The organism is Halosubterraneus shenae, from assembly GCF_050510935.1.
Taxonomy (GTDB): domain Archaea; phylum Halobacteriota; class Halobacteria; order Halobacteriales; family Haloferacaceae; genus JBDGPU01.
Genome location: NZ_JBNLVO010000005.1, coordinates 1 through 54,411, shown reverse-complemented (window position 1 = coordinate 54,411; position 54,411 = coordinate 1). Strand labels below are relative to the sequence as shown.

The following is a 54,411-nucleotide window of genomic DNA, read 5'->3' as shown; positions in this document are numbered from 1 at the left end:
GAGTACTGTGGCGCCGGGCCGTCAGTCACCTCGACCTGCATCAGGAGAAACTGCCCACCGTCGCCGTGAACGGCGACCGAATCCGGGCTGTTCATCGCGACGACGCCCGGCTGGACGCGCTCGTCGAGGATGGTCATCGTCGTTCGCGCTCCCTGGGTCGCCGTCGGTGTCGAAGTCGCTGCCTCGGTATCGGTTGGTTGTTGCGTTCCCGGAGACGAATCCGGGGGTTCATCCTGGCCGACACAGCCGGCGACGAGGAGGGCGGTACCGCTCGCGAGGACCTGGCGGCGTCGCATGCGACGGACTCCTACGGGCTGTTATAAGTGCTTTCAGGCGAGGGAGTGCCGTCGACGGGTGAAAAGGCGACTGCGCGGTCGTCCGGGCGTGGAGGGGTTACCAGGTGTCGTGGAACGTGTCGAACTCGATCGAGTCGAGCGGCTTCTCGCCGATGGCGGCCTTGTACTCGCCCGGCGTCAGCATGGGCTTGTGGAACTGCGGGCCGTCGTCGGTCGTGATCCGCGGACAGCCGGTGTTGACGAACGCGTCCATCGAGAAGTTGCGGAGACGGTCCGGCGTGACCTCGTCCATCGTGATGAGGTAGGCGTTCTCGTTGTTCTCGACGATCTCCTGGGCCTGCTCCCAGCGCCCCTGGCCGATCTTCGTACAGAAGATGACGCCCCAGCGCTCCGCGTCCATCGCCTTGTGGACGGCGGCGTAACGCTGCTTGAGGAACTTGTCGTGCTCCGCGATCTTGACGACGTTGTTGACGGGATCGCCGATGACGACGCGCTTGTCCGGGTGCTCCATCGCGAGGCCGACGGGGTGGAACTTCCCGCCGCCGACGTACAGCACCTGCTCGGCGTCGATGTCGGCGGAGGCGTAGTTGCAGCCGAGCACCTGGCCCTCCTTCGTGAGGCGGTCGTCGCCGCGGCGCGTGTGGACCTCGTAGCCGCGCTCCTCGAGCCACTCCGTCATCTCCTCGAAGCGGTTCATGTGCTGGGCCGTGGTGACGAGGCCGACGTCGGGGTCCTCCTCGGGGTCCGCGAGCTCCTGCTCGACGGCGTCCTCCATGATCGGGAAGGGGTCGACGTTGGAGAACAGCGGCACGTAGATGATCTTGTCCGACTCCTTCATCGGCGTGTGGCCGAAGTGGACGAACACGTCCGTCCGCCGCATCAGGTAGGTGTCGAGGTCGCAGGCGCCGTAACACGGCTGCCCGGAGAGCATGAACGTGACGTCGTCGGGCGCCTGCTCCTCGAGGTCGTCGGCGACGCTCGGGCCGCGTCGCTTCAGTCCCTCGGGGAATTGCAGGCCGACGGTCTCGGCGTCGCGCTCCTCGATCTCCTCGATAATACGGTCGAGTTCGTAATCCCACTCCCTGTCGTGTTGCAAGGCCATCCCAGTTTTCGTGAGATCGCCATCGGGTGACCCGCGGCTCATATACGAACGGATTGCCACCGACGACGGTTAAGTAACCCGTTCGGGCCGCTCGGGCGCTAACGACTGTCGTAATCGGTGTCGTGAACGACGAAAAGGGCGTCAGTTCGGCTCGGACTGCAAGCGAACGGAGGCCGCGTTCGTGTGAACTCCGGCCCCCGGTGGGTGCCTCTGCGATCGGTCGGCGGCTAGCCGTCTCTCGGCCCCGCCGTCAGTGCCCGGCGACCGCGTCCCGGAACGCGGCCGTGAAGTCCGCGTGATCGAACCCTTCCACTAGCTCCCCGAGCGACTCCCCGAGTGATGCCTGCCCGGCATCGGGAGCCCCACGGTGATGCCCGGTCGCTGCCGCGGTGAACGCGTCGAGCCCTTCGACGTAGGTGAGGCGTTTGAACGCCCGGTCGACGGCCTCACATAGCGCGTCGGACTCGACAGGTTTCTCCACACGGAGCGCGCTCGGCTCACAGCAGTTCGCGGTGAGCTGCACGACGCGGTCCGCCTCGAAGTCGAGAGGCGAGTCCCCGCAGGTCTCCGTGTCGAGGACGGCAACGTCACCGACGACACCCTCCTCCCGAGCCTCGCGACAGGTCGGGTCGACGACTTCGACCCGCCGGCCTGCCAGGGCCGCTTCCACGCGGTGTTGCGTATCGGGGTCGGCAGTCAGGAGGACGACGCGTCGTGTCATCGGTGTATCCCAGTCCACGCCCGGTACCCGTATAATGCTGCCAGATGGTTACGGTACGTTCACTCCGTTTAGATAGTTTATCGGGCCGTTTGCAGGCCCATTTCGGTTCTCGATTCGAGAATCCGATTTCGGCGGAATCGTCCGACCTCACGCTTCCACCGTCGGTTATCAGCGATGAAGCCGCCGACGTGGGGGCCTCTCACATGTTCGATCGCAGCAACTCGACGGCTCCACGCCGTCCCGGCGACAAGATCTCACCAGCGCCACCTCGCTTGCAACACCGCGCCGACAGCACCTCGCCGACAGCACCTCGCCGACAGCACCTCACCGACACCACCTCGCCGACAGCACCTCGCCGACAGCACCTCACCGACACCACCTCGCCGGAGACGACACGCACAAACGTCGGGGGGACGCATAACGACCATGCCGGAAATTCCGCTCGAACACGTTCACGTTGCGCCGGAAGACGCAACCGGCGGCGAGCCCGCCGTCTTCGTGTTGCACGGTCGTGGTGCCGACGAGGAGGACCTGCTGCCGGTCGCGCGCGAACTCCCGGACGACCTCCACGTCGTCAGCTTCCGCGCGCCGGACCGCCTGCAGGGTGGCTACACGTGGTACGAGCTCGACCTCTCGGGTGGCGGCCTCCACCAGAGCCAGCCACACACCGAGGACTTCCGTCGGAGCCTCGACCTGGTCTCCGAGAGCGTCGACGCCGCCGTCGACGAGTACGACCTCGACGCCGACAACCTCGGGCTGCTCGGCTTCAGCCAGGGTGCGATCACGAGCCTCGGGCTCCTGCTCGAGACCCCGGACCGCTACGCCTGGACCGTCGCGCTCCACGGCTACCTTGCGGCGGTCCACAGCGACCTGGCACCCGAGGGCATCGAAGGCAAGCCGGTCTTCGTCGGCGCCGGGACCGGCGACCGGGTGATCCCCATCGACCGCGCGGAGGCGGCCGCCGAGCGGCTCCGCGAAGTCGGCGCCGACGTGACCTACGAAACGTACGAGGCGGGCCACGGGATCGGGCCGGACGAACTCAGCGACGTCGTCGCGTTCGTGCAGTCGCGGACCGAGTAGGTAGCGGAGCGGCGACCATCCCCGCTGGAGCGAGGAGAGAACGCGGATTCAGCCCGTCCGCTCGTCGACCCACTCGGGTCTCGGCGGGGGCGGAACCTCGTCGATTTTGCTGTATGTGACCTCGATAACCACTGGTTCGCCGGTCGGTGCGTGCGTGTACTCCACCCGCAGTCGGATCAGCCGCCCCTCGGGGGTGATCGAGGCGATCGCCCGGAAGTCGGTGACGTTGTCCCGGTAGCCCTCCGGGTCGCCGGCGGCGATTATCCGATGGACGGTCACGCCGGATTGCCGGACCGTCTCGACGCTCGTTTCGTTGGCCGTCAGCGCCCCCAGGTAGATCCGGTCGACGAAGGCCTCGACGGCGACGACGATGGACCGACCCGAAAGCGGCGTCCGCGAGTAGCTCGAATTGGTCTCCGTCTCGACCTGCCGATGTCGCTGCGAACCGTCGGCCCAGTACCGAACCGTTCGGTTGGCCCGACTCCCGTTCTGGAGTTCGACCACCTGGAACGTCGTGTTGAATCGGCCCGACGAGTGGAAGTAGCTCGTCACCTCGTGCTGGACGATCCCCGGTAGCGTCGTGGTGTTCGCGGGACCGCGATAGAACGTCGTCACCCGTCGCTCGCGGTTCTCGATGGCGCTCCGATGCGCTGCCGCTAACTCGCTGGCGTTACGCACGCCGGAGCCGGTGAGCCCGTCGGGATAGGCGTCCGCCGAGTCGTCCGTCGCCGTCGACACCGACGAACTCCCGTCCTCGGTGGGGGCATGGTCCGCCGGCTCGGGGGTCGGGAACTGCTCGGCGCGCTCCTCCGCGAGGGGCCCGCCGACGCCCGAGATAGCGACCACCGCGCCGACGGCCACGACGACGGCCACCAGCACGACGGCTCGGGAATAGTCGGGGCCCGAATCGGGCTCGCTCGGCGGCACGGTCAGGTCCGTATCGAGGTACTCGCGCGCGATACGATTCCCGTCCTCGCGGTCGACGCCGTAGAGCAGCTGCTCGAGGAGGTCCGCGGGCGTCAGCAGCTCCGCGTCCGTTGCCGACGCGGCCGACTCCGCGCGCCCGCTGAGTGGGCCGGTTGCGATCAGGACGTCCGCGTCGGGCGGGGAGAGCGCGAGCGGCCCGACGACGCCGATGGTTACGGTCTCGCCGTCGCGTTCCGCGATGACGAGGCCATCGTCGTCGACCCGGGTTTCGAAGCCGCGGGCTGCCCAGAGGTCGGCGAGGAGGGCGCGCTGCGTCGCCGGCCACTGCCAGCGGAACGTGCGGGCGAACGTCGACGGCGGGAGCGGGGGCACACCCGACGCGACGGCCTGCGGCTAAACAAGTGTTCCCCCGATGTGGTGGGTCCGCGCTTCGGTGGAGGGTCCCGGCTTCGGATTCGACAGTTCCGGCAGGTTGAAACGCGCGGGACCGTAATCGCGATCTATGAGCGCGGAACAGCTGACCATCGAGGATCTCGGTCGGCAGCTCGGCGAGCGGATCGCTGAGACGCCGGAATACCAGCGGTTCGAATCGGCTCAGGAGGCCGTCGAGAACGACGAGGAGGTCCAGGAGCAGATCGCGGAGTTCGAGCAGCTCCGCGAGGAGTTCATGACGGCTCGCCAGTCCGGGCAGGCGACCCAGTCGGACCTCCACCGCGTGCAGAACGCGCAGGAGGAGCTACACTCCATCCCCGTGATGGCGGAGTTCCTCGAAGCACAGGAGGAGCTGGAGGAGTCGCTCGAGGCCGTCAACGAGGCGATCTCCGAGCCCCTCGCCGTCGACTTCGGCGGCGAGGCCGGCGGCTGCTGTCACGACTGAACACACCGCGTTTCCGGAGGCCGAACGTCCCCGTTCGGCGGCCGCAGCTTCGAGTTGCTACCGCCGTTTTTCACCGACGCCGCCGACTGAGTCGTCACACTGCTGACGTACCCTTTAGTCGTCACGCTGCCGACGTACCCTTTTCACCGATTGCGCGCCAGATCCCCCATGATCGCTATCGCCGGGGGCAAGGGCGGCTGCGGCAAGACGACGACGGCGCTCGGCGTCGGCGCGGCGCTCCCCGGGCGCCCCCTCGTCGTCGATGCCGACTGGGACCTTCCGAACCTCCATCGGCTCGCGGCGGTGTACCAGGACGGGGAAGGGGACGGAACCCCGTCCCAGGACGCGCGTGCCTCCAGGAGTACGACACCGCCGACCGTCGACGCGGAACCGGTCCGCATCGAGCGCCTCGGCGAACTGACGGTCGTCCCGGCTCCGGAGACACGAGGCGAGTGCGAGGTCGTCGAGTGGTTAGCTCGGTTTCGCGGGACCGAGCGCGACGCGGACGGGGGCGTCGACAGCGGGCACGCTGACAGTGGGGACGCCGACAGCGAGCCGATCCTCGTCGACTGTCCGGCCGGGGCGAGCCCCGACGCGACGGCGCCGTTATCGACCGCGGACGCGACGCTGCTCGTAACGACTCCCAACCCGGCGGCGATACGCGACACGATGAAGACGGCCGCGATGGCGCGCACGCTGGATGCGCCCCCGGTCGGGGCAGTGGTCGTCGGCGCCGACGCGCCGCCGGAGGGGATCGGGGCCGCGCTGGACGCGCCCGTCGTGGGTTGCGTTCCGACGGCGAACCCGCCAGTGCTGGACCGGGCCGGCGTCGCGGCCGCGTACCGCGCGGTCGGGACCGAGATCGTCGACGACCGCCGTGCAACTGACTGCTGATCGCGGCCGGGTGTTGCAGCGTTTCGAGTGACGCTGGACAGCCGGATGTCAGACGGAAAGGATGGATCCGGGGGCCTCGCCACCCCTCGCGCCGATAAACAATTAACCCTGGAGGACTTTCTCTGGTCCATGAAACGACTCCCGACCGGAATCAACGTCCTCGACCGCCAGCTTGGCGGTGGGATTCCGGCCGGGAGTATCGTCACGCTGACAGCCGACCCCGCGAGCCAGTCGGAGCTGTTCCTCTACGAGATCACCTCGGCCCGCGGAACGCTGTACCTGACCACGATCCGCTCGGAGCAGGCCGTGCGTGACGGGATGGAGAAGACGAAGACCCGCGTCGGGTCGCCGACCGTCCGCGACGTCGGCGGCGACGCCGCGCTCGACCAGGCCAACAGCCTGGTGTCGACGCTCCCGGAGGAGGCGAACCTCATCATCGACGCGCTCGACCCGCTCGAGCGGTCGGAACACTCCCGCTACCGCCGGTTCCTCAACGAGCTGCAGACGCACATGGTCAACACCGGCGGGATCGCCGTGCTCCACGCCCTGAAGGGCCAGATGATCCCCGAGAACCGCGACCTGACCCAGAACGTTTCGGACGTCGTCTTCGACCTCCGGACGACGATCACCGCCAACGAGGTCGAGAACCGCCTCGCGGTGCCGAAGTTCCGCGGCGGCGCAGCGCTGGAGGAACCGGTGAAGCTGCAGCTGGCCGATTCCGTTACGATCGACACGAGTCGCGACATCGCGTAATCGGCTCGTTGGAGGGTGGAGTTTTTGATAGCCTGACCCGGGAAGAACGAGTCACAGTTTCTTTTAAGTAGGTCAGGTACAGTTTGGCCACACTTTACCACATCAACGCCGACACGAGCTATCCGCGACTCGAAAATCCCGAGCTACTACTTATAAATCAAAAACGCGAAACCGAGAACTCCGTCGGCTAAAAAGGCTCCTACAGAAGGTCCGCGTCGACGAGCCGCTCGATGGCCTCACGCAGCCGTTCCTCGCTCGCGGCGTAGGAAATCCGCGCGTAGCCGTCCGCGTTGAACGCCGAACCGGGGACGCAGGCGACGTGCGCCTGCTCGATAGCTTCCTCACACCAGGCCTGGTCGTCGTCGTCGACGGGCAGCATCATGTAGAACGCGCCGTCGGGGACGGCGACGTCGACGCCGTGGTCCGCGAGGAGGTCGACGAGGAGGTCGCGGCGCTCCGCGAAGGCGTCGCGCATCTCCGTGACGGCCGCGTCCGTGTTCTCGAGGGCCTCGACGCCCGCGTGCTGGACGAAGTTCGTCGCGCAGGAGACGGAGTGAGAGTGGAGCTTGCCCGCCTCGCCGATGAACTCCTCCGTCGCGTGGAGGTAGCCGAGCCGCCAGCCCGTCATCGAGAACGCCTTCGAGAAGCCGTTGATCGTGATGGTCCGGTCCGCCATCCCGTCGAGGCTCGCGAGCGACGTCGGGTCCTCGCCGTAGGTGATCCGCTCGTAGATCTCGTCGGAGATAACGGCGATGTCGTGCTCGACGGCGAGGTCGCGGACGCCCTCGAGCGCGTCGTCCGAGAACACCGCGCCGGTCGGGTTCGACGGCGAGTTGACGACGAGGAGCTCGGTGTCGTCCGAGACGGCCTCGCCGAGCTCGTCGAGCGCCGGCTCCAGCTGGAAGTCGTGGGGCGCGAGGTCGACGCGCGTGAGGTCCCCGCCGGCGAGTTTCACCATTGCCTCGTAGGAGACCCAGGCGGGGTCCAGCAGGACGACCTCGTCGCCGTCGTCGACGACGGTCTGGACGGTTTCGTACAGCGCCTGCTTGCCGCCGGGGGTGACGATGACCTCGTCGGCCGCGGCATCGATGCCGTTGCCCCGGAGCTTCTCGGCGATGGCCTCCTTGAGCGGCGGGATGCCGTTCGAGGAGGTGTAGCCGGTGTGGCCCGCGTCGAGGGCGTCCTTCCCGGCCTCGACGATGTTCTCCGGCGTCGGGAAGTCCGGTTCGCCGACGGAGAGGTCGACGATGTCCGCGCCCTCGGCCTCCTTCTCGGCGGCGAGGTTGGAGATGGCTAGCGTTGCGCTCGGTTCGACTCGTTGAATGCGGTCTGAGAACTCGTACGTCATAGGGATTCTACCATGTCGATTGCGGCGTGAACGGCTTCCGCGCCCTTGTCGATGCGCTCGCGCGCCTCGGCCCCCGACATCCCCGGGCCACTCACGCCGAAAGTGACCGGAGTGTCGCGGTCCAGGCTGATCTCCGTCAGGGAATCGGCGGTCGACTGCGCGATTACCTGGTCGTGGTCGGTATCGCCGGTAACGATGGCCCCGAGCACGGCGACCGCGTCGACGTCCTCGCGGCGGGCCAGCCGGTCGGCCGACAGCGGGCTGTCGTACACGCCCGGCACCTGCTGCTCGACGGCGACCTCGGCGTCCCGCTCCGCCGCGGCCTCGCGGGCCGCCTCGGCCATCGGCTCGGTCACCGATTCGTTGAACTCCGCGACCACCAGTCCCAGCGTAACCATATCGGATCGTTCGGTGGGTCGGGCAAAGAAGTACCGTTCGCAGGCGAAGGTTGGCGGTACCGGAACGGCCGCTGCGCTGGGTCGTCGCAGAGGGGGAGATTCCGGGTGTCCCGTCGCTGAAGGCTGCAGGGCTGACCGCCCCCGACGCGCCTTTATCCTTCCACACACTACTTCGGCGCATGACGACGACTGAAACCGCGACGTTCGGCGGCGGCTGTTTCTGGTGTGTCGAGGCAGCCTTCGAGGAGGTTCCCGGCGTCCGCGACGTCACCTCCGGCTACGCCGCGGGCCACGTCGAGGACCCGACCTACGAGCAGGTCTGCACCGGCGAAACCGGCCACGCCGAGGTCGTGCAAATCGAGTACGACCCGGACGAGGTCGCGTACTCCGACCTGCTGAAGGTGTTCTTCACGGTCCACGACCCGACGACGCTGAATCGGCAGGGACCGGACGTCGGCTCCCAGTACCGGTCGATCATCTGCACCCACGACGAGGAACAGCAGCGGATCGCGGAGGAGTACATCGAGGAGCTGGACGCGGAAGACGCCTACGAGGACGACGTCGTCACCGAGGTCGAGGCACTCGAGACGTTCTATCGCGCCGAGGAGAAACACCAGAACTACTACGAGAAGAACCCCGGCGACGCCTACTGCACGTTCAACGCCGACCCGAAGATCGAGAAAGTCCGCCAGAAGTTCGCGACCCAGTAACGAACGAATCGGACGATGTCCCCCCCTCCAGGGCCGTTGCGTGTGTTCTCCGCCGAACGTCTCTCGCCGAACGGCCGAACGTCTCTCGCCGAACGGCCGAACGTCATTCGCGGAACGTCTCTCGAATCGATCACGTCCCTCGCTAGAGAGGTAGCAATAAAACCGCCAGACTGCGGCCGATTCACCTGGGGTCACGAATCGTGTCGGCCCAAAACCATACTTATGGCGAGTCCGTATGGTGTGTTGACATGCCGGAATGCAGCAACTGTGGTTCGTTCGTGACGGAGCAGTACGTACGAGTGTTCGCGCCACCCGGCTACGAGAACGTCCGGGTGTGCCCCGGCTGTGAGGACAAGGTCCGGGACGGTTCCAGCGTCCGGGAGGCTCGATCGAAGCGCGTCTAGACGACCGACCACGACGACGCATTGCTCTCTGGGGTGGGACCTCGAACCACGGGCTGTTTCCCGGCCCGATTTCTGCCGGCAACGCACTCGAACAGCGGAGCTTCCCTCGTCGGTAACGCGCAAGGTGGACGAACCAGCCGGGTCGACCGCGGGCGATGGAAGGAGGCTTTTATGCGACGGTGCGTTAGCGCCGGCGATGACTGACGGCACCCTCGCTGCCGACCGGCGCCGACTGGCCACGGTAGTCTGGGCGGTGCTGGTCTCGCAGGTGCTGATCTACCCGGGCGTCCCGGACCTCATCACCGCGCTCGGCGCGTCGACCGACATCCGTGCCGGCATGTGGTTCCTCGTCGCGGAGTTCGCCGCGTTCGTTACGTTCGCGGGCGTCTGGGGCGCCGCGAGCGACGCACTCGGAAAGCGCGTTCCGCTGGTCGTCGCCGGCGCCGTCGGGGGCGCGGCGGCCTATCTCCTCCTGGCAACCCTGCCGGCGCTTGGGGTCGGGTTCGTCGGTGCCCTCGTCGTCCGCGTCCTGGGCGGCGCCACGACTATCGGCGCGTTCTCGCTCGGCATGACGATGCTGATGGACCTCGACGGCGGCCACGGGCGCAACATGGGCGCGGCCGGCATCGCCATCGGGCTCGGGGCCGCACTCGGGTCGGTCGTCGGCGGCGCCCTCGCCGACGTCGACCCCTTCTACCCGGTGTACGCGGGCGCCGCAATGCTGCTCGGGGCCGGCCTCCTCGCGGCGACGACGACGGACCGCGTCGTAGAGGACGAGGAGACTCCTGGCTTCGCCGAGATCGGCCGTCGCGTCCGCGCCATGCCGGGGCTGCTCGTTCCCTTCGCGTTCGGCTTCATCGACCGGCTGACCGCCGGCTTCTTCTCGCTCGTGGGCGTGTTCTACTTCCGCGACGTCTTCGGCCTCGACGCGTTCGGCGCCGGGCTCACGCTCGCGCTGTTCTTCCTCCCGTTCGCCCTGCTCCAGTATCCGATGGGGATCCTCTCCGACCGGATCGGTCGCTTCTATCCCGTCGTCGCCGGCTCGCTCGCGTACGGGGTCGTCATCCTCGGGGTGGGACTCTCGCCGACGTACCCCCTCGCGGCCGTCTTTATGCTGCTCGTCGGGGTCTGTGGCGCCTTGATGGCGCCGGCGACGATGGCGCTGGTGACGGACCTGGTCGCCCCGGTCGAGCGCGGGGCCGCGATGGGGCTGTTCAACGTGTTCGGCTCGCTCGGCTTCCTCACCGGCTTCCTCGTGGGCGGGCTGGCAAGCGAGGCCTTCGACTACGAGGTGGCGTTCCTCCTCGTTGGCGGGCTGGAGATCGGCATCGCGGTCGCGTTGCTGCCGGCCGTTCGCGTGATCGCGCCGAGGATGGGGTCGCCCTCGGAGCCCTGAGCAGGACCTTTTAAAAGACCGGCCTTACGGCGCCACGAGGTCGACGAGGACCTCGTCGTCGACGACGACGTTGTAGGCCTCCTCGTCGTCGTTCCACAGGACGAGCGCGTTCTCGAAGTAGAGGATCGACCCGTAGTCCGCCTCCAGCAGGTCGCGGTTGAGGCTCGTTTCGCGCGTGCTGACGGCGTAGTGCTCGACCGACTCCGAGCCGTCGCCGATCTTGAACAGCGGGTTCCCGCCGTCGGCGAGGTCGTGGCTCAGCTTCACCGCCAGGAGGTTAATGCGGTCCGTGACGTGCTCCTCCGAGTCGGCCATGCGAGCCTGTCGCTGCGGGTCGGCGCGCACGTCCACCCGACGCTCACCGTCGGTCCGAAGGATAGCGTAGGCGTACTGGACGTCGACGTTGCGGAACTCGCCAAGGTCCTCCTCGTCGGCCCGCGTCGCTGCCTCGTCGAGGCGGTGCTGGAAGGCCGGGACCTCGAGGTCGGGCTTCACGTCGAAGCTCCAGCCGCGGTCCGAGGGTGCGGCGTCGGGCCAGAGCCGGAGCGTCGGGGAGTAAACCGTCACGTCGCCGTCCGGCGGGGCGACCTCGCGCTCGATCTCGCGGAGCCCGGTGGCCGTGTTGAGGTCGGCGGGCGCGAGCCCGACCACCGTACCGTCGTCCGCGAGGGCGTCGATGCCGGCCTCGACCACGGGGACCGGTTCCTCGATCTCGGAGAGCACGTTGCCGAACAGCACGAGGTCGAACGGCTCGTCGTCGGAGTCGGCATTGGCCTCTGCATCTGCGTCGGAGCCGCCTGCATCCAGACCGAAGAACGACTGGGCTGTCTCCCGGTGGATCGTCTCGTGGAAGTTGCGCCCGGTTTCCTCCAGCAGCTGCGTCAGGACGTCCGCCGCGGCGCTCGGTTCGATCGCGTGATAGTCGACGACGGCGTCGTCGGGGAGGTAATCGTGAAGCCCGAGCGCGGGCCCGCCGGTGCCCGCGCCGACGTCGAGGACGCGGATCGTGCGGTCGAGGAGGGCGTTCTCGGTGAGGTCGTCGAGGACGTACCCGATGGCGGCGTAGTAGTCGGGGAGGTGGTAGATCGCGTAGCCGAGCGCGGCCTCGTGGTCGTACGCGACCTCGTTCTCGTAGTAGTAATCCTCCTTCAGCTTCCGGATCGCGTCCCGCAGGCGGTCTCCGGAGTCGCCGCGGTGCCAGTTGGCGCCGTATTCTTCGACGAGGAGGTTCTCCAGCGCGATGCTGTACGGCTCGGGGAACTCGCGGGGCTGCCAGCCCGGCTGGGGGACCGGATCGTCGTCGACGGGGACGAAGGTGCCCTCGTCGGTTTCCCGGAGCGCGAGGTCGTACGCCTCCTCGCGGAGGGTCTGGCGGACGACGGCGGGGTGCGCGCCGCCCGGAACGTACTCGGCGATCTCCTCGGGGTCGATCGGGCGGACGTTACGGAGGTACTTGGCGTTGTTACGGACGGCGTCTCTGTCTATCATGGTGAAAGGCTGCGGTTGCTGGGGTGATCTGCTCGGTCTCTCAGTCGTGGCGGTCGCGTTCGACGCCCTCGCGGCGGGCCTGCTCGTAGAGCGCTTCGAACGCCTCGGGATCGGCGTCGGCGATGTCCCGGGCCGCGTCGGCGACGCCGTCCGCACCCTCGAAGGCGCGCTGGATCTCCGCGTACACCGCGGGCGACCCCTCGGTGACGGTGTCGGCGAGGTCGTCGAGCGCCGAGGAGACGGGCGTGTGGAACTCCTCGCGGACGTCCTCGCCCGCGAGGCGCCAGGCGAGGATGGCCGCGTGCGCGCCCGCTTGCACGGTCTCCATCGCGTCGTCGTGCTCGGCGGCGGTGGTCTCGAAGACGTCGTTGCCCTGCGCCTCGATGGCCTCACAGATGGCGTCCACGACGGCCCCTGCCTCGTCGATCACGACGGCGACGTTACCGGGGATGCGCGGCGGGGCAAACAGCGGGTGGAAGCTGGCGCGCTCGCAGTCCGGGCAGTGCTCGCGCATCGCCGCGATGGGGGTCGCCATCTCGCCGGAGACGTCGACGATCGCCTCGCTCGCGTTCTCGGCGTACTCCGCGACGGCGTCGGCGACGGCCGACATGGGGACGGCCAGGCAGACGGCGTCGAAAGTCTCCGTCGTATCGGTCGGCACCGCGCGGGCGTCGTCAGGCGCGGCCGCCGCTGCGGCGTCGCGGGCGACCGTCTCGTCGCGGTCGGTAAACGCGACGTCGGCCTCGACGGTATCGGCGATCCAGCGGCCGATCTCCCCGGCGCCAACGACGAGCAGCTCCATTCTCACCTCGACGTTGTGCGGCCCGGACTTAAAGGAGTTCGACTCCCGGAGCCGCCGACGATCCTGCCGCACAGTCCCGCGAGCTCAGTCGAGCAGCTGCTGGCCGATCGTGTTCCGGAGCACCTCGGAGGTGCCCTCGTAGATCTCGTTGAGCTTGGCGTCCCGGTAGTAGCGTTCGACCGGGAAGTCCTTCGTGTAGCCGTAGCCGCCGTGGACCTGGATCGCCTCGTTGGCGACCTCGCGGGAGATCTCCGAGGCGTACAGCTTCGCCTGGGCGGCCTCCTTGATGAAGTCCTCGCCGCGCATCTTCCGGTCGGCGGCCTTGTGCATCAGCAGCTCCGCGGCCTGGAGCTTCGTATCCATGTCGGCGAGCTTGTGCTGGATCGACTGGAACTCCCCGATGGGCTGGTCGAACTGCTCACGGTCGCCGGCGTATTCGACGGCGTCCTCCAGGGCGGCGCGCGCGATTCCCACGGAGCGAGCGGCGATCGTGATCCGACCGCCGTTGAGCGTTTTTAAGGCCTGCACGAAGCCGTCGCCCTCCTCGCCGAGCAGCCGGTCCTCGGGGATCCGCATGTCGTCGAAGCGGAGCTCGGCGGTCGGACAGCCCTTGTCGCCGAGCTTGTCCTCCGTTCCCTCGACGATGAAGCCGTCGTCCTCCTCGGGGCGCACGACGAACGCCGAGATCCCGTCGCGGCCGGCGTCGGGGTCGGTCTTCGCGAATAGCGTGACCGTGTCCGCGACGGAGCCGTTGGAGATCCAGAGCTTCCCGCCGTTGACGACGTACTCGTCGCCGTCCTTCTCGGCGCGCGTTTTCATCGACGGCACGTCGCTGCCGGCCTCCGCCTCCGAGAGCGCGAACGCGCCGATGTCGTCGCCGGTGTTCAGCGGCGTGAGGAACGCCTCCTTCTGGGCCTCGTCGCCGAACTCGTAGACCATGTTGCCCGCGAGCGACGTGTGCGCGGCGACGACGGTGCCGAGGCCGCCGGAGCCCCGGGCGATCTCGGAGAGGCCGATCGCATAGGAGTGATAATCCAGGTCGGCACCGCCGTACTCGGCCGGGAACGGCATGCCCATCAGTCCGAGCTCGCTCATCTCGTCGACGAGGTCCGCCGGGAACTCGTCCGATTCGTCGATCTCGGCGGCCCGCGGCTTGACCTCCTCGTCGACGAACTCCGCGACGGTGTCGCGGATCTGCTTCTGCTCCGTGGAGAGCGTGAAGTCCATACGTGCCCGTTCGGCGGGCCGTCCTTAGACGTTTCTACACGAATTTCCATCCGAAATACCCCGACCGATGCTACGAGTCCCGTTGGGAGCAAATTCACCGAGTTAACTGTTCACACGAACCGGAGCGAAACCGTGAAACCGGCCGAGGGAACTCCGCTGTCGCCGGCAACCGATCGGGTTCCGTGGCCTCCGCGCCCACGAGACTTTTTTATGCCGTCTGCGCGTAAACGACATATCTGAATGAGCGGACGCGACCACTCTCCCGGTGAACCCGACCTCGCGTGGTGCAACGAGGCGGTCCAGGGCGTTTCACGCACCTTCGCGCTGACCGTCGACGTGCTGGAGGAACCGATGTCGACCCAGATCTGCCTCGGGTATCTCCTCTGCCGCGTCGCGGACACCGTCGAGGACGCCGCCCACATTCCACCCGCGGAGCAGGCGGAGTTGCTGCGGACGTACGACGCCGTCCTCGATACGGAGGACGACACCACGATCACCGAGTTCCGGAACGACGTCGACGAGTGGATCCCGCCCGAGGGCGAGCGCTCGGACGACTGGACCGTCGTCGCCGAGGCGCCGACCGTCCTCGCGACCTTCGAGGAGCTACCGCCGGACGTCCAGACCGCGATCGTCCCGCCGGTCCGGGAGATGATCGACGGGATGGCGATGTTCGTCGAGCGCCACGCCGACGCCGGCGGGCTCCGGATCGACGACCGCGACGAGCTCGAGCAATACTGCCACTACGCGGCCGGGACGGTCGGCAACCTCATCACGAACCTGCTCACCCGCGGCGACGTCGCCGAGGAGCGCGTGAACCGCCTTTACGACACCGCCGAGGAGTTCGGCCTGCTGCTCCAGCTCGTCAACGTCTCGAAGGACGTCTACGACGACTACACGGAGGAGAACAACGTCTACATCCCGGCCGAGTGGCTCGAGGCCGAGGGCGTCGCCCAGGAGAACGTCATCGACCCCGACAACCGGGAGGAGTCCGCTCGCGCCGTCGACCGCACCGCCGACCACGCACGGTCGTTCCTCGACGACGCGCAGGCGTACCTCGAGACGATGCCGATGCGCCACGGCAACACGATGGCGGCCTGGAGCGTCCCGTTCCTGCTGGCCGTCGGCACCCTCCGGGAGCTCGGCCACCGGCCCGAGGACGCGCTCACGGAAACGGGCGTGAAGGTCTCACGGCAGGAGGTGTTCGCGGTCATGGACGTCGCGGGCGACGCCGGCCGCGAGTCGCTCGCCGACCTCCGGGAGACGATCGCCTCGACGCCGTTCCATCGCGCCGCCGGCTTCGCGGAGTGAATCGGCTTCACGGAGTGAGTCGGCTTCGCCCCACGGCCGCGTCCGGATCCGGCACACTCCGCCGTCGGATCCGGCACACTCCGCCGTCGGATCCACGTTCTTTTAACGACGCCGTGGGAAACGGCTTACATGAGTTTTGAGAAGGAAGACAAGGTCGTTCTGCACGACAAGCACAGCGAGTACGACGGCGACGTCGGGACGGTCACGCAGGTGATGGAGACGATGTTCGGCGAGGACACGTACATCGTCAGCTTCGAGGACGGCCAGGAGGCCGGCGTCGACGCGGACTCGCTCGAGGCCGCCGAGGAAGCCGACGTCGAGGTCGACGAAGACGACGCCGACGAGGACGCGGAATAACCCCACCCTGAGCGCCTCCATGTCCCGAGTTCCACTCCACTACATCGACCTGCGGACGTTCTCGTACGCGACGGAGGACGACAAGCGCGTCGAGGAGGCGCTCCGCACTTTCCTCCCCGAGGACTTCGAGTTAGACCGCACGGAGAACGTCGGCCACCACGGCGACCGGATCGTCGTGTTCTCGGCCCGCGTCGAGAACGCCGACGACATGCGCTACGTCCTCGATAGACTCGGGGCCATCGAGGAGGCCGACCGAGTCATCCGCGAGATGGACGAGCGCGTCGACGAGAACACCTCGTTATTCCTCCGGCTAGATAAGCAGGCCGCCTTCAACGGGCTCGTCCGGCTCGGCCAGGGAATCACGCTTCGTGGCAAAGTCGAGGCCTATCCCGCGAAGAAGGACGCCGCGGTCGAGAACGCGCGCGAGCTGCTGGCGGACGCGGCCGACGTCGACCTCGAGTCGCTGGCGATCGACGAGGACGACTAGGCCCGCCGGCCGAACTCGACGTTAGCTTCTCAGGTCCACTTGATCGAACAGCCGCGCGAGGGCCGATCGGGGAGATCGACCGTCTCGCCGGCCAGCACGGCATCCACGGCGTCGCGGACGTAGTACTCGGACGGGTCCTCGTCCGGGCCGAGCGCGTCGTCCAGCCGCCCGTGATAGCGCAGCACCCACTCGTCGTCCTCGTGCCCGAAGAGGAACGGGTCCGGCGTGCAGACGGCGCCGTACGCCTGCGCGACGTCCTGGGACTCGTCGCGGAGATACGCGTCGTACTCGATCGTCCCCGCGTCGACGTACTCCTGCATCTTCTCGAAGGCGTCCTCCGGGTACTCGTCGGCGTCGTTCGGGTTGATCCCGACGACGGCGAGGTCGTCGTACTCGTCGGCCAGCTCGTTGAGCAGGTCGAACTTCGCTTGCGCGTACGGGCAGTGGTTACAGGTAAAGACGACGAGCAGCGCGTCGGCGTCGAAGGAGTCGAGCGTGTACGTCTCGCCGTCGACGCCCGGCAGTTCGAAGTCGGGAGCCGCGTCGCCGCGTTCCAGTTCGGAATCGGATTCCTTCAGGACCATGTGTGTGGTTACTCGCGAGTACCCGTAAAGGGCGCGACGACCGGCGCACAGGGCACTCCTCGCCGTCGCCGGACAGCTGTTGGAGGGTACCGGCGACGGCGGCGAGGCGAGCGCTCGTCGTCCGGCGCTGCCGCTGGCGACGGCGGGCAGCCACCCCCTGCCACGACACCCTCGGTCAGGTGCGTGCCCGTATGGCGACAACCAGCGTCGCCGTGCCGACCAGGACGACTGCGAACCCCCCGGCGGCGACGGCGACGTATCGGGCACGGGTCGCGGTCGTCGCCAGCGCGGCGTCGATCCGGCGGAGGCGCGCGACGTCGTGGGGTCCGAGCGCGAGAACGTCGAGGCCGGCCGCGATCTGTACACCGGTTTCGGCGACGAGCGCCAGCGTGACGAGGACGAAGCAGACGAACGCTATCGCCTTCCAGCGTTCACGGGTTACGGTGCCGTTCCCACGTGACTCGAACCCGACGGGATCGCGGTTGTCGTCGCGAGGTCGACGCTCGTCGGAAAGCGAGCTCCCATCGTGCTGGCCGTCGGCCGACGAGGGATGTCGAGAACGATCCGGCCGAACTCGGGAGACGCCGAGCGTCGTCTGGCCGGTCGCTACGCTCGGTGAACGACGGCCGCCCTCGGGCAGACCGCCAGGGTGACCGCCGCCGAGGTGGCCGCCGCCGTCAGGGTGACCGCCCCCAGGGTGACCGCCGCCCTCGGGACGACTGCGGCCGTCGTGGTCCGTCATGGTAGGCCGCGTTCGTCCCGGTCTGGGTGATAAACCTACGGGGATGGGTGACAGGAGGTCCTCGAGCGACGGAGTGGCGTGGCCCCGTCGCCGCGCTCGTCGACTCGGAATTTTTAATGTGGTCGTCCGGGCAGTGACTGGCAGTACGGCCCCAGGTGGGTCACTCGGAGAGACACTATGGCTACGGATGAAACGTCACAGTCGGGAGCGACGGTCGAGAGCGGCCGCACGGGGGAGCGCGAGGCCGCCTCGTTCGTCGAGTATGGTATCGAGGACAAACCGCCGCTTGGCGAGTCGGTGTTCCTGGGGATCCAGCACTACCTGACGATGGTCGGGGCGAACATCGCCGTTCCGCTCGTGCTGCTGGGTGCCATGGACGCGACGGCGACGCAGTCGGCGACGCTCGTCGGGACGTTCTTCGTCGTCTCCGGCATCGCGACGCTGCTGCAGACCACGGTCGGGAACCGGTATCCCCTGGTGCAGGGTGCCTCGTTCGCGCTGCTGGCGCCCGCACTGGCGATCATCACCGCCGTCGGCGGCGACTTCGAGATCGCGATCCGACAGCTGCAGGGCGCGATCATCGTCGCGGCACTCGTCCAGGTGCTCATCGGCTACGTCGGCCTGATGGGACGCCTGAAGCGCTACCTCTCGCCGGTCGTGGTGGCGCCGGTCATCGTGCTGATCGGCCTGTCGCTGTTCAACGTGCCCCAGATCACGTCGACGAACCAGAACTGGTGGCTGCTCGGGCTGACGCTCGTGCTAATCGTCGCCTTCTCGCAGTACCTCGACCAGTACAGCCGCTACGCGCGGCTGTTCCCGGTCCTGCTCGGCGTCGTCACCGCCTACGTCGTCGCGGCCCTGCTCTCGGTGGCGGGCGTCTACGGCCCGGAAACCGTCGGCTACGTCGACCTGGCCGCGCCGTTCGACGCGCCAACGCTGCTCGCGATCCACCCGCTCCAGTGGGGGACGCCGCTGCTCACTGGCTCGTTCGTCGTCGGCATGTTCGCGGGCATCCTCGCGTCGATCATCGAGAGCTACGGCGACTACTTCGCGGTCGCGCGCCTCGCGGGCGTCGGGGCGCCCTCGAAGAAGCGCATCAATCACGGGATCGGCATGGAGGGGATCGGCAACGTCTTCGCGGGCCTGATGGGCACCGGGAACGGCTGCACCTCCTACTCCGAGAACATCGGCGCCATCGGCATCACCGGCGTCGCGTCGCGCTGGGTCGTCCAGATCGGCGCCGTCGTGATGATCGTGGTCGGCTTCATCGGCCCCTTCGGCCAGTTCGTCGCGACGATCCCCTCGCCCATCGTCGGCGGGCTCTTCATCGCGATGTTCGGCCAGATCGTCGCGGTCGGCCTCTCGAACCTGAAGTACGTCGACCTCGACTCCCAGCGCAACGTGTTCACCATCGGCCTCGCGCTGTTCGCCGGCCTCGCGATCCCGGCGTACTTCGGTGGGCTCGAGGGGATCGCCGCCTTCCGGGAGTCGATGGCGGGCGTCTCCGTGCTCGGTCCGGTTCTGGGTCGCCGAATCATCGCCGACACGGTCTTCGTCATCGGCTCGACGGGAATGGCCGTCGGCGGGATCATCGCGCTCGTCCTCGACAACACGATCCCGGGGACGCGCGAGGAGCGCGGCCTCGACCAGTGGGAGAAGATCTCCGAGGCCGAAAGCGAATTCCAGACGGCGTTCGAACGGCTTCGGAAGTAGTCGAGACGGCGTTCGAACGGCTTCGGAAGTAGTCGAGAGGGCCTTCGAGCGCCCCCGGAAGTAGTCGAGAGGGCCAGGGTCCGGGAGTCGGTTCCCGGCAGACCGGCCGCCGGTCGCCGACCTTTTAATGTGCGTCTCGCAAGCGCCACGTATGTCCGAGCCAGCCGGATCCACCGTCGACGACGAGCAGGTTCGCTTTCGCGGAACGGATCGGCTGGGCGGCGACCTCGTCGTCACCGACCGGCGCATCCTCGTGGGCGAGGGAGCGGAGCGCGTCGTCGACGACGTCGACCACGAGGACGCCGACAGCGTCGCCGGCGGGGACGCCGACGGCGACGTGGTCTCGATCCCGCTCGAAACGGTCTCCGAGCTCACCACTCAGTCCATCGACTGGTTTCTGCTGCTCATGGGCGTGGCCATCGTCGGGTTCGCGATCCTCTCACTTGACAGAACGCTGCTCGGCGCCGGCGCGTTCCTGGCTGCCGGGCTCGTGAGCCTCGGCTTGACGTGGCGCCGACGGGGTCGCGTTCGGATCCACACGCACCCTCGGCCCAAACCGGTGGACACGTATCCCGAGGATCGGGAGGCGTTCCTGGAAACCGTCGACGAGGTACTGGTACCGATCCGTGCGGAGCGCCCGCCCGCGGGGGATTCGGTCGGCTCGCCCTGAACCCGGCCCGGCAATGGATCTGCCCGTCCGAAGTTGCGGCGGTCGCTACGTCTTTCAGGGTCGGGAGCGATGACCACGTATGAGCGACGAGCGGGAGGTCCTCGACGTCCTGACGACGAACGCCCGCGAGAGCGTGGAGACTATCGCGGCCCAGACCGGTCTCGAACCGGCCGAGGTCGAGGACGCGATCGCGGCGCTAGAGTGCGACGGTGTCGTCCACGGCTACCAGGCGGTCGTCGACTGGGACCGCGCGGACGACGAACAGGTGCGAGCGGTCGTCGAACTCAACGTCGAACTCGACCGCGAGACCGATTACGAGGAGATCGCAGACCGGATCGCGAAGTTCCCGGCGACGCACGCGCTCCACCTCGTCTCCGGCGACTACGACTTCGCCGTCGAGGTGGTGGGGAACTCGATGCAGGACGTCTCCCGGTTCATCTCAGAACAGGTCGCGCCGATGCCAGAGGTCACTCAGACGGTGACTCACTACATCATGGACACGTACAAGGACGGTGGGATCCGCTTCGGCGACCGTGACGACGACGACCGGCTCTCCGTCTCCCCATGAAGCTGTCCGAGCGCGCCAGCGACCTCCCGGAGTCCGGCATCCGGAAGTTCTTCGAGCTGGCGGAGGGCCGTGACGACGTCATCTCGCTCGGGGTCGGCGAGCCGGACTTCTCCGCGCCGTGGGCCGTCCGAACTGCCGCCATCGACTCACTGGAACGCGGCCGGACCTCCTACACGTCGAACCGCGGCATGGCGGAGCTTCGCGAGGGGATTACTGACCACCACCACCGCTACGACCAGGTGTACGACCCCGAGACGGAGTGTCTCGTCACGACGGGCGCCAGCGAGGCCGTCGACCTCGCGTTTCGGGCGCTGGTCGACCCTGGCGACACCGTCGCCGTCCACGAGCCGACGTACGTCTCCTACGGCCCCGGCGTCGACCTCGCGGGCGGCGAACGACTGGCCGTCCCGACGCGCGCCGCGGACGAGTTCAAACTCACGCGCGACGCCCTGGAAGCCGCAGGTGCCGAGGACGCGGACCTCCTCGTCCTCTGTTACCCGAACAACCCGACGGGAGCGACGATGGACGACGAGGCGCTCGCCGAGGTCGCCGCGTTCTGCCGCGAGAACGACCTCCGCGTCGTTGCCGACGAGATCTACGCCGCACTCACCTACGGCGACGATCACGCCTCGATCGCGAACCAGCCCGGCATGCGCGAGCGTACCGTCGTCGTCAACGGCTTCTCGAAGGCCTACGCGATGACGGGGCTCCGGCTCGGCTACGCGCTCGGGCCCGAGTCGGCCATCGACGCGATGAACCGCATCCACCAGTACACGATGCTGTCGGCGCCGACGACGGCCCAGCACGCCGCCGTCGAGGGATTACGGAGCTGTGACGACGAGGTCGCGAGCATGGTCGACGAGTACAATCGCCGGCGCCGGTTCGTCGTCTCCCGGTTCGAGGAGATGGGCCTCGACTGCTTCGAGCCGAAGGGCGCCTTCTACGCGTTCCCCGACTGCGGCCGCGACGACGAGGCGTTCGCGGAGGCGCTCCTCGAGGAGCAAGGGGTCGCCGTCGTCCCCGGCTCGGTCTTCGGCCCGAGCGGCGAGGGCCACCTCCGGGTGTCGTACGCGACGAGCATGCGCGAACTGAAACAGGCGACCGACCGCATCGAGGCGTTCCTCGAGGGTGAGTAGGCGCGCGGCCCGATCGGCCGGGGCGGCCGAAACAACTCTCCGCGAATTGTCCGTTGTTTGCGAACGGTTAACGTGACTGCTCCGTAGTACCGAATATGGACTTCGGCTTAACGGACGAGCAACAGCAACTGCGGGAGGAAGTGCGCCGGTTCGCGGAAAACGAGATCAAACCGGTCGCGACGGAGTACGACGTCGAGGAGAAGTACCCCTACGACGTGATGGACGCGGCCGCGGAGATGGGACTCATCGCGCCCCACATCCCGGTCGAGTACAGCGGTATCGGCTACAACTCCGTCGAGAGCGCCATCCTCACGGAGGAGCTGTTCGCGGCCGACCCCGGCATCGGCCTGTGTATCTCCAGCGCCGGCTTCGGCGCGGAGGCCCTCATCGAGTTCGGCACCGAGGACCAGAAGGAGCGCATCCTCCCGGAGGTGGCGAACGGCGACGCGATCATGGGGTCGGCCATCAGCGAACCGCAGGCCGGGTCAGACGTGACAGCGGTCGAGACGCGCGCGGAGAAGGACGGCGACGAGTGGGTGATCAACGGCAACAAGATGTGGATCACCAACGGCTCCGTCGGCGACTACTTCGTCATCCTCTGTGAGACGGACCCGGAGGTGGAGGACCGCTACTCGGGCTACTCGCAGATCCTCGTCGAGAGCGACCGCGACGGCTTCGAAGCCGACAAGATCACCGGCAAGCTCGGCATCCGCGCGAGCGACACGGCCGAGCTCATCCTCGACGACGTGCGCGTCCCCGAGGAGAACCTCATCGGCCAGCGCGGGATGGGGTTCCTCCAGCTGATGCAGTTCTTCGACCAGACCCGGACGGCCGTGGCCGCGCAGGGCGTCGGCATCGCGAAGGGCGCCGCCGAGCGCGCGCTCGAGTACGCCGAGGAGCGCCAGCAGTTCGACCGCCCCATCGGCGACTTCCAGGCCATCCGCCACAAGCTCGCGGAGATGCACACGAACACCGAGGCCGCGCGCTGGCTCACCTACCGGTCCGCGTGGGCCGTCGAGCACGAGTCGGGCGACCTCACCGCGCTCGCGTCGATGGCGAAGGAGTTCGCCTCTCGCATCGCGGTCGACGCCGCCAACGAGGCCGTCCAGATCCACGGCGGCGCCGGCTTCGTCAACGACCACGACGTCGAACGTCTCTACCGCGACGCGAAGATCACCCAGATCTACGAGGGCACCACGGAGATCCAGAAGAACATCGTCGCCCGCGAGCTGTTCGACGAAGGGTTCTGAGCGGGAATATCCCGCGCCCCGACCAGCCTTTTAAATCGGGTGGGCCTCGTCCGGGCCGTCCTCGCCGACGAGGTCGACGCTTGCCCCGAGGTCGTACAGCGCGTCGAAGAAGCCCGGGAAGGAGACGTCGACGTGCTCGGCGCCCTCGATTACCGTCTCGCCGTCGGCCGCGAGCGCGGCGACGGCAAGGGCCATGACGATCCGGTGGTCAGCGCGGCCGCTGACGGCGGCGCCGGTCAGGTCGGACTCGTCGCCGTGGATCGTGAGGGTGTCCTCCTCCTCGGTGACGCTGGCGCCCATTTTCTCGAGCTCGTCGGCCATCGCGGCGACGCGGTCCGTCTCCTTTAGCCGGACGTGCTTACAGTTGACGATGTGCGTGTCGCCGTCAGCGACGGCGCCGAGCGTGGCGATGGTCGGCAGCAGGTCCGGCGTGTCGCCGACGTCGACCTCGACGCCCGAGAGGTCGGAGCGATCGACGACGATGACGCCGTCGTCCTCGCGCCACTCGACGGCCGCACCCATGCGTTCGAGGACGTCGACGATGGCCGTGTCGCCCTGCGCGCTCGGGAACGCGCCCTCCACGACGACCTCCGAGTCGGGGTCGGCGGCGATCGCGCCGACGGCGACGAGGTAGGAGATGGAGGAAAAGTCGCCCGGGACGGTGTACTCGCCGTCCGAGGGTTCGTAGTGCTGCCCGCCGGCGACGCGGAAGCCGTCCGCGCCAGCAGCCGCGTCCGCCCCGAGCGGCTCCGCGGTGATGCCGAACGCGTCGAGCACCTCGATCGTGATGTCGACGTACGGCGCCGACTTGAGCTCCGTCGTCAGGTCGATCTCGACGCCCTCGTCGGTCGCCGCACCGGCCATCAGCAGCGACGTGATGTACTGCGAGGAGACGTCACCGGGGATGGCGACCTCGCCGCCCTCGATGGGACCGCCGACGACGAGCGGCGCCTGGCCGTTGCCCCGGGTCGACTCCGCGTCAGCGCCCAGCTCGGTGAGCGCGGTGAGCAGTGGGCCCTGCGGGCGCGACCGGAGCGAGTCGTCGCCGGTGAGTACCGTCTTGCCGTCCGCGAGTGCCGCGGCGCCGGCGACGAGCCGCATCGTCGTGCCGGAGTTCGCGCAGTCGACGACGTTGCCGGGCGTATCGGGGTCGCCGCCGAAGCCGTCCACCTCGTAGGTGTCACGTTCGGTGTTGCGGATAGCGTCGCCGCCGAACGCCTCGACGGCCCGCGCGGTCGCCTTCGTGTCGGCGCTGACGAGCGGTGACCGGACGATGGCGCCGTCGCTGTATCCGGCCGCGAGGATGGCGCGGTGGGTGTAACTCTTCGATGGCGGGGCGCGAACCGTGCCCCGCACGTCGCCGTCGGAGATGTGAGCGTCCATGCTGAATGCCTCCACGGGTGGCCGTATGAGAATACCGGACCCGGCGCGTACTTATAGGGGACGGCCCGGTCAGGCAGTCGAGCGGAGTCGGACGACCCGGCGTTCGACGTCGCGTGCAGACAGTCGGAACTCCGCACGATCAGCCGACGAGAGGGAGTTGGCCGGTCGGGCCGGGGGTCACGTCGCACACTTTATACCATCGGGACGGCTACCTGGCAGTATGCCTCAGTGTGAAATGTGTGGTGCCAACCAGGCATCTTTGACGACGACGAAAGTGGAGGGTGCCGAACTGGAGCTCTGTGACTCCTGTACGGACTTCGGAACGGAAGTCCGCCAGGAGTCCTCCTCCACGTCCACCGGCAAGTACTCCACGTCCTCCTCCAGCGGGAAATCCTCGAGTTCGAGCTCCGTGTCCGGCTCGAGTTCCGGCTCCTCGAGCAGCTCGAGCCGCCGGCGCGACATGTTCGACCACATGGACGAGATCGCCGGCGACTACGACGAGCGGATCCGGGACGCCCGCGAGTCGCGCGGCCTGAGTCGGGAGGAGCTGGCGGACGAGCTGAACGTGAAGGCCAGCCTCATCGGGAAGCTCGAACGCGGCGACACCCTGCCGGAGGACGACATGCGGAAGACGCTGGAGAAGAAGCTCGACATCTCGCTCATCGAGGGCGGCGACGTCGACGAGGACTGGGACTCGGGCGACTCGGGTTCGATGACGCTCGGCGACGTCGTCAAGCGCAAGGACTGACCCGCTGGCGACTGGCGGATACCGCCGCGGGCGACGACCGCGGCCCCGTTGTGGGCGATGACCGCGGCCGAAAGCGCCGACGAGACGCGGACGACTTTTGCGGGGGGAGCAATCCACTGCCAACGCTCTGTAGCGGCGCCTATCGAGACTGAGGAGAAAATCGCGGCGGTTGCAGTGGCTAAGCAGTTGCGTCGCCTTCCTCGCCGGATTCGACGATCGCGTACGTCGAGTGGAGATGCTCGATCGCCGCGTCGACGGTTTCCGGATCGTAGCTCCAGAAGCCGTAGAACCGGCCGGGTTCACGTTCCTCGGCCAGCAGCATGCACTTGTTCACGTCGACCCCGCCGCCGTCGTAGACGACGAACCACGTCTCGCGGATCTCGGCAGCGCGCTCGACGTGAACCGAGAAGTGCTCCGCGTCGGGGACCGGTCCCTCAGGCGCGCCGTACGCGTGAACGTCGAGGTCGCCGGACTCCCCAAGGCGGTTGTACATCTCCGCCTGCTCGGCCATGTTCCCGAACGTCTGGAACCCAGCGTGGACTTCGCCGGTGCCGAGCCGCCAGGCCCGGTCCTCGATCTCGCGTGAGGCCGCGACCATGTCCGCGATGGAGTAGGAGGTAAACAGCGTCTCGTCCAGCTCGTCGAGGATCGGCCGGTACGTCTCCGGGGCGAACTCCGGGTCCGTGCGGTCGTCCGGTTCGAGTAGCGCGTCGAGCTCGACCGCCGTCACGAACTCGCCGTCCCGCGTCAGGACGGCGAATCCACCGGATCGCGTCGAGAGGTCGTCCTCGACGACGGTGACGTTCCGGGTCGCGAAGCGGTCCGCCAGCGCGTCACGGGCCTCGCCGTCGCCGTCCACGACGGTGAGGGTGGCCTCCTGGGCCTCCACGCCGGCGATGAGCTCGATCAGTGACATCCGTACAGGTACTGGGACTTCGAAGTCCACGCTTATGCCTTTTTGCCCGCGGAGGTGCGGTCCCGCCCCGCGGAGGTGCGCCCCCACGGAGGTGCGGTCCCGCCCCGCGGAGGTCCGGCCCCCTGGCGACGCGCGGGAAGGCCCGGTTCGTGGCCGAATATTGCGCGGAGTATCAAGCTATATGCGCTCGCGTCGTCGTCGTTCGGTATGTTCATCCTCGTGAATCTGAAGGCGTATCCCTGCGATCCGGTCGCCGTCGCCGAGGCGGCCCGCGACGTCGCCGAAACCACCGACGCTCGCATTGCCGTCGCCCCGCAGGCGGCGGACCTCGCCCGCGTCGCCGACACCGGTGTGGAAACGTGGGCCCAGCACGTCTCCCCGAACGCCCACGGCTCCCACACCGGCTCGACGCTCGCGGAGGCGGTCGCCAACAACGGCGCCGAAGGAACCCTCATCAACCACTCCGAGCGCCGACTGAAGCTCGCCGACGTCGACGCGGCGCTCGACGCGACGGACCGCGCGGACCTAGAGAGCATCGTCTGCGCGAACAACCCGAATCAGGTCGGCGCGGCCGCCGCGCTCGGGCCGGATGCCGTCGCCGTCGAGCCCCCGGAGCTCATCGGCGGCGACGTGTCCGTCGCCACCGCGGACCCCGAAATCGTCGAGGGCGCGGTCGACGCCGCGGCCGCCGTCGACGAGGACGTCGACGTGTTCTGCGGCGCCGGCGTCTCGACCGGCGAGGACGTCGCGGCCGCCGCGGAGCTGGGGGCGTCCGGCGTCCTGCTCGCGTCCGGCGTCGCCAAGGCGGACGACCCGCGCGCGGCGCTCGAGGACCTCGTCTCGGAGATCTGACCGACGGAGCACCTCCTCGAAAGCAGCTGGTCGGCCGGGCCGTTTATAAATGGAGAACCGGTCGATAGCATCGCAAATCCCCTACAACTCTGGGTCGATCGCGCCCGCACGGCGGTTGGCGACGGGGCCCACCGCACCCGGTGCGCCATCGCACGCGTTGCACGCACGTCGACCGCTCAGCACCGCACGCCAGGCAGCCGACGCACGACGGCGGCGCCGCAGCCGCCGCGAGCGACGCCCGGCCACCACTCCGGGGCGGGACTGAAAGGGGCAGCCGCTGAGCGGGACGCCCTGCGAAGCTAGCACTGAGCCAGCGAACGAGCGACCGAAGGGAGCGAGTGAGCTGGCGAGGCGCGCAGCGAGCAGCGCGAGCGCTCAGCGGCTGGGGCTTTCTGGGTGTGCCGAGTGGTGTCGAAAGCGACGAAACCCGACTTCATTTATAAGTGCGACCGCCTCTGCGGCTGGGGCTTTTCCCGCATGCTGAGTGGTGTCGCAAGCGCGGCGAGACGACGCTATTTATAAGCACAATCGCCGCAGCAACTGGGACTTGCCCCGCGTGCCGAGTGGTCTCCCAACCAACGATACTTCGAAACTCACGCGGGTCGGCCATTCCTTTTACCGCCACTCCGGACGCGCGGACACCCATGTTCACGCGTGAGGCAGCTACGGAGCGGCTCATCGAGGCGAAACGATACCGCGGGGTCACGTACGACGCCATCGCCGAGGCGGTCGGCCGCGACGAGGTCTGGGTCGCAGCCGCGATGCTCGGCGAGACGAGTATGTCCCAGGAGGAAGCGGAGCATCTCGTGAAGTTCCTCGAACCCGACGACCCGAAAGCGGTCGCCAGGGCGCTCCAGCGCCCGCCGAAGAAGGGCGAGGAGGACCCGACGATCCCGTCGGACCCGATGCTCTACCGACTCTACGAGATCCCCCAGGTGTACGGGGAGGCGATCAAGGCCGTCGTCCACGAGGAGTTCGGCGACGGGATCATGTCCGCTATCGACTTCGAGTGTCACGTCGACCGCGTGGAAGCCGACGACGGCGACCGCGTCCGGATCACCTACGAGGGGAAGTTCCTGCCGTACAGGAAGTGGTAGCTGCGTGGGGAAGCCCATCCCGACCCGACCTGACCCGACCTGAATCAGACCAGACTCGACCCGTGAACGATGACGGTCAGGTTATTCGCAAACACGAAGAGCCCCGCCGCGACGAGCAGGCCGAGGAACACCTCGATACCGAGACGGAGCGGGCGGCGGTGCCGCATCGGGGCCTCCCGGACGAGTTCCACGAGTCCGTAGAAGAGGGTAGCGACGAGGACGACGGCCGTCAGGTGCAGCCCGACGAGGACGACGAGCGACTGGGTGAGGAGCCACCCCATCACCGGATTCGACTCGTGAGCGATGCCGACGTCCGCGGCGGCGTACAGCGTCATCAGGAGGTCCACCGACAGCAGCAGGAACAGCGAGACGGCTGCCCATCCCCAATACTCGTCGACCCACGCGTCCAGCTCGCGGCCCATTACCTCGCTATACGCCCGAGCACGGAATAAAGGAGGTGGCAATCGACCGGCTACGGACCGACCCACGTACGACCAGTTCGGTCACGGCACCGCTAACTGGTTCGTCGACGACGCGTTCGACGATGATGACGAGTTCGACGATGATGACGCGTTCGACGATGACGACGAGTTCGACGCCGTCACGTTCGCCCGTGACTCGGCGGACGCGTTTAACGTTCGCGCCTGCTCGAGGGCGGCTTCGAGGTCGATGTGGGCCACGTCCCCCTCGCGGTCGGCCGTCGCGAGAAGGATTCGCCGTCCCTCTGCCGCGTCGACGCCGGCGCTCGCCTGCAGGAGCGCCACCGACCCGGCCACGTACGGCGCCGCGGCCGACGTCCCCTCGAGCTTGCCGACCGACGTCGTCGCGCGTCCTGGCGCGACCAGCGTGACGCCCTCGCGGGAGCTATCGGTCCGTATCGAGCCGTCGGCGGCGGCCGCCCCGACCGTCATCGCCCCGGTGCCTGTGGTCTCCGGAACGCTCCCGGTGGCGACCGCGTAGTCGAGGTCGTGCGAGGGCGCGTACAGCGTGAGGTTCGTCCGCTCGACGTCGCCTGCGACGCGGACCGCGACGTAGTAGGTCCCCTCAGGCACGGTCGCGTCGATCGCGGCCACCCCGTCGCTCGCGTCCGCCTTCGCGACGACGGTGTCCGACTGCGACGCGTGTCGACGGTAGAGGTACAGTCGGGCGTCGGCCGAGCGGTCCGCGTGCAGCCGGAGCGAGACGTCGCCGGCCACCTGCCCACCGCCGAGGGGGTTCGCCTCCGCGCCGTCCCCACCGAACGTGACCCACCCGGGCTCCCTGGCGGTTCCGGACCAGTGGCGGTTTCCGAGGTTCCCCGCCGACGTAACCACGACGACGCCCTCCTTCACCGTCCGGTCGGTCGCGTTGGCGAAGCCCTCGGCGGTCGTCGCCGAGCGCGGGAAGTAGCTCCCGGAGTCGACGACGACGTCGACGTCCTGACTCACGAGCCACTGCATCGCACTCCGGTACTCACGGAGCGAGGGGTTAGGGCCCAGTTCGACGAGCACCAGTCCGGCATCGGGCGCCGTCGAGTGGACGACCTCCGCGACCGCGGTGTCGTGGCGAGCGTTTGCCGCCTGCTCGAACGCCGGTCGGTTCGCGGTCACGTCGTGCGCGGCCACCACCGCGCCGTCGATGGCGTCGGCGTTCCGGTCGAACGCCGTGCCGACGACGCCGACGCGGACCCCCTCCCCGGTGACCCCCTTCGCGTGAACCGACTCGAGATCGGTCACGACGGGCGGGTCGCTGTCGTCGACCGGGACTCCGGCATCGCGATCACTCCCGAGGATGTCGGTGGTACCGACGCTCGACGTCGACACGCCCTGGGTTCCGGCGTCGAGCGGTAGCATCGCCGGCGACGCGGCCGCGGGAGGCTGGCTCGTGCCCGCGACCGAGAGCGCGAGGCCGCCGCTCCCGAGCAGCAGCAGGGCGAAGAGCACGACCGTCACGCGGGCGGTCCTTGCGCCACCTCGACCGGGCATTATCCCGTGACGACGTCGCGGTTACGCCAGGCGAGCAGCGCGAGCAGTACCAGCAACCCGCCGGCGAAGAAAGCGAGCCCCGGCGGCAGGAAGCCGAGCAGCGGCTCCGTCGCCGAGACGCTGTCGGCGACGCGGGGGCTCGTTTCCGGCCCGCCGACACCGGACGTCGCCGTCTCGAAGGCGTACTGAACGAAGAGGCTCGCGACGGCCAGCAGCGCGGCTGCGCCGACCAGCTCCGTGAGCTGGTCGACGAGGGACCCGTGGTCGGAGTCGCCGCCGACGCAGACGACCAGAGCGTCCTCGACCGGACCGTACACGTCCATCTCGCGGCCTTTCACGGAGTACTGGGTGTCGACGACCTGCACCAGGTCGGCATCGATGAGCGTGTCGAGGTGGTGCCGGACGTTCTGGAGCGACGTGTCGACCGTCTCGGCGAGCTCCGACGCCGTGGCGGTGTCCTGATGGAGGGCGGAGAGCACGGCACGGGCTGTCTCGGACGAGAGCGACTCGATGAGGTGGTCGGCGTCGTCGATCTCGAGGACCCTGACGTCGCCGGCCGCCTCGTCGGTCACCCCCTCCCTGTCACTTGGGAGCAGCCCTGACATGGGCGAGTCTTTTCACCCCGTCAATAAAACACTTCGGTCAATTTTGCCAAGCAGAGTGTTAAATGTAGGGCTCCGGGGACTGAGTATTCTTGGGGAATCGTCGGTGAAAGCACAGGCCAGCGGGCGGTTCCACTCACGACCACTATGCTTTTTTGCAGGCGAGCGGATGGTCTTGCCATGGAAGTCAAAACCGTCGACGACGCCACGTTCTCCTTCTGGCGGGCGGCGTCGTACACGGCGATAACTGTCGCGCTCGTCGCCATCGTACTCGCGCCGACGCTCGTCTTCGACGCGTATCCGCGGGTTCTGAACACGCTCCTGCTCGTCGGCCTCGTCGGCCTCGTCGGCCGGTCGTTTCTCTCCGCGCTGCTCTCGTTCCGCGGCGCCAACACGCCGGACCTGGAGCTTTCGGACGCGGAACTGCCCGAGGTCAGTATCGTGATCCCCGCGTACAACGAGGAACCGGTCCTCCCGGACACGATCGACGCCTGTCTGAACCTCGATTACCCGGCCGAGAAACTCGAGGTCGTCCTCTGCTACGAGGCGGCCTCGGTCGATCGAACGGCCGAGATCTGTCGTGAGGCCGCCGCGAACCACTCGATATTCACGGCCGTCGAACGCGACGAGCCCGGCGGGGGGAAGGCGAAGGCGATGAACTACGCGCTCCAGTTCGCCTCCCACGACCTCATCGCGATGATCGACGCCGACCACCGGTACCGGCCGGACGCGATCCGCCGTGCCGTCGCCTGGTTCGAGACCGACGACGACATCTGGTGTATCAAGGGACGCTGTTACGGCACGAACGCGGACGACTCGATCCTGGCGCTGCACGCGACGGTCGAGCGCCACATCGCCGAGAAGGCGGACCTGTTCGCCCGCGAGGTCATCGGTGGGTTCACCATCTTCGGCGGGGGCCAGGCGTTCTTCCGCCGCGAGGTGTTCGACACGCTCGGGGAGTTCGACGAGGACATGCTCACCGAGGACATCGACATGTCCTCGAAGATCCACGCGGCCGGCAAGCGTCTCGTGATGGACCCGAGCATCATCACCTTCGAGGAGAACCCGCCGACGCTGCAGGCCTGGTGGAGCCAGCGCAAGCGCTGGGCCCGCGGCTGGATGCAGGTCGCGGTCCGGTACCTCACGTCGATCCCGCGGAACCCCGCCGTCTCGGTTTCGGAGAAGGCCGACGCGATCTACACGTTCTCGTACGCGATCATCCCCGCCTTCGTCGTCATCGGGCTCCCGCTCGCGATCCTCCCGAAGTTCGGCGTCGAGACGGCGACGTACGTCCCGGGCGCCTGGGCGGTCTGGACGGCGATCGGCCTCTCACCCATCGTCGTCACGGCGCTCGTCTACCTCCAGGACTGGCGCGACGGGCTCTCCCACCAGCCGCGGGAGTACCTCGCGGCCGTCACGCTCTGGTTCTACCTGGTCTTCCAGACGATCGTGTTCATCACCGCCTTCATCGAGGAGTTCATCGTCGAGAAGCCGAGCGTCTACGTGACGACCTCGCGCGCGGAAGCGTCCTCGGACGACTGACTCCGAGGAACCACCGCAACTGCACCCCGAAACAGCTCGCCGCCTTCCCCCTACGCTTAATCCCCGAGCGAGCGAAGCCGTTCCCATGATAACAGCCGACCGGATGGCGGCCGTCGACGCCAACGCCGCCGCGCTCGGTGTCCCGCGCTCGAAGCTGATGGAGTCGTCGGGCAACGCCGTCGCGCGCGAGGTCCGCGACGTTGCCGATCCCGGCGCCAGCGTCACGCTCGTCTGTGGCCGCGGCAACAACGGCGGCGACGCGTTCGTGACCGCCCGCTTTCTCACCGACTACGAGGTGACCGTCAAACTGCTCGGTCGCCCCGACTCTATCGGCACCGACATCGCCCGCGAGAACTGGAACGCGCTCGAGGCCGCGGAGATCCCGATCGAAGCCGTCGCCGACGTGAGCGACCTCTCAGTGACTGCGGGCGACGACTCCGCGGACGGCGACTCCACGGACGGCGACTCCGCGGACGGCAATGCTCCGGACGTCGTCGTCGACGCGATGCTCGGCACCGGCCTGACCGGCGCCCTGCGCGATCCGGAGCGGACCGCAGCACAGCGGATCAACGAGGCACGCGAAGCCGGCGCGACGGTCGTCGCGGTCGACGTGCCCACCGGCATCGACGCCGACACGGGCGAGGTTGCCGGCGCGGAAAGCGCCGAAATGGCCGCAGGCACCGGCGCTGAACCCGTCGCCGTCGAGGCCGACCGCGTCGTCACGTTCCACGACGAGAAGCCCGGCCTCGCCGACCTCGACGCCGCGGTCACCGTCGCCGACATTGGGATTCCGGAGGCTGCGGAGCTGTTCACCGGCCCGGGCGACCTGCTCGGGCTCACTCGCGATCCGCGGAGTCACAAGGGCGAGCACGGCGAGGTCCTCGTCGTCGGCGGCGGCCCGTACACCGGCGCGCCGACGCTCTCGGCGCGGGCAGCGCTGCGAGCCGGGGCCGACCTCGTGCGCGTCGCCTGCCCGAAGGGCGTCGCGCGCGAGGTCCAGGCCTTCTCCGAGAACCTCATCGTGCGCGGCTTCAGCGGCGAGACGCTAGCGCCGGCGCACCTGGAGCAGATCCGCTCGCTCGCCGCCGACCACGACGCCGTCGTCTTCGGGCCTGGCCTCGGCGACGCGGCCCCGACGTTGGAGTTCGTCCGGGAGTTCCTCGCCGAGTACACCGGAACCGTCGTCGTCGACGCCGACGCGCTCCCGGTCGTCCCGGAGGTCGACACCGACGCGACGCTGATCTGCACGCCGCACCAGGGCGAGCTCCGGCAGATGGGCGGCCCGAGCGCCGACGAGTGGCGCGAGCGCGCGGACGCGGTCCAGGCGTTCGCAGCCGAGATCGGCCACACGGTGCTCGTCAAGGGCGCCTACGACGTCGTCGCCGACGGCGAGACGGTCCGCGTGAACCGCACCGGCAACCCGGGCATGACCGTCGGCGGCACGGGCGACGTGCTCGCGGGCGCGGTGGGCGCGCTCGCGACGACGAACGCGCCGCTCGACGCCGCGGCCATCGGCGCCTACGCCAACGGGCGCGCCGGCGACGCCGCGGCCGAGGAGCTCGGGGACGGGCTCGTGGCGACGGACTTAATCGACCGGCTCCCACAGGGTCTCCGTACCCATGACTGAGGACGCAACCCCCAGCGCTGACGGCGGGGCCGACCCCGCCAGCGACGACCCCGCCGTCGACGACCCCACCGACGAACTCACTCACACGGACGAGTCCGGCGACGTCCAGATGGTCGACGTCGGGGCGAAGCCCGACACGGCCCGTCGGGCCGTCGCGCGCGGCGAGATCCAGCTCACCGAGTCGACGATCCAGGCGATCCGCGCCGACGAGATCGGCAAGGGCGACGTGCTCGCGACGGCCCGGATCGGCGCCGTGCAGGCGGTCAAACACACCTGGGAGACGATCCCGATGTGTCACGCGATCCCCGTCACCAACGTCGACACGGATTTCGACGTACGCGAGGACCGCGTGGTCCTGGAGGTCGGCGTCGAGACGACCGGCAAGACGGGCTGTGAGATGGAGGCGCTGGAGGGCGTGACGACCGGGCTCAACGTCGTCTGGGACATGGTGAAGGCCGCCGAGAAGGACGCGGACGGCCAGTACCCGGACACGCGTATCTCCGGGGTCGAGATCGTGGAGAAGCGGAAGGAAGAGATCTGAGCAGCTTCGCGGATTCGATTCGCGTTAGCGCATGCCGTCGAGCCCGCGGACCGTGTCGGACATGATCCAGGCGTCGTCGCTGTCGGGTTCCTCGATACAGAGCGCGAAGAACGTCTCGTCGTCGCCGTCGGTCGTGATACGGTAGCCTTCGCTCGTCACCGCAGCGGGGAGGTCCGCAGCGTCGGCGTCGGAGCTGGAGGGGTTCATGGCCGCCGTAACAGCCCTGGCGGGATAACCGGCGCGATCCGAGTGCAGACCTGTTAGCGAGCGGAAATTCGGCCGTTGCGAAGTCGAAGCAGTCGCCGGTATTCCGGGTCAGGCGTCGGCCGGCCGGAGGTCGGCCGCCTTCGAGCGGGCCTGCGAGACGACGGTCGGGCGCGCCTCGAACTCGACGACGACGTGCTCGTCGCCGTAGGACTCCTCCTCGACGTAGCCGTGGTCGTGGATCCAGGAGACGACGCTCATCGTGTCGTCGGTCATCGGGAGCACGAGCCGCTCGTGGCGCCACTCGGGGAGCTCGTCCTCGACGCGATCTCGCAGGTCCTCGACGCCGCGGCCGGTCTTCGCCGAGACGGTGATCGGGTTCGGGGCGATCGACGAGAGCGCGGCGGTCTTCTCCGCGAGCTCCTCGTCGGAGAGCTTGTCCGTCTTGTTGAACACCGTCACAATGGGCGCCTCGTTGCGCTCGTACAGCGTGTCGTGACACGTGACGATCTTCTCGCGGATCTCCGGCACCGGCTCGCTCGCGTCGACGACGAGGAGAACGAGGTCAGCGCGGTAGACGGATTCAAGCGTCGACTCGAAGGACTCGACGAGCCAGTGGGGCAGGTCGGAGATGAACCCGACCGTGTCCGTCAGCAGGACGTTCCGGCGGTCCATCTCCGCGCGCCGTGTCGTCGTGCCGAGCGTCGTGAACAGCATGTCCTCGGACTCGGCGGTCGTCTCGAGGTCGGGGTGGCGGTCCGCGTTCTCGTCGACGTCGATCTCGGCCGCGAGCTGGCGCATCAGCGTCGACTTGCCGGCGTTCGTGTAGCCGGCGAGCGCGACGAGGTCGAACCCGGAGTCGCGGCGCTGCTTGCGGCGGCGCTGCTCTTTTGCCGCGATCGACTCCAGCTCGTCGCGGATCTCGGAGATCTGCCGTTTGATGTCCTGCTCGACGCTCTCGTCGTACTCGCCGAGTCCCATGAAGCCGGGGCGCTCGTCGCGCTTGGCGAGGCTGGCCTTCACCTCGGCCCGGGGGAGCTCGTAGCGCAGCTCCGCGAGCTCGACCTGGAGCTGGGCCTTGCGGGTCTGGGCCCGGTCGCCGAAGATCTCCAGGATGAGCGTGAACCGGTCGATGACCTCCACGTCCTCGGGGAGCTTCGTCCCGACGTTATACGTCTGGTACGGGCCGACGTCGTTGTCGATGATCACGCACCGGGCGCCCGTCTCGCGGACGCGTTCGGCGAGCTCGTCGACCTTGCCCTCGCCGAACATGTACGCGGCGTCCTCGGTGCGGGTCTGGGTCAGCTCGCCGACGACCTCGTAGCCGGCGGCGTCGGCGAGCTGCTTGATCTCGGAGAGGTCCGCGCTGCCACTCTCGACGCGTTTAGCGACGACGGCACTGTGTTCGGCCGTCATGGCGAGACAGAGTCCGCAGTCTCCCCGCCGAGTAGCGCGTTCCGCGCGACGCTGGCGGTGCCTGCGGGACGTTCGTCGTGGTGTGCTGCCTGCACTGTTCGACCTGTAAATAGCTCCTCGACGTATTTAAACCCAGTCTGCAGGGGGTCGTCGCGGCCGGCCGAAATCGGCCGTCGCCGCTCGACGGCATCGATGCCCCGAGCTGCCCGACGACGCTGGGTGTCGAGCGGCATTATCTGGTGGAGAGCTCGTCTTTGTCCTTCACGACCGTCGTCTCGGCTTCGCCCGAGGAGACCTCGTTCGCGAGGTCGTAGAACTCGTTTTGCAGGCCCGCGGGGAACGTGATGACGCCGACCCAGGAGCCGTCGTTCTGCCACTCCTCGCGTTCCAGCTCCCCGTACTCGCGGAGCTTCGCCTGGCCGGAGCCCGCGTAATCCGCAGGGAGCTGGACGGCGACCGTGATCTCCTCGAACCGGATGGGAATGACCGGGCGAAGCGCGTCGAGCGCGTCGTCGACCTGCTCCTCGACCGGCTCCATCGGGTCGACGGTGAAGCCGGCCTCCTCGAGCGCGCGCTCGATGCGCTCGGGCGGGTGCGGGGCGTTGTCCATCTGCGGATTGACCGCGTTGCGCGTGATGGTGTTGATGAGGTTCTTCCGCTTCTGCTCCTGCATCTCCTTGCGCTGCTCGGCGGTGATCTGGATCTCGCCACGTTTGATGACCTCCGGGATGATCGCGAGCGGATCGGTCGTGCCGAACACCTCCTCGAGGTCGGCCTCGGCCGGCCGGTCGCCGCTGGAGGCGTCCTCGAACACGTCCTCGGCGGCGATGACGTCCTCGAGGTCCCCCTCGAACTCGTCCCGTTTGATCTCCAGGGCGGCGTCCGGGTCGATGAGCACCTCGAATCGCTCCCCGTGGGATTCGAGTCGCGCGGTCACGGCGTCTTCGAGTGATATCATGCCTCCGGCTACCACTTCCGAGGGTAAAAAGCCTCCCGCGCTGGCGGTGCAGTGGTGCGACCGTGGCGGGCCGGCAGCCGTGACGGCGGTCGGCTTATAAGACGTTCCGCTCGTCGTCCTGTCAATCCACCCGCTCGTCGTCCCAGTCCGCGCGGCACGAGTCGTCACAGAAGTGTCGATGCGTCGCCTGACCGTCTTCGATCCACGTCACGACCCGCGACTCGTGACCCACTACCGGGTCGCCGCAGGTCGCGCAGTCGGGGGCGTCCTCGTCGGCCACGTCCTCGACGTGGTCGGACGTCGGATCGACCTCGTCATCTCCCATGGGAACTGCTCTTCGCTCCGCCCACTTCAAGCCGTCCGGTTCGGCGAATTTGACGAGAGTCCAGAACCGGTTCCGACGGGTGGGGCAGCGACCGCCTCACCGGTCCTCGACGACGATCACGCGCAGGTCGTTGACGTTGGTCCCGGTCGGGCCCGTCTCGATGGCGGCGTCCGCCGCTTCGAGGACCGGCTCCGCGTTGTTCGTCGCCAGCGCGGCGCTGGCTTCCCCCTTCGTCACGGTGTCGGCGGCGACGATGCCGCCCGCGTACTCGCTCGCCCCGTCGATACCGTCGGTGTCGACCGCGGCGACCACAACGCCCGGCTCCTCGAGCTCGACGGCGGCGCCGAGCGCGTACTCCTGGTTCGGCCCGCCCTCGCCGTCACCTCGCACCGTAACGGTCGTCTCGCCGCCGGTGACGACGACCGCGGGCGGCTCGACAGGGTTGGCCGTTTCGCGGATCTCCTCGCCGATGGCGACGGCGGACTTGGCGGCTTCGCGCGCCTCGCCGCGGATCCGCGAAGTGAGGACCATCGCCTCGTGGTCCGCATCGGCGGCGGCATCGCGCGCAGCGAGACACGCCGTCAGCGACGAGGCGACCGTGAACGTCGTGACGTGCTCGAAGAGGACGTCGCCGGGCTTCGGCGTCTCCGGGACCTCGCCCGACTCGCCGCGCTCGAATCGCTCGCGAACGGCCTCGGGCGCCTCGACGTCGTGGACCTCGAACACCTCCCGCGCGTCGCGGAACGTCGTTTCGTCGGGGACGAACGGCCCGCTGCCGATGGTGCTGGGATCGTCGCCGACGACGTCGGAGAAGAGCAGGCAGGCGATCTCGGCCGGCGCGGCCGCGGCGGCGAGTTTCCCGCCCTTGATCGCCGAGAGGTGCTTCCGGACGGCGTTGATCTCGTCGATGGAGGCACCCGCCTCCAGCAGGGTCCCCGTCGTCTCGCGAAGGTCGTCGAGGTCGACGCCCGCACCCGGCGCCGGCAACAGCGCACTCGCGCCGCCGGTCATGACGCCGACGACGAGCGATTCCGCGGTCGTCTTGCGAGCGCGCTCGAGCACCGCCTGTGCGCCCGCGGCGCCGTCCTCGTCGGGGACCGGGTGGCTCCCGGTGCGTACCTCGATCAGGTCCGTCTCGCGGGGGTCGTTCGTCACGACGACGCCCCCCGTGAGCGCGTCGCCGAGGAGCCGTTCGAGTTCGACGGCGACGGGCGCGGCCGCCTTCCCGCCCCCGAGGACGACGACTTCGTCGTACTTGCTGAGGTCGTACGGCGTCCCGTCGATGCGCAAAACCCCGTCCTCGTACGCGAGCCGATTGCGGACGACATTCCGGGGGTGCGCGGCCTCGATGCCGGCGGCGAGGCAGTCGAGCGCGAGGTCGTGCGCGGCGGAGCGTCCCAGCTCAGTCCGGTTGTTGATGCGGACTGATTCAGGCGTGTCGGTCATACCTCGGCCGTCGATGCCCGGGGAGAAAATTCCACGGGTGGTTCGCAAACGTTTCGGCCTCCGGTGGACGTCTCCTCAGCCGGCGTCCGGGTCGCGTGCGGGGTCCGACGCGGGGGCGACCACGGGCTCGACGACGAGGCCGAACTCGCGCGCGACCGTCTCGTGCCACTCGGCTTCCGGTACCGACCGCTCGGTTTCCGCATCGCCCTCCCGCTCCGTCAGCGTCGTGCCCGACAGCTTCCGATGACCCACCTCAGTCGCGATCTGGACCACCGGATCCCCGGTGAACGGCGACTCGGGGGCCGTCTGGAGGAAGTCGTTCGTCGCCCGAAAGTAGTCGAGATCGCGGGGGTGGTCGGAGAAGACGTAGCGAACGTGCCAGTCGTCCGATTCGGGTTCGCGGTACATCGACTGGAATGCCTCGTCCGGCCGGTCGCATTCGGCGATGCGCCAGTCGACCCCGATCTCGTCCGTCCGGACGGCCCCGTCGAGCGGCGTCGGCTGGCGCATTACGGGGACGCCCATGCCGACGTCGACGACGTACCGACAGTCCAGGTCGACGACGATGCCGTGGTGATTCGCGGGCGCGCTGGTGCCCTCGTCGCTCGTGACGCGCGCGGCGACGCGGTCGACCTCGTAGCCGAGGACGTCGAGCAACCAGTAGAACAGGCCGTTGAGCTCGAAGCAGTACCCGCCGCGCTCGGCCGCGACGACCTTCTCGTAGCAGGCGGCCGTCGACAGCTCGACGCCGGGGCCGTCGTCGGCGATGAACGGGTCGCCGACGATGGCGAGGTTCTCGAAGGGGACGCTGGTGACGTGAGCCCGCTGCAGGCGCGCGAGGGTGTCGAGGTCCGGTTCCTCGACGGTGGCCGGGTCGACGCCGATGCGACGGAGATACGCGCTCACGAGCCGCGTGGCGCCTGCTGCGACCGCGTCGTCGAGATCGGCGTCGTCGACGGCGTCGGGATCCTGACTCATGGACCACCCGTGGGCACGGTACCCATTCATACTATCCTGAACTCGAGTTACGTCCGATTTCCGAGGGGTACTCGTCGAACCGGGGAGCCGGTTGCGGTGGGACTCGCCGCGAGTCGTCGCGAGCGGCCGTGCAGGAAGCATAACACAGTTCACCAGCCCCGCCACATTCCGGATATGGTCCCACCGCTCGTACTGGACATCGACGGGACGTTGACGACGCCGGACCACCGGCTCGACAGCCGGGCGTTCGAGCTGCTCCCCAACTGGGACGCGCCGGTCGTGCTCGCAACGGGGAAGTCGTTCCCGTACCCCGTCGCGCTCGCGCACTTCCTCGGGCTTCCGGAGACGATCATCGCCGAGAACGGCGGCGTCGTCTACGCCGACGGACGGACGGAGTTCACGGGCGACCCGGAGGCCTGCTGGGACGCCGCGGAGACGTTCATCGAGCGCGGCGGCGACCTCGGCTGGGGGACGAAGACGACGGTGAATCGCTGGCGCGAGACGGAGGTCGCCGCGTCGATGGACGCCGACGAGGAGCTGCTCCGGGAGGCGGCCGCGGAACACGGCCAGGAGGTCGTCGACACGGGCTACGCGTACCACGTCAAATCGCCCGGCGTCAGCAAGGGCGTCGCGTTCGAGCTGCTCTGTGACATCTGCGAGTACGACCCGGGCGAGTTCGTCGCCGTCGGCGACAGCGAGAACGACGCCTCGACGTTCGCGACGGCCGGGGAGTCGTACGCCGTGGCCAACGCCGACGCGGCCGCCAGGGAGGCCACGGACCACGTCCTCGAGGCGGGGTACATGGACGGGACGGCAGCGCTGCTCGAAGCCCTGCTTGCGGACGCCGAGTGAGGGGCGTGCTCACTGCCCCCGTCGTAGTCGACGCGTGGGTCGAGGTCGACGTACAGGCAGTCCTGGAGCAGGTTCCCGCCGATGCCGACGAGCGCGATCAGCAGCGTCGGGCAGGACGACGTTCGTGTCCCGGTCGACGATCCCGGAGTGCGCGAGGCTTCCGACTCCCGGCAGGTGGAAGACCGCCTCCACGACGTACACCGTGATGACCAGCAGCCCGAGCCCTTCCAGGAAGAACAGCGAGGCGAGAACCAGCGAGAACCAGCGAGAACCAGCGAGGCGTTCCGGAGGACGTGTCTGGCGACGTCGCCGACGTGGCACCCTCGTATCCCCCCGGAAACCCGCTTCCGGGCCACGACGGTCGGCATCCAGATTTATTTATGAACCGGGTGAAAGGTCAGCATGACGGTACTCGTCGAGCTCACTGCACCGGCGGAGTCGGTCGCGATGGCCGAAACGCTGTTAGCGGCCCCGGAGACGGTCGTCGAGATCGAGCGCGTCGTCGGCCACCCCACGGAACTGGTGACGCCGTACTTCTGGTCCCACGGGGGCGGTGACGGGGAGTTCGAGACGGCGCTTTCGCGTGATTCGACGATCGAGGCGTACGACCAGCTCGACGTGTTCGCGGAGGAAACGCTGTACCGCGCTGAGTGGGATCCGACCATGGAGGCGATCCCGTACGTGGCGCTGGAGAACGACGCGACGATCCTCGAAGCTGCCGGCCAGGACGGCGAGTGGGAGATCCGGCTCCGCTTCGAGGACGACAGCAAGGTCTCCGCGTTCTCGACCGGCTGCACCAGTCGCGACCTGTCGTACGAGGTCGGGCGCGTCTACCATCCGAAGCAGCCGACCGAAAGCGGCGGGATCGGTGTCACCCCCAAGCAGCGAGAGGCGTTGCAAGCGGCGCTGGAGCGAGGCTACTACGAGATCCCACCGGAGACGACGATGACCGAGATCGCGGACGAACTCGACGTCTCACAGCAGTCGCTCTCGCGTCGCTTGCGGCGCGCCCACGGTAACCTCGCGTCGAACGCGCTGACGGTCCCGGAGCCGATACCGAGTCCCTGACCGTTACTCGACCTCGTCGCACGGATCCACTTATAAATCCAGTGTATATACAACCCGGTGGTTCTTTACCCGGCTCAAGAGAGAAAATCGCACGACGGATGGCTGATGAACCTGTTGTAGCTGACGGAACTGTGCCGTTGTCGACCGCCCTTATAAACCCTGCACGACGGTCGAGCCCCGTGACGGCCGTCGAAGGGGGTGTCGCCGGCCATGACTGACGCGGAGAAACTGCGCGTCGACTGCGACGACTGCGCGTTCTCGGAGGTCGTTCCGACCGATGGTGACGTCGACCCGGCCGAAGTCGTCGTGGAACACGGCCGCGACCGCGGTCATACCCTGAGCATCGAACCGGTCGACGACTGACCGATCGGGATCGATCGGCGGACCCGTCGGTGTGGTCGCAGTCTCAGTAGGCGGCCTCCAGCACTGCTTCGATCTCCTCCCTCGTCGGGTCGAGGGCCGCGGGTGCGTTCGCCATGAAGGAGTCCTCGAGTACGGTCTCGGCTACCGCCTCGAACGCCGCGGGTTCTGGGCCAGCGACGTCCCGGAGGCGACTCGGGAGCCCGAGCGCGTCGCGAACGCGGGTCACTGCGTCGACGACGGCGCCAGCCGGGTCCGGCGCGTCGCCGACGCCGAGTGCGTCCGCAAGGAGGTCCCGCCGCCCGTCGACCTGCTCGAACAGGTACGAGAGCGCGTGTGGCGTCACGACGGCGTGGGCCGCGCCCTGCTGGACCTCGTAGCCGGCGGTCAGCCCGTGGCCGAACGCGTGGATCAGCGACAGCGTCGACTCCTCGGGCCGCGAGATGCCGTACTGGACGAGCATCGTCCCCTCGACGACCGGCTCCAGGACCGCCGCGTCGACGCCGTGCTCGGCACCGTCGTCCGCGCTGCCGTCGTCCACGCCTTCACCGCCCTCGCCGCCGCGGGCGCCAAGCTCGAGGAGGCCTTCCTGGAGGAGCTGCAGTCCCCGAACCGCCGTCCCGTCCGTGACTGGGGTAGCGGTCCGGGCGTACAGCGTCTCGATCCCCTTGTTGAACCCGTTCATCGCGGAGGCCGCGAGGACCGATTTCGGCGTCGTGGCGAACAGCTCGGGGTCGTAGACGACGGCGCTCGGCATCAGTCGGGGGTCGGAGAGCCCGCCGCTGACGTACTCCTCGACCAGCCCAGTGTCGGGTGACGCGTTGAGCCCGGCGCCGATGGAGAGGTCCGCGCCCGCGAGCGTCGTCGGCACCGCGACGATCGGCGGGAGCGGTGCCTCGGGGATGGAAATCGTCCCGCGACGGGCGAATTCGGCGGCGATCGCCTTCCGGTTGCGGTCGTCGGCCGCGACGACGCTTATCGCCTTCGCGAGGTCGAGACTGCTCCCACCGCCGAGGCTCACGATGGCGTCGGCGTCGGCCGCGTCGAGCGCGTCGGCGCCGGCGATGGCCGTTGCGAGCTCCTTTTCCGGCGTCGTCTCCGCGAAGACGTCGGCGAGCTTGTCGCCGAGGCCGTCGCGTACGGGATCGATGACCGGCGGCGACGCACCGACCGTCGAGCCGCAGACGACCAGCGCGCGGTCGCACTCCTGCTCGTCGAGCTCGGTCGCCAGGTCGGCGGCGGCGCCGGCGCCGAACCGCAGCGCGCCCGGCCGGTAATCGAAGCGGAAGCGAGTAGCCTGATCCATGGTAGTTACCACCACTTTCGGCGGTTCGCTCATCAACCCTTTCGTTGTGTCAGTTGCCGGGAGCGAAGTCGCCCGGAACACAAGCTTGTTTGTCGTAGCTCAACTGAGCTGGATGCAACGCGCGGTCGTCGCCCGGGTCCGGTCGCGAGGGCCGGAAGCCACGGCGCGGCGCCCGTCCCCAACTCGACAATGAAATTCGTTCTCACGATCGGTTCGACGGCGACCGCCCGCATCGACGGGATCAGCGCGGCCGGCGCGGACCCAGACCTGATGGTGCACACGCCGAGCGCGGACGCGGAGATACTCACGTACGGCGAGCCGACGCAGGCCCCGGTCGTCCCGGTCAGTCCGACCGGCTGCCCGACGCCCGCGGTCGTCACGCGCGCCGTTCGGGAACTGCTGGGCTTCGAGACGGTCGTCCTCAACGCCGGGACCGCGAGCGCGACGAACGCGCCGACGGTCGACCTGCCGGGCGAGGCGGGCGCGGACGTGCGCGACGAGGTCGCCGTCGGCGACGCGACGGAAAAGTTCGAGGCGGCCCGCGCGCACGGCCGTTCGATCCCCGACGACGAGCTCGTCGTCGCCGAGACGATCCCCGGCGGGACGACGACCGCGATGGGCGTGCTGACCGCACTCGGCGAGGAGCGAGCAGTCTCCTCCTCACTCCCCGAGAACCCGCTGGAGCTCAAACGCGACGTCGTCGCGGCCGGTCTCGACGCGAGCGACCTCGACCGCGGCGACGCTGCCGGTGACCCGCTGGCGGCGGTGCGCGCGGTGGGCGACCCCGTTCTCGCGGGCGTCGCGGGACTGACCGTCGGCGCGCTCGAGTCCGGCACGAGCGTCACGCTCGGCGGCGGGACGCAGATGAGCGCGGCGGCCGCGGTGGTCCGGCACTTCGGCGTCGACGCGCCGCTGTCGCAGTCGACGACCGCCTTCATCGCGAACGACGAGACGGCCGGAGTCCGACGGCTGGCCGACGCGCTCGACCTCGACCTGACGGTCACCGATCCCGAGTTCGCGGCGAGCGACCATCCGGCGATGGCTGCCTACGTTCGCGGCGAAGCGAAGGAGGGCGTCGGCATGGGCGGCGCGCTGGGCTTAGTGCGGGCTGCGGGCGAACGTGGCCCGGCACCCACCGACGTCGCCAGCGACGACGCCGCCGACGGTGCTGGCGAAAGCGCCGGCGACGTGTCCATGGCCGAGGTACGCGCTCGCGTGACGGCCGTCTACGACCGGCTGCTCGCGACCGTTCCGGACGACCATCCGGCAGCGCAGCAGCTCGATGGCGTCGCGGAATAAGGGAGTACAACTTCGTTTCTCTACACTTCCTACTCGTTCTCGACCGGGAGGAAGCTCCCGTTGATGTCCCACTCGTGGATGCAGTAGACGTTCCCGGGGTCGTCGGCGACGCGCCAGGTGTCAGCGTCATCGTCCCATACCTCCTCGCGGCCGCAGTTCTCACAGGTTCGGTCGGTCGGTTTCCGGAGCTCGGCGTTCATACTCCGTGATGGGACGGCCGCCCTCAAAAACGTGACTCCAGTCGCAAGCGACTGGGCAGTGGCGAACGGGCCTTATAAAGGAGCTCGAAACGCCGACCGCGAGGCCGGCGTCAATACTCGATGCTGCCGCCGAACCGATCGAGGACGAAGACGAGCGTCGCCCCGACCGCCGCGGCGGCGACGAACGTCGGGAGGACCGCGGGCCAGGTGCGGCCCTGCTCGGCGATGACGATCCCCGTCTCGACGACCGGCGCGCGCAACGCGCCGACGACGAGGCTGACGAGGAAGGCGATGGTCGCCATCCGGTAGCGTTCCAGGGCGGCCCGGACCGCGTGCGCGATGGTGAACAGCCCGACGACGCCGCCGACCAGGAACGTCACGACCGGCGGCGCCGCGTCGATCGCGGGCCCGACCCCGTCGCCGGTGAGCACGCCGATCAGCGCGTCGACGAACGTCGACAGCGCGCCCGACATGTACTCGTACTGCCCGATGATGATCAGCAGCAGCGACCCCGAGATCCCCGGCAGGATCATCGCGCTCACCGCGATGGCGCCGGCGACGAGGACGACCGGCAGCTCGTGGCCGACCGCCGTCGACGCGTACCCCGAGGTGAGGAAGGCCGCGAGGAAGCCCGCGAGGGCTGCGCCCTTCCGGCGCTGCGTCGAGACGTCGACCTCGCTGAAGAGGACGACGGCGCTGGCCGCGATCAGCCCGAAGAAGAACCCGAACGTGACGACCGGGAACTCCTCGAGCAGGTGGTGGACGATCCGGAGGACCGTCACCAGGGCGGTGCCGATGCCGGCCCCGAGCACGAGCAGGAACGTCCCGTCGACCTCGTGGAACGCCGCGCGCGCGTCAGGCAGGTTGGCGGGGCGCACCCCGGCGAGGACGCGCGTGATCCGCTCGGGGTCGATCTCGGTGACCGCCGCGATGAGCCGCTCGTAGATGCCCGTGATGAGCGCGATCGTGCCGCCGGAGACGCCCGGCACGGCGTCCGCACAGCCCATCGCGACCCCCTTGGCGTAGACGACGAGCCAGTCCCGGAGCGTCACCATCAGTTAGTGCCCGATCCCGGTGAGCGCCGTCTCAGCGTCGACCGCGAGGCCGATGCCGTCGCCGGCGGTACCAGCCTGCGGCGACCAGCTGCCCGCATCGAGGCCGTCGTTCGCGACGTCGTCCGTGACGGCGAGCGACTGGAACGCGCCCGCGGGCTCAATGCTGGAGCTGTTCGTCTCGTTCGTCGAGCTCTCGTTCGTCTCGCCGCCGCTCTCGGTGCGCTCGAGCTCGACCGTGACGGGCTCGTCGACGTCACCGTTGACCTGGCCCTCCTGGACTTCGACGGTCGTCCGGTTCTGGACGAACGTGCCGTCCTCCTTCACGGTGCCCGAGTCGAAGATGCGGTAGGAGCCGGTCGCCCGGACGCTCACGTTCGTGTAGCCGTTCTCCGGGCCGTACTCGCTGTAGCCGGTCGTCGAGTACGGGACGACGAACTCGAAGTTCCCGTTCTCGTCGGCGGTCGTGTACGTCGTGTACGTGAACGTCTCGTTGCGGTGCGGCATCTTCAGCTCGACCTGCGCGGTCACCTCCTGGCCGGGCGCGGCGCCCGAGCCCTCGATGGTCGCGCCGGGCACGCGCTCGAAGGTCTTCACCCAGTTGGACGGCGTCCAGGTGAGCGCGCTCTGTGGGAGGCCGGTCGTCTGGATCTGCCGGAACAGCGTCTGGATATACCGGCCCGAGGACTGCGCGCTCGCCTCGCTGGCGTGGACGAGCCGGTAGTGCTCGAGCGCCTCGACGCGCTCGGTCGGGTACGGCCCGACGCCGCCGATCTGCGCCGTGCCGTCCTGCTGGTCGACGTACTCCTGTGCCTGCCGCATGGAGCCGAACGTCTTCACGACCGAGTCGTTCTGCCCCTGCGGCGTCACGTTGATCGTGACCGTCTCACCGGACCGCGTCTGAGCCTGCTCCTGGTCCCAGTCGACGACGACCGCCTTCGGGTCCATCGCGCTGCCGTGGTACTTGTACAGCCGCACCATCATGCTCTCGTAGTAGCGCTGCTGGCGCACCTGCATCCCGAAGCGGTAGCCCTGGCCCTGCGGCCCACGCTGGTAGAGGATCCCGAAGAAGTCGTCGCGGCTGACGTTCTCCGCGTCGTAGAACGTCACCGGCGCGCCGAACTTCGAGGACGGGTTGACCATCTGCCAGTCGACCATGACGTAGCGCGTGCCCTCGGCGTCGGCGGTCTCGTTGTTCAGGACGCCCTCAGCCTGTTGCTCACTCGGTGAGAGCAGGTAGTTCGCCGCGAGCGTCGCGTGCTGCTGGAACGGGTTCGCGACCGGGATGCGCTCGGCGCCGGTGGTTATCCAGTGGCCGTAGTCCCACCACGACATCACGCCGTACGCGCCGTCCGGGTACTCGAAGTCGCCGTCGGCGGGGCGCTCGTACGTGCCGTAGTACTCCATCGGGTCGTCGGCGCCGCCGAGTTCGCCCGGCGTCGGCGTCTCGTCGTTCATCCACTCGAGGCTGCCGTCCCACTGCGTGACTGAACCGGGGCCGTTCTGGGCGCCGGCGGTCCAGGCCGGCGTCGCCACGAAGACGAGCGGGACGATGAGGACGAGGACCACTGTGACGACGGTCATGACCTGCCACCCCTCGATGTCGCTGACGACCTCGTCGACGGAGCCGCTGAGGTCGAGCTTGTCCAGCGTCATCTCGACGAAGAAGCCGTTCAGAATGACGACCGGGACGGCGAGGTAGATGTTGAAGCGCACCTGGGTGAACGCCGTCGCGGTGATGAACGCGGCCCAGACGAGCAGGTAGAGCTTCTCGGCTTCGTATTGGTGGAGATACGTCGCGCCGACGAAGGCGGCCGTCGCGAGGAGGAGGCCGATGACCTGCCACTCGACGCCGATGACGCCGCCGATGGCGGCGTACAGCTGCGGGATCAGGAGGACGGTGCCGACGACCGCGAGCGCGCCGGCGACGTAGATCGTCTCGTTCGTCTCCTCGCTGCGGACGAGGGGTCCGCCGAGCAGAACGAGGGCGGCGACGAGGGCCGTGAAAAACGTGAGGCCGTACTCGCCCATAATCGCGCCGGCGGCGCTGCCTCCCGCGAGGAAGGGCTGGGCCTCGCCGATGGTGCGGACTTCGGCGGTTGCGCCGAAGGCCACGGAGCGCAGCAGGTTGTTGATGATCGTGTTATACGCGCTCGGATAGATTACCGCGAGGGTTCCTACCGAGAGAAGGATTAATCCAAGAACAGCAACGGGATATTGAATCGGGTCGAGGTCCCGAGATTCCCACTCTCGTGCAATAAATGCGAGCAGAACACTCCCAGCAGCGACGGCGAGTGGGAGACCAACTTGGGCGAGAGTGTATCCAACCGGACCAAAGGTGAACTGGTTGAGCGGGACGATCATTAGAAGCCCCGTAACCGTCATCGAGACAGCACCTACGAACGCAACTGGCTCGGGACTATCGCCATGAACAACGTCGCTCGTGATCTTTATCACCAGGAAGATACCGGTGAAGCCAACGAGAATGATCCCCGGCTGCCAGACGTACATGTAGAGTGCGGCAGCAACGCCTGCTAGTGCGGCGAACCCGAACGGACGTCGGAGTGCTTCGACATCCCGGTCAACAACCAGTTCCCAGACGGGCTTCTCACGAGAGGCAATGCCGAAGGCTGCCAGGAACGCGAGAACCCCGAGTGACTGGAAAAGAACCTCTGCAGCGTGGTGGTCGTAGAATCCGACGAGCGTGTAGTTGAGGAACGTGCCCGGGAGTAGCGCCAAGAGGACTACGCTGATTACGGCACCGAATCGACCAACGAACCGCCGGGCGATGTAGTACGCCGGGATAGCGACGAGCGATCCGAAAAGCGGTGCCATGTAGAGCATAACACGCATCGCCGTCGCTTTATCACCACTACCCAGAGTAACAAGGAGAACTATCGTTGCCGTGATCTGATCAAAGAGAGTCCCGAACTGGGGAGCTAGGGTCCCGGTCGGGAAACCCGTCCATACCTCGTACGGCATGGTTGACGGGTAATGCAGGATAGTGTACATCGTTTCGCGATAATGATACCAAGCGTCATTACCGCGGAACATCACCTCCCCGTTGCGCGTGAAGCGTTCCGATGCCTGAATTCGTACCCAGAACATGAACGCGATCGCTGCGCCAAGTACTGGTATATGGTACCAATCTTCGAGAGCGTCGCGGGCTGAATCTGCCGAAAAGGAGGAAAGCCCCGACTCCTCGGTCTTCTCGCTCATTGCTTGTACGGACTAAAAGAGACCGAATAAGCCTTGTGAAGTTGTAAGGCGCTAACTTGCGAAGGCGTCGGAGAGTACTCCTTTGACGGTGACGCGGAACGATTCGCTGACTGATGTGAGTACTCCAAAATAGACGATCCCCCCGAGTCCGATGAGGATCAGTAGTTCACCCCACCACGAAATGCCGAGAATTGCGTGAAGTCTATCGACTATTGCAAACATCAGAATACCCGCGAACAGTTGATGTTGCAATGGACGCGAGAATAACGGAATACGCGGTAGGTACTGTTTAATCGCATATGCAAGAGATACATATCGGAGAATCTCGGACACTATCGTTGCCGCAACGACCCCTAGAATTCCGTATTCAAGTAACAGTGCGTAACCTAACCCGACGTTCAAAACGAGGATCGTTGCCCCTATTCGGGTATTGATATCTGGTCGATCTAATCCAGCGATTGTCGACTTAAGTTGGGATGACTGTAGGTTCAATACTCGGTATAGAGCCAGACCAACTAGAACTAGGCCTGTACCAGAGTATTGGGAACCGAAGACGGTTACGAGGAGATCGTTCGGCATCGCTGCAGCACCAAAGAAGATGGGTATTGCTAGCAAACTCGCGTATCCAAGGGAGTTAGTGACATCGTCGATTACTGCAGTTGAATTATTCCGACTCCAGTGGTCGCTTACCCGGGCCATTAATCCCATTGATATGGCTCCCCCAACGAAGGTCCCCGCCATCGTGAGTTGTAACGAAACCTGATAGTTTCCGACAGCCGATGACGATATTAATGCTCCGAGAAGGAGAATATCCATTCGGGATTGCGTGGTTCCAATAAAACCGTTCGGTATACTGTATTTGGCATATGTTGAAATGCTCTTCAGTGACTCTCTAGATGGACTCACTGGTTTAACTCCTATCTGATACAGGACGTACGGAATAGTCAGTGCAGTGGCGATGGTTAGCCCGTATACCATTCCGACAGTTCCCAACCCGGAGAGTACAAATATCAGTTGGAGGGGTGTTGTAAACAGTGATCGGAGTGTATCTGCCCACTCAGCTGCTGAAAAGTTGGATCTAGCTGAGAGAATACGATTAGACACCGCGAAGAAACAAATTACAATAAATAGGAAGCTGAAGGGGATGACTAGTCCAGATAGATCGTAGATTCCAGTATAGTGATGAATTACATATGTCGCAGGGAGAATAACAAGGGGAAGAGCTGCTGCTCCAAGAAGACCGGATCCGAGAGCCTCCGATGTGGGAAAGTCTGATTCGGAGATGCGTTTTTTACATGCGAGACCCCACCCAGTCACTGGGTTGTCTAGCACGTTAACGAGCGTAACTACAACATAGAACGCACCATATCCACTTGGTCCGAGAACTCGTGCAAAAACGACGGATCCAATAAATCCGATCGCAGCCATCGCGAACTTTGCGAGGATACCCTTCGATATCTCGACCCCGAAGTCCGCTTCTCCGGCGCTCATATATAACCGAGATCTCGAAGTTGCTCCTCGTCGATGTCTAGCTTATCCGAGCTCTCCGGAACTTCCTTTGCGTGCCGATCAACCCACTTAGCTACCTCAAAAACGTCCTGTGGAACAGAATCCTGAGTGGAACTCGCAAATGCTCTCCAAGAATGGCTCCCCGGCTCCATTCCCCGGTCTTCCTCGTCGTTATACCAATCGACTACCATACCGTGGTCGCTTAGAATGAGCAAGTCGTCGTCTTGGCTCAATGTATCACGTATTCTGCTAACGAATTCGTCCGCCCGCTCGTATGTTTTGCGTAGTCGCTCACGATTATCACAGTACGCGTGTCCTGTGGCATCTAGAAGGTGGATATGAACGCCCGCGACCGCAACGTCGTGGTTGAGCATTTCTCGTGCCCATCCAAATTGTTCAGCAGCTAAACCATGAATATCGCGCTCAAACTCTGCATTGGTCTGCCCCTCTCGCCACATAATATCCCATGCACGTTTCAATTCCTCTCCGTTGTGTACTCCCGGCCAGTTGTGAACGACTCTGTCGCCACCTTCGAATATGTTGGGGATGTCAACTTCGCTAATCGTGTACTCGGCCCTCGTCGTCCGTTCAACTAGATTTCCTAGTTTCGCGCGCATCGACATCGAGAGGTGGCCAGAATATTTCGAGAGAAAATCGACTATCGAATTGTCCCAGGTACTCGTTCCACCGCTGACTCCGTGTTCCCGAGGGTGTACTCCTGTTGCGATCGTCGCCCATGCTTCCGGCGTGTACGGTTCTTCACGCATATGAGCGACAGTTTCCATTTGCCCGTGCGTATCGAGTCGAAGAGAATCGACCTCGAATTCGTCGACAAGAGCGGAGTCAAGAGCATCTAAACCGAGAACGACGAGAGTCATCTTGTGTCTGTCAAGTGTAGTTGCCAGCAAAAGAATGACGATTACGCGTACCCCAGTGCTTCAAGCTGCGACTGAAGATCGTCATCCACGCCAGTTTCCGAAACGTGACGATGGTCAAGATTTTCCACAATCTCCGAAATGCCTTCTTGGAGAGCTTTAGCGTCCGCTGTCTCTGGGATACATTCGAAACCATCCGCCGTTTGATACCCGTAGACGTTATCCTCAACGGCAATACCTCGCAACTCGGTCTCGAACTTCGTGGTATCGTATCCTTCGGATTGAAGAGATTCTTTCACAGTTGGCGATAGCCCATGGTACTCAGTCAGTCGAGGTATCGCATCTCTCTCACTGAGAAGAGACGCTCCGCGAGACTCCCCCGACACGTTGGCGATGTCTAAAACCGTCGCATGAACATCCAACAGACTCACGACTTCATCGGACGTACCGGAGAGACCCGGGCCATCGACGATTAATGGAACGTGTGTCAACTCTGGGTACACTCCGTAGAGGTGATCCCATGCACCGTGTTCTCCTAGTAATTCTCCGTGATCCGAGAGTGTGATAATATAGTCAAAGGAATCACTTAGCGACTCGTAGATATCGCAATAAATGTCGGAGAGATACCTGACGCTATCGTCATAGGCCTGCCTTGCGGTTTCCTCAGAAACGTCGGGTTCGTCCATGTAACTACGGATACTGTCGACATCCACCCGCTGCGTTGTACGGTATCCTCGCGGCGGGAGGTACGGCGAGTGTGCCTCCATTAGGTTCACGAAGAGGAATTCCTGATTACCGAAGTCCGTCTCGGTAATCCATTGTTTCGCGCGTTTCGCTCCATCGTCAATGAGTGCCCCATCCAGGTCTAGATCTCGAAATTTGGTGATAACCCCGTTCTTCAACGACGGGAACGTCTTCGCGTCCGAGAAAATACAAGAAACGACCCCAGCTGCATACATGCTGAGTCCGCTCCGTTCGGATTCGGCAGAGAACTCTCCCCACCCAAAGTAATCTTCTCCAACGGCGTCGAGTCGCCAACTCCCGGTGAATTCGTCGAACCCCCGGTCAAAATTTTGTTGGGGGGTGATATTCACGTTCGAGCTGTACGCGCGAGTTGTATAGCTTTCCGAAGAGAGTTGCTCTGCAAGTGCAGTACCAGAATAATCAAAACCAGATGACTTAGCGTGTACGCCCGTTTCAGTCGCGTATTTTCCAGAGAACAACGATCCATGAACGGGGACAGTCCAATGGCTGGGACTCCACGCGTTTTCGAAACGACGGCCTGGAAGCCAGTCAAAATGCTCGTCGAACGCGTCTTTTCGGAGCGTGTCGAGAACCACAATGGCAATATTTGGATGCTCAGTCATGATTCACCTCTGATATTTGCCTTGAATGACTTTTTTCGTGCTTCGAGCAGCAGCTGGTGCGGTGTACAGTAATAAAAACAGTGCTCGTTTAAAATTATGAAGTTGGAATTTGTCTTCATAAAACACCGATCCTAGAATGAAACCTACTGAATAGATGGTGAAAATACTAACAACACTCGTGGTATACTGAGGTGCGAATGCTAGTACCAATGCTAAAATTGTAGTGATAATATAGAAAAACACGCTCCCGATGTCTTTTATGATTTGTACTGGGTGAAATTTTGCATACCAAGTTCCGTATTTGTAGAGATATGGAACGCTAGTTGGGTTGCCTGCGATGCGTTTTCGATAAATGTTAGACGGCTCTGAGTTAAGATACTTAGAACACCATCGACTGCTTGTAAAAACATCTGCTCCCGCCCGATACATTTGAAGAGCAAAATCCCAATCTTCGCCACGATCAAAACCTGGATCCCAACCCCCTATCGTATCCAATAGTGAGACATCAAGAGCAATGGCTGCATGTCGATAATAAAGCGGATCGTGAGGTGTACTACACTCGCGATTCACGTCCTGATCACAACTAGGACCGGTTAATGCGTCATATTCTGGATTGTCTTCCCAAAAGTTCTCTATATTATTTATCCAGTCACTATTGGCGGCATTAGCCGCATCAAGCATACAGAAGATATCCGGATTGACGTCCTGAATACGTTCGTATAGTTCTTGTCTCGCACCTCCATGGCCACTATACTGTTCTTGTCGGAATACTTCAAATGGGATATCTGACTTTTCAAGTTCGTCTCTAATTATATCTGGTGTAGTATCATTACTGGCGTCACAAATAAAAACATAGTCTGGATCACGTGTTTGCGATCGAATGGACTCCATAGATTTCCGGATTGAATCCTCTTCATCTTTGGTACACATTCCCAGAACTATTGTTTTACTCATATCTGGTTGAATCATCGGAGAGAACTTCCAACACGATGTGTAGGATGGTGGTTGAACCTAAGGATTTGAATAACCAAATAGTATTCAACATCAGCATGGCACTATGTCCTCTTGAGACTTCATCTCATATAAGATACTGGTGTAGTAAGAAACATTTAGGGGAAGATCGGACATTTTCACTCAGAGTGATATTAGATCACCTTCTCTTGTTCAGTACAGCGTTAGAAAGACTCCTGTAAAAGTTCGTCGAAGGTTATGTTTCAATGAACGAGCTTTCATCGAGTACCTCCAACCGAATTGAAATTGGAACTCGATTGTTTGAGATGATTTCTGAATTGGAGGTATGTTAGTATGGCTGGTTGTACCATTACTTTTGAGGCTTGTATTCAAAATCCCCTCAATACTCAAATACATTATTAGAATATTGGAACACTTAAGGCGGTGTTCAGATAAGGATGAAGGGTGAGGCGGGACGATCTTTGAGTGGTCTATGCTCGAAACCGCCCGCCTCAC

56 protein-coding genes (1 of these 56 only partly in view) are annotated in these 54,411 nt (G+C 66.2%); 26 read left to right on the top strand and 30 right to left on the bottom strand.

The genetic code is table 11. The features are described from left to right. The 3 genes from ACQE3M_RS11810 to ACQE3M_RS11800 all read right to left on the bottom strand — a co-directional run. Nucleotides 1-296, bottom strand: the beginning of a protein-coding gene (locus tag ACQE3M_RS11810) for a hypothetical protein (protein ID WP_430505824.1). The gene continues 532 nt to the left of window position 1, outside the view; the window shows 296 of its 828 coding nt (coding positions 1-296); it begins with the start codon at nucleotides 294-296; its stop codon lies beyond the left edge, outside the window. Between the two features lie 97 nt (nucleotides 297-393). Continuing rightward, nucleotides 394-1,440: a diphthamide biosynthesis enzyme Dph2 gene (dph2, locus tag ACQE3M_RS11805; RefSeq protein WP_430505823.1), complete on the bottom strand. Its 1,047-nt coding sequence runs from the start codon at nucleotides 1,438-1,440 to the stop codon at nucleotides 394-396. Nucleotides 1,441-1,648: 208 nt separating this feature from the next. After that, nucleotides 1,649-2,119, bottom strand: coding sequence for a hypothetical protein (locus ACQE3M_RS11800; protein WP_430505822.1), 471 nt, complete (start codon nucleotides 2,117-2,119; stop codon nucleotides 1,649-1,651). A 426-nt stretch (nucleotides 2,120-2,545) separates the two neighbouring features. On the opposite strand from ACQE3M_RS11800, the gene ACQE3M_RS11795 reads away from it, so the two are divergent. After that, nucleotides 2,546-3,199 carry an alpha/beta hydrolase gene (locus ACQE3M_RS11795; RefSeq protein WP_430505821.1) on the top strand — a complete coding sequence of 218 codons (654 nt, stop codon included), beginning with the start codon at nucleotides 2,546-2,548 and terminating at the stop codon, nucleotides 3,197-3,199. 48 nt (nucleotides 3,200-3,247) lie between these two features. Here the strand turns inward: ACQE3M_RS11795 and ACQE3M_RS11790 are convergent, their stop codons facing one another. After that, nucleotides 3,248-4,498, bottom strand: a complete 1,251-nt coding sequence (locus ACQE3M_RS11790; protein WP_430505820.1) for a hypothetical protein — start codon at nucleotides 4,496-4,498, stop codon at nucleotides 3,248-3,250. Between the two features lie 130 nt (nucleotides 4,499-4,628). Here ACQE3M_RS11790 and ACQE3M_RS11785 point away from each other — a divergent pair, with 130 nt between their 5' ends. The 3 genes from ACQE3M_RS11785 to ACQE3M_RS11775 all read left to right on the top strand — a co-directional run bounded on the left by ACQE3M_RS11785 (nucleotide 4,629) and on the right by ACQE3M_RS11775 (nucleotide 6,650). After that, nucleotides 4,629-5,003: a YlbF/YmcA family competence regulator gene (locus tag ACQE3M_RS11785; protein ID WP_430505819.1), complete on the top strand. Its 375-nt coding sequence runs from the start codon at nucleotides 4,629-4,631 to the stop codon at nucleotides 5,001-5,003. Nucleotides 5,004-5,171: 168 nt separating this feature from the next. Further along, the gene (locus tag ACQE3M_RS11780) at nucleotides 5,172-5,897 is read left to right on the top strand and encodes a MinD/ParA family ATP-binding protein (protein WP_430505818.1); all 726 of its coding nucleotides are present in this window, start codon (nucleotides 5,172-5,174) and stop codon (nucleotides 5,895-5,897) included. A gap of 129 nt (nucleotides 5,898-6,026) precedes the next feature. Beyond that, nucleotides 6,027-6,650 (top strand): RAD55 family ATPase, encoded by a 624-nt coding sequence (locus ACQE3M_RS11775; protein WP_430505817.1) that lies wholly within the window; start codon nucleotides 6,027-6,029, stop codon nucleotides 6,648-6,650. A gap of 199 nt (nucleotides 6,651-6,849) precedes the next feature. Here ACQE3M_RS11775 and ACQE3M_RS11770 read toward each other — a convergent pair whose 3' ends face one another. Together ACQE3M_RS11770 and ribH are read right to left on the bottom strand one after the other, a co-directional pair. After that, nucleotides 6,850-7,998: a pyridoxal phosphate-dependent aminotransferase gene (locus ACQE3M_RS11770; RefSeq protein ID WP_430505816.1), complete on the bottom strand. Its 1,149-nt coding sequence runs from the start codon at nucleotides 7,996-7,998 to the stop codon at nucleotides 6,850-6,852. Further along, complete coding sequence (gene ribH / locus ACQE3M_RS11765; RefSeq protein ID WP_430505815.1) at nucleotides 7,995-8,396, bottom strand: 6,7-dimethyl-8-ribityllumazine synthase; 402 nt, start codon at nucleotides 8,394-8,396, stop codon at nucleotides 7,995-7,997. The genes ACQE3M_RS11770 and ribH overlap by 4 nt, the downstream gene beginning before the upstream one ends. 179 nt (nucleotides 8,397-8,575) lie before the next feature. Between ribH and msrA the strand changes: the two genes are divergently transcribed. From msrA to ACQE3M_RS11750, 3 genes are all read left to right on the top strand, one after another. After that, nucleotides 8,576-9,106 (top strand): peptide-methionine (S)-S-oxide reductase MsrA, encoded by a 531-nt coding sequence (gene msrA, locus ACQE3M_RS11760; RefSeq protein WP_430505814.1) that lies wholly within the window; start codon nucleotides 8,576-8,578, stop codon nucleotides 9,104-9,106. 248 nt (nucleotides 9,107-9,354) lie between these two features. Beyond that, nucleotides 9,355-9,510 carry a DUF7563 family protein gene (locus ACQE3M_RS11755; RefSeq protein ID WP_430505813.1) on the top strand — a complete coding sequence of 52 codons (156 nt, stop codon included), beginning with the start codon at nucleotides 9,355-9,357 and terminating at the stop codon, nucleotides 9,508-9,510. A gap of 196 nt (nucleotides 9,511-9,706) precedes the next feature. Beyond that, a complete protein-coding gene (locus tag ACQE3M_RS11750) occupies nucleotides 9,707-10,906 on the top strand; it encodes an MFS transporter (protein WP_430505812.1) in 1,200 nt (399 codons plus the stop codon). 24 nt (nucleotides 10,907-10,930) lie between these two features. Here the strand turns inward: ACQE3M_RS11750 and ACQE3M_RS11745 are convergent, their stop codons facing one another. The 3 genes from ACQE3M_RS11745 to ACQE3M_RS11735 all read right to left on the bottom strand — a co-directional run bounded on the left by ACQE3M_RS11745 (nucleotide 10,931) and on the right by ACQE3M_RS11735 (nucleotide 14,423). Continuing rightward, entirely contained in the window at nucleotides 10,931-12,394 is a 1,464-nt protein-coding gene (locus ACQE3M_RS11745) for a small ribosomal subunit Rsm22 family protein (protein ID WP_430505811.1), read from the bottom strand. 40 nt (nucleotides 12,395-12,434) lie between these two features. Continuing rightward, entirely contained in the window at nucleotides 12,435-13,196 is a 762-nt protein-coding gene (locus ACQE3M_RS11740; RefSeq protein ID WP_430505810.1) for a prephenate dehydrogenase, read from the bottom strand. An 84-nt stretch (nucleotides 13,197-13,280) separates the two neighbouring features. Next, on the bottom strand, nucleotides 13,281-14,423 hold the full coding sequence (locus ACQE3M_RS11735) for an acyl-CoA dehydrogenase (RefSeq protein WP_430505809.1): 1,143 nt from the start codon (nucleotides 14,421-14,423) through the stop codon (nucleotides 13,281-13,283). A gap of 240 nt (nucleotides 14,424-14,663) precedes the next feature. Here ACQE3M_RS11735 and ACQE3M_RS11730 point away from each other — a divergent pair, with 240 nt between their 5' ends. The 3 genes from ACQE3M_RS11730 to ACQE3M_RS11720 all read left to right on the top strand — a co-directional run bounded on the left by ACQE3M_RS11730 (nucleotide 14,664) and on the right by ACQE3M_RS11720 (nucleotide 16,575). Continuing rightward, nucleotides 14,664-15,731, top strand: a complete 1,068-nt coding sequence (locus tag ACQE3M_RS11730) for a phytoene/squalene synthase family protein (protein WP_430505808.1) — start codon at nucleotides 14,664-14,666, stop codon at nucleotides 15,729-15,731. A 129-nt stretch (nucleotides 15,732-15,860) separates the two neighbouring features. Further along, the gene (locus ACQE3M_RS11725; RefSeq protein ID WP_430505807.1) at nucleotides 15,861-16,088 is read left to right on the top strand and encodes a DUF1918 domain-containing protein; all 228 of its coding nucleotides are present in this window, start codon (nucleotides 15,861-15,863) and stop codon (nucleotides 16,086-16,088) included. Nucleotides 16,089-16,107: 19 nt separating this feature from the next. After that, entirely contained in the window at nucleotides 16,108-16,575 is a 468-nt protein-coding gene (locus tag ACQE3M_RS11720) for an RNA-binding protein (protein WP_430505806.1), read from the top strand. 29 nt (nucleotides 16,576-16,604) lie between these two features. On the opposite strand, the gene ACQE3M_RS11715 is transcribed toward ACQE3M_RS11720, so the two are convergent. Both ACQE3M_RS11715 and ACQE3M_RS11710 read right to left on the bottom strand, forming a co-directional pair. Continuing rightward, nucleotides 16,605-17,159 (bottom strand): thioredoxin family protein, encoded by a 555-nt coding sequence (locus ACQE3M_RS11715; protein ID WP_430505805.1) that lies wholly within the window; start codon nucleotides 17,157-17,159, stop codon nucleotides 16,605-16,607. Between the two features lie 175 nt (nucleotides 17,160-17,334). Then, nucleotides 17,335-17,901 carry a hypothetical protein gene (locus tag ACQE3M_RS11710; protein ID WP_430505804.1) on the bottom strand — a complete coding sequence of 189 codons (567 nt, stop codon included), beginning with the start codon at nucleotides 17,899-17,901 and terminating at the stop codon, nucleotides 17,335-17,337. Nucleotides 17,902-18,078: 177 nt separating this feature from the next. On the opposite strand from ACQE3M_RS11710, the gene ACQE3M_RS11705 reads away from it, so the two are divergent. The 5 genes from ACQE3M_RS11705 to ACQE3M_RS11685 all read left to right on the top strand — a co-directional run bounded on the left by ACQE3M_RS11705 (nucleotide 18,079) and on the right by ACQE3M_RS11685 (nucleotide 23,238). Beyond that, nucleotides 18,079-19,614, top strand: a complete 1,536-nt coding sequence (locus tag ACQE3M_RS11705; protein ID WP_430505803.1) for a uracil-xanthine permease family protein — start codon at nucleotides 18,079-18,081, stop codon at nucleotides 19,612-19,614. Nucleotides 19,615-19,765: 151 nt separating this feature from the next. Then, entirely contained in the window at nucleotides 19,766-20,284 is a 519-nt protein-coding gene (locus tag ACQE3M_RS11700) for a hypothetical protein (protein ID WP_430505802.1), read from the top strand. A 79-nt stretch (nucleotides 20,285-20,363) separates the two neighbouring features. Next, a complete protein-coding gene (locus tag ACQE3M_RS11695; RefSeq protein ID WP_430505801.1) occupies nucleotides 20,364-20,852 on the top strand; it encodes an Lrp/AsnC family transcriptional regulator in 489 nt (162 codons plus the stop codon). Further along, nucleotides 20,849-21,988, top strand: a complete 1,140-nt coding sequence (locus ACQE3M_RS11690) for a pyridoxal phosphate-dependent aminotransferase (RefSeq protein WP_430505800.1) — start codon at nucleotides 20,849-20,851, stop codon at nucleotides 21,986-21,988. The genes ACQE3M_RS11695 and ACQE3M_RS11690 overlap by 4 nt, the downstream gene beginning before the upstream one ends. A 95-nt stretch (nucleotides 21,989-22,083) precedes the next feature. After that, a complete protein-coding gene (locus ACQE3M_RS11685) occupies nucleotides 22,084-23,238 on the top strand; it encodes an acyl-CoA dehydrogenase family protein (protein WP_430505799.1) in 1,155 nt (384 codons plus the stop codon). A 30-nt stretch (nucleotides 23,239-23,268) separates the two neighbouring features. On the opposite strand, the gene aroA is transcribed toward ACQE3M_RS11685, so the two are convergent. Next, on the bottom strand, nucleotides 23,269-24,621 hold the full coding sequence (gene aroA, locus ACQE3M_RS11680; protein ID WP_430505798.1) for a 3-phosphoshikimate 1-carboxyvinyltransferase: 1,353 nt from the start codon (nucleotides 24,619-24,621) through the stop codon (nucleotides 23,269-23,271). A gap of 220 nt (nucleotides 24,622-24,841) precedes the next feature. On the opposite strand from aroA, the gene ACQE3M_RS11675 reads away from it, so the two are divergent. After that, nucleotides 24,842-25,369, top strand: a complete 528-nt coding sequence (locus ACQE3M_RS11675) for a multiprotein bridging factor aMBF1 (protein ID WP_430505797.1) — start codon at nucleotides 24,842-24,844, stop codon at nucleotides 25,367-25,369. A 178-nt stretch (nucleotides 25,370-25,547) separates the two neighbouring features. On the opposite strand, the gene ACQE3M_RS11670 is transcribed toward ACQE3M_RS11675, so the two are convergent. Next, a complete protein-coding gene (locus ACQE3M_RS11670) occupies nucleotides 25,548-26,285 on the bottom strand; it encodes a DICT sensory domain-containing protein (RefSeq protein ID WP_430505796.1) in 738 nt (245 codons plus the stop codon). Nucleotides 26,286-26,492: 207 nt separating this feature from the next. On the opposite strand from ACQE3M_RS11670, the gene tpiA reads away from it, so the two are divergent. After that, nucleotides 26,493-27,137, top strand: coding sequence for a triose-phosphate isomerase (gene tpiA / locus ACQE3M_RS11665; protein WP_430505795.1), 645 nt, complete (start codon nucleotides 26,493-26,495; stop codon nucleotides 27,135-27,137). A gap of 644 nt (nucleotides 27,138-27,781) precedes the next feature. Then, the gene (cynS, locus tag ACQE3M_RS11660; protein ID WP_430505794.1) at nucleotides 27,782-28,234 is read left to right on the top strand and encodes a cyanase; all 453 of its coding nucleotides are present in this window, start codon (nucleotides 27,782-27,784) and stop codon (nucleotides 28,232-28,234) included. Between the two features lie 44 nt (nucleotides 28,235-28,278). On the opposite strand, the gene ACQE3M_RS11655 is transcribed toward cynS, so the two are convergent. The 3 genes from ACQE3M_RS11655 to ACQE3M_RS11645 form a co-directional block, all read right to left on the bottom strand. Beyond that, nucleotides 28,279-28,656 (bottom strand): DUF5658 family protein, encoded by a 378-nt coding sequence (locus ACQE3M_RS11655; protein ID WP_430505793.1) that lies wholly within the window; start codon nucleotides 28,654-28,656, stop codon nucleotides 28,279-28,281. 81 nt (nucleotides 28,657-28,737) lie between these two features. Beyond that, entirely contained in the window at nucleotides 28,738-30,198 is a 1,461-nt protein-coding gene (locus ACQE3M_RS11650) for a S8 family serine peptidase (protein ID WP_430505792.1), read from the bottom strand. Continuing rightward, entirely contained in the window at nucleotides 30,198-30,803 is a 606-nt protein-coding gene (locus tag ACQE3M_RS11645; protein WP_430505791.1) for an ArsR/SmtB family transcription factor, read from the bottom strand. Before ACQE3M_RS11645 ends, ACQE3M_RS11650 begins: the two co-directional genes overlap by 1 nt. Before the next feature lie 177 nt (nucleotides 30,804-30,980). Here ACQE3M_RS11645 and ACQE3M_RS11640 point away from each other — a divergent pair, with 177 nt between their 5' ends. From ACQE3M_RS11640 to moaC, 3 genes are all read left to right on the top strand, one after another. Beyond that, entirely contained in the window at nucleotides 30,981-32,342 is a 1,362-nt protein-coding gene (locus tag ACQE3M_RS11640; protein ID WP_430505790.1) for a glycosyltransferase family 2 protein, read from the top strand. 85 nt (nucleotides 32,343-32,427) lie between these two features. Further along, complete coding sequence (locus tag ACQE3M_RS11635; protein ID WP_430505789.1) at nucleotides 32,428-33,969, top strand: NAD(P)H-hydrate dehydratase; 1,542 nt, start codon at nucleotides 32,428-32,430, stop codon at nucleotides 33,967-33,969. Beyond that, on the top strand, nucleotides 33,962-34,510 hold the full coding sequence (gene moaC / locus ACQE3M_RS11630; protein ID WP_430505788.1) for a cyclic pyranopterin monophosphate synthase MoaC: 549 nt from the start codon (nucleotides 33,962-33,964) through the stop codon (nucleotides 34,508-34,510). Before ACQE3M_RS11635 ends, moaC begins: the two co-directional genes overlap by 8 nt. A gap of 24 nt (nucleotides 34,511-34,534) precedes the next feature. On the opposite strand, the gene ACQE3M_RS11625 is transcribed toward moaC, so the two are convergent. From ACQE3M_RS11625 to ACQE3M_RS11600, 6 genes are all read right to left on the bottom strand, one after another. Continuing rightward, nucleotides 34,535-34,717, bottom strand: a complete 183-nt coding sequence (locus ACQE3M_RS11625; RefSeq protein WP_430505787.1) for a hypothetical protein — start codon at nucleotides 34,715-34,717, stop codon at nucleotides 34,535-34,537. Nucleotides 34,718-34,825: 108 nt separating this feature from the next. Then, nucleotides 34,826-36,130, bottom strand: coding sequence for a GTPase HflX (hflX, locus tag ACQE3M_RS11620; RefSeq protein WP_430505786.1), 1,305 nt, complete (start codon nucleotides 36,128-36,130; stop codon nucleotides 34,826-34,828). A 232-nt stretch (nucleotides 36,131-36,362) separates the two neighbouring features. Further along, nucleotides 36,363-37,088, bottom strand: coding sequence for a ribosome assembly factor SBDS (locus ACQE3M_RS11615; protein WP_430505785.1), 726 nt, complete (start codon nucleotides 37,086-37,088; stop codon nucleotides 36,363-36,365). Between the two features lie 121 nt (nucleotides 37,089-37,209). After that, nucleotides 37,210-37,413 carry a DUF7576 family protein gene (locus tag ACQE3M_RS11610; protein WP_430505784.1) on the bottom strand — a complete coding sequence of 68 codons (204 nt, stop codon included), beginning with the start codon at nucleotides 37,411-37,413 and terminating at the stop codon, nucleotides 37,210-37,212. Nucleotides 37,414-37,509: 96 nt separating this feature from the next. Then, nucleotides 37,510-38,859: a glycerate kinase type-2 family protein gene (locus tag ACQE3M_RS11605; protein WP_430505783.1), complete on the bottom strand. Its 1,350-nt coding sequence runs from the start codon at nucleotides 38,857-38,859 to the stop codon at nucleotides 37,510-37,512. A gap of 75 nt (nucleotides 38,860-38,934) precedes the next feature. Further along, entirely contained in the window at nucleotides 38,935-39,837 is a 903-nt protein-coding gene (locus tag ACQE3M_RS11600) for an arylamine N-acetyltransferase family protein (RefSeq protein WP_430505782.1), read from the bottom strand. Nucleotides 39,838-40,011: 174 nt separating this feature from the next. Here ACQE3M_RS11600 and ACQE3M_RS11595 point away from each other — a divergent pair, with 174 nt between their 5' ends. The 4 genes from ACQE3M_RS11595 to ACQE3M_RS11580 all read left to right on the top strand — a co-directional run bounded on the left by ACQE3M_RS11595 (nucleotide 40,012) and on the right by ACQE3M_RS11580 (nucleotide 42,120). Then, nucleotides 40,012-40,689 (top strand): HAD-IIB family hydrolase, encoded by a 678-nt coding sequence (locus ACQE3M_RS11595; RefSeq protein WP_430505781.1) that lies wholly within the window; start codon nucleotides 40,012-40,014, stop codon nucleotides 40,687-40,689. An 81-nt stretch (nucleotides 40,690-40,770) separates the two neighbouring features. Next, complete coding sequence (locus ACQE3M_RS11590; protein WP_430505780.1) at nucleotides 40,771-41,073, top strand: hypothetical protein; 303 nt, start codon at nucleotides 40,771-40,773, stop codon at nucleotides 41,071-41,073. Nucleotides 41,074-41,091: 18 nt separating this feature from the next. Then, nucleotides 41,092-41,757, top strand: coding sequence for a helix-turn-helix domain-containing protein (locus ACQE3M_RS11585; RefSeq protein WP_430505779.1), 666 nt, complete (start codon nucleotides 41,092-41,094; stop codon nucleotides 41,755-41,757). A 210-nt stretch (nucleotides 41,758-41,967) separates the two neighbouring features. Further along, nucleotides 41,968-42,120: a hypothetical protein gene (locus tag ACQE3M_RS11580; protein WP_430505778.1), complete on the top strand. Its 153-nt coding sequence runs from the start codon at nucleotides 41,968-41,970 to the stop codon at nucleotides 42,118-42,120. Between the two features lie 43 nt (nucleotides 42,121-42,163). On the opposite strand, the gene ACQE3M_RS11575 is transcribed toward ACQE3M_RS11580, so the two are convergent. Continuing rightward, nucleotides 42,164-43,423 (bottom strand): iron-containing alcohol dehydrogenase family protein, encoded by a 1,260-nt coding sequence (locus ACQE3M_RS11575; protein WP_430505777.1) that lies wholly within the window; start codon nucleotides 43,421-43,423, stop codon nucleotides 42,164-42,166. A 189-nt stretch (nucleotides 43,424-43,612) separates the two neighbouring features. Between ACQE3M_RS11575 and cobT the strand changes: the two genes are divergently transcribed. After that, complete coding sequence (gene cobT / locus ACQE3M_RS11570) at nucleotides 43,613-44,722, top strand: nicotinate mononucleotide-dependent phosphoribosyltransferase CobT (protein ID WP_430505776.1); 1,110 nt, start codon at nucleotides 43,613-43,615, stop codon at nucleotides 44,720-44,722. Nucleotides 44,723-44,751: 29 nt separating this feature from the next. On the opposite strand, the gene ACQE3M_RS11565 is transcribed toward cobT, so the two are convergent. The 7 genes from ACQE3M_RS11565 to ACQE3M_RS11535 form a co-directional block, all read right to left on the bottom strand. Continuing rightward, nucleotides 44,752-44,922 (bottom strand): HEWD family protein, encoded by a 171-nt coding sequence (locus tag ACQE3M_RS11565; RefSeq protein ID WP_430505775.1) that lies wholly within the window; start codon nucleotides 44,920-44,922, stop codon nucleotides 44,752-44,754. A 110-nt stretch (nucleotides 44,923-45,032) separates the two neighbouring features. Continuing rightward, nucleotides 45,033-45,977, bottom strand: coding sequence for a DUF368 domain-containing protein (locus tag ACQE3M_RS11560; RefSeq protein ID WP_430505774.1), 945 nt, complete (start codon nucleotides 45,975-45,977; stop codon nucleotides 45,033-45,035). 3 nt (nucleotides 45,978-45,980) lie between these two features. Beyond that, a complete protein-coding gene (locus tag ACQE3M_RS11555; protein ID WP_430505773.1) occupies nucleotides 45,981-49,193 on the bottom strand; it encodes an oligosaccharyl transferase, archaeosortase A system-associated in 3,213 nt (1,070 codons plus the stop codon). Nucleotides 49,194-49,244: 51 nt separating this feature from the next. Next, nucleotides 49,245-50,684, bottom strand: a complete 1,440-nt coding sequence (locus ACQE3M_RS11550) for a lipopolysaccharide biosynthesis protein (RefSeq protein WP_430505772.1) — start codon at nucleotides 50,682-50,684, stop codon at nucleotides 49,245-49,247. After that, nucleotides 50,681-51,580: an alkaline phosphatase family protein gene (locus ACQE3M_RS11545; RefSeq protein ID WP_430505771.1), complete on the bottom strand. Its 900-nt coding sequence runs from the start codon at nucleotides 51,578-51,580 to the stop codon at nucleotides 50,681-50,683. The genes ACQE3M_RS11550 and ACQE3M_RS11545 overlap by 4 nt, the downstream gene beginning before the upstream one ends. A gap of 41 nt (nucleotides 51,581-51,621) precedes the next feature. Continuing rightward, nucleotides 51,622-52,944 carry a sulfatase-like hydrolase/transferase gene (locus ACQE3M_RS11540; RefSeq protein WP_430505770.1) on the bottom strand — a complete coding sequence of 441 codons (1,323 nt, stop codon included), beginning with the start codon at nucleotides 52,942-52,944 and terminating at the stop codon, nucleotides 51,622-51,624. A gap of 3 nt (nucleotides 52,945-52,947) precedes the next feature. After that, nucleotides 52,948-53,913, bottom strand: a complete 966-nt coding sequence (locus tag ACQE3M_RS11535) for a glycosyltransferase family 2 protein (RefSeq protein ID WP_430505769.1) — start codon at nucleotides 53,911-53,913, stop codon at nucleotides 52,948-52,950. Nucleotides 53,914-54,411: the final 498 nt, after the last annotated feature.

Bases quoted from the DNA above. Each gene is read 5' to 3' on its own strand.
- dph2 (WP_430505823.1), bottom strand. From the start codon at position 1,440: ATGAGCCGCGGGTCACCCGATGGCGATCTCACGAAAACTGGGATGGCC.
- ACQE3M_RS11800 (WP_430505822.1), bottom strand. From the start codon at position 2,119: ATGACACGACGCGTCGTCCTCCTGACTGCCGACCCCGATACGCAACAC.
- ACQE3M_RS11795 (WP_430505821.1), top strand. From the start codon at position 2,546: ATGCCGGAAATTCCGCTCGAACACGTTCACGTTGCGCCGGAAGACGCA.
- ACQE3M_RS11785 (WP_430505819.1), top strand. From the start codon at position 4,629: ATGAGCGCGGAACAGCTGACCATCGAGGATCTCGGTCGGCAGCTCGGC.
- ACQE3M_RS11780 (WP_430505818.1), top strand. From the start codon at position 5,172: ATGATCGCTATCGCCGGGGGCAAGGGCGGCTGCGGCAAGACGACGACG.
- ACQE3M_RS11775 (WP_430505817.1), top strand. From the start codon at position 6,027: ATGAAACGACTCCCGACCGGAATCAACGTCCTCGACCGCCAGCTTGGC.
- ACQE3M_RS11770 (WP_430505816.1), bottom strand. From the start codon at position 7,998: ATGACGTACGAGTTCTCAGACCGCATTCAACGAGTCGAACCGAGCGCA.
- ribH (WP_430505815.1), bottom strand. From the start codon at position 8,396: ATGGTTACGCTGGGACTGGTGGTCGCGGAGTTCAACGAATCGGTGACC.
- msrA (WP_430505814.1), top strand. From the start codon at position 8,576: ATGACGACGACTGAAACCGCGACGTTCGGCGGCGGCTGTTTCTGGTGT.
- ACQE3M_RS11755 (WP_430505813.1), top strand. From the start codon at position 9,355: ATGCCGGAATGCAGCAACTGTGGTTCGTTCGTGACGGAGCAGTACGTA.
- ACQE3M_RS11750 (WP_430505812.1), top strand. From the start codon at position 9,707: ATGACTGACGGCACCCTCGCTGCCGACCGGCGCCGACTGGCCACGGTA.
- ACQE3M_RS11745 (WP_430505811.1), bottom strand. From the start codon at position 12,394: ATGATAGACAGAGACGCCGTCCGTAACAACGCCAAGTACCTCCGTAAC.
- ACQE3M_RS11740 (WP_430505810.1), bottom strand. From the start codon at position 13,196: ATGGAGCTGCTCGTCGTTGGCGCCGGGGAGATCGGCCGCTGGATCGCC.
- ACQE3M_RS11735 (WP_430505809.1), bottom strand. From the start codon at position 14,423: ATGGACTTCACGCTCTCCACGGAGCAGAAGCAGATCCGCGACACCGTC.
- ACQE3M_RS11730 (WP_430505808.1), top strand. From the start codon at position 14,664: ATGAGCGGACGCGACCACTCTCCCGGTGAACCCGACCTCGCGTGGTGC.
- ACQE3M_RS11725 (WP_430505807.1), top strand. From the start codon at position 15,861: ATGAGTTTTGAGAAGGAAGACAAGGTCGTTCTGCACGACAAGCACAGC.
- ACQE3M_RS11720 (WP_430505806.1), top strand. From the start codon at position 16,108: ATGTCCCGAGTTCCACTCCACTACATCGACCTGCGGACGTTCTCGTAC.
- ACQE3M_RS11715 (WP_430505805.1), bottom strand. From the start codon at position 17,159: ATGGTCCTGAAGGAATCCGATTCCGAACTGGAACGCGGCGACGCGGCT.
- ACQE3M_RS11710 (WP_430505804.1), bottom strand. From the start codon at position 17,901: ATGACGGACCACGACGGCCGCAGTCGTCCCGAGGGCGGCGGTCACCCT.
- ACQE3M_RS11705 (WP_430505803.1), top strand. From the start codon at position 18,079: ATGGCTACGGATGAAACGTCACAGTCGGGAGCGACGGTCGAGAGCGGC.
- ACQE3M_RS11700 (WP_430505802.1), top strand. From the start codon at position 19,766: ATGTCCGAGCCAGCCGGATCCACCGTCGACGACGAGCAGGTTCGCTTT.
- ACQE3M_RS11695 (WP_430505801.1), top strand. From the start codon at position 20,364: ATGAGCGACGAGCGGGAGGTCCTCGACGTCCTGACGACGAACGCCCGC.
- ACQE3M_RS11690 (WP_430505800.1), top strand. From the start codon at position 20,849: ATGAAGCTGTCCGAGCGCGCCAGCGACCTCCCGGAGTCCGGCATCCGG.
- ACQE3M_RS11685 (WP_430505799.1), top strand. From the start codon at position 22,084: ATGGACTTCGGCTTAACGGACGAGCAACAGCAACTGCGGGAGGAAGTG.
- aroA (WP_430505798.1), bottom strand. From the start codon at position 24,621: ATGGACGCTCACATCTCCGACGGCGACGTGCGGGGCACGGTTCGCGCC.
- ACQE3M_RS11675 (WP_430505797.1), top strand. From the start codon at position 24,842: ATGCCTCAGTGTGAAATGTGTGGTGCCAACCAGGCATCTTTGACGACG.
- ACQE3M_RS11670 (WP_430505796.1), bottom strand. From the start codon at position 26,285: ATGTCACTGATCGAGCTCATCGCCGGCGTGGAGGCCCAGGAGGCCACC.
- tpiA (WP_430505795.1), top strand. From the start codon at position 26,493: ATGTTCATCCTCGTGAATCTGAAGGCGTATCCCTGCGATCCGGTCGCC.
- cynS (WP_430505794.1), top strand. From the start codon at position 27,782: ATGTTCACGCGTGAGGCAGCTACGGAGCGGCTCATCGAGGCGAAACGA.
- ACQE3M_RS11655 (WP_430505793.1), bottom strand. From the start codon at position 28,656: ATGGGCCGCGAGCTGGACGCGTGGGTCGACGAGTATTGGGGATGGGCA.
- ACQE3M_RS11650 (WP_430505792.1), bottom strand. From the start codon at position 30,198: ATGCCCGGTCGAGGTGGCGCAAGGACCGCCCGCGTGACGGTCGTGCTC.
- ACQE3M_RS11645 (WP_430505791.1), bottom strand. From the start codon at position 30,803: ATGTCAGGGCTGCTCCCAAGTGACAGGGAGGGGGTGACCGACGAGGCG.
- ACQE3M_RS11640 (WP_430505790.1), top strand. From the start codon at position 30,981: ATGGAAGTCAAAACCGTCGACGACGCCACGTTCTCCTTCTGGCGGGCG.
- ACQE3M_RS11635 (WP_430505789.1), top strand. From the start codon at position 32,428: ATGATAACAGCCGACCGGATGGCGGCCGTCGACGCCAACGCCGCCGCG.
- moaC (WP_430505788.1), top strand. From the start codon at position 33,962: ATGACTGAGGACGCAACCCCCAGCGCTGACGGCGGGGCCGACCCCGCC.
- ACQE3M_RS11625 (WP_430505787.1), bottom strand. From the start codon at position 34,717: ATGAACCCCTCCAGCTCCGACGCCGACGCTGCGGACCTCCCCGCTGCG.
- hflX (WP_430505786.1), bottom strand. From the start codon at position 36,130: ATGACGGCCGAACACAGTGCCGTCGTCGCTAAACGCGTCGAGAGTGGC.
- ACQE3M_RS11615 (WP_430505785.1), bottom strand. From the start codon at position 37,088: ATGATATCACTCGAAGACGCCGTGACCGCGCGACTCGAATCCCACGGG.
- ACQE3M_RS11610 (WP_430505784.1), bottom strand. From the start codon at position 37,413: ATGGGAGATGACGAGGTCGATCCGACGTCCGACCACGTCGAGGACGTG.
- ACQE3M_RS11605 (WP_430505783.1), bottom strand. From the start codon at position 38,859: ATGACCGACACGCCTGAATCAGTCCGCATCAACAACCGGACTGAGCTG.
- ACQE3M_RS11600 (WP_430505782.1), bottom strand. From the start codon at position 39,837: ATGAGTCAGGATCCCGACGCCGTCGACGACGCCGATCTCGACGACGCG.
- ACQE3M_RS11595 (WP_430505781.1), top strand. From the start codon at position 40,012: ATGGTCCCACCGCTCGTACTGGACATCGACGGGACGTTGACGACGCCG.
- ACQE3M_RS11590 (WP_430505780.1), top strand. From the start codon at position 40,771: ATGCCGACGAGCGCGATCAGCAGCGTCGGGCAGGACGACGTTCGTGTC.
- ACQE3M_RS11585 (WP_430505779.1), top strand. From the start codon at position 41,092: ATGACGGTACTCGTCGAGCTCACTGCACCGGCGGAGTCGGTCGCGATG.
- ACQE3M_RS11580 (WP_430505778.1), top strand. From the start codon at position 41,968: ATGACTGACGCGGAGAAACTGCGCGTCGACTGCGACGACTGCGCGTTC.
- ACQE3M_RS11575 (WP_430505777.1), bottom strand. From the start codon at position 43,423: ATGGATCAGGCTACTCGCTTCCGCTTCGATTACCGGCCGGGCGCGCTG.
- cobT (WP_430505776.1), top strand. From the start codon at position 43,613: ATGAAATTCGTTCTCACGATCGGTTCGACGGCGACCGCCCGCATCGAC.
- ACQE3M_RS11565 (WP_430505775.1), bottom strand. From the start codon at position 44,922: ATGAACGCCGAGCTCCGGAAACCGACCGACCGAACCTGTGAGAACTGC.
- ACQE3M_RS11560 (WP_430505774.1), bottom strand. From the start codon at position 45,977: ATGGTGACGCTCCGGGACTGGCTCGTCGTCTACGCCAAGGGGGTCGCG.
- ACQE3M_RS11555 (WP_430505773.1), bottom strand. From the start codon at position 49,193: ATGAGCGAGAAGACCGAGGAGTCGGGGCTTTCCTCCTTTTCGGCAGAT.
- ACQE3M_RS11550 (WP_430505772.1), bottom strand. From the start codon at position 50,684: ATGAGCGCCGGAGAAGCGGACTTCGGGGTCGAGATATCGAAGGGTATC.
- ACQE3M_RS11545 (WP_430505771.1), bottom strand. From the start codon at position 51,580: ATGACTCTCGTCGTTCTCGGTTTAGATGCTCTTGACTCCGCTCTTGTC.
- ACQE3M_RS11540 (WP_430505770.1), bottom strand. From the start codon at position 52,944: ATGACTGAGCATCCAAATATTGCCATTGTGGTTCTCGACACGCTCCGA.
- ACQE3M_RS11535 (WP_430505769.1), bottom strand. From the start codon at position 53,913: ATGATTCAACCAGATATGAGTAAAACAATAGTTCTGGGAATGTGTACC.